This is a genomic window from Myxococcus sp. CA039A (assembly GCF_013336645.1).
Taxonomy (GTDB): Bacteria; Myxococcota; Myxococcia; order Myxococcales; family Myxococcaceae; genus Myxococcus; species Myxococcus llanfairpwllgwyngyllgogerychwyrndrobwllllantysiliogogogochensis.
This window is the reverse complement of record NZ_JABUMQ010000021.1, coordinates 1-56,525: the sequence shown is the minus strand read 5'-3', so window position 1 is coordinate 56,525 and position 56,525 is coordinate 1. Positions and strand designations below refer to the sequence as shown.

49 protein-coding genes (1 of these 49 running past the window's edge) are annotated in these 56,525 nt (G+C 68.5%); 26 read left to right on the top strand and 23 right to left on the bottom strand.

Going from position 1 to position 56,525, the window contains the following annotated elements; genetic code table 11:
• Positions 1-1,937 carry the 5' portion of a hypothetical protein gene (locus HR086_RS05495; protein ID WP_174465055.1) on the bottom strand. 430 nt of this gene lie to the left of the window's left edge, so 1,937 of the gene's 2,367 nt are visible here — the first part of the coding sequence; the start codon lies at positions 1,935-1,937; its stop codon lies beyond the left edge, outside the window.
• Positions 1,938-2,288: 351 nt separating this feature from the next.
• Here HR086_RS05495 and HR086_RS05490 point away from each other — a divergent pair, with 351 nt between their 5' ends.
• The 3 genes from HR086_RS05490 to HR086_RS05480 all read left to right on the top strand — a co-directional run bounded on the left by HR086_RS05490 (position 2,289) and on the right by HR086_RS05480 (position 4,495).
• Complete coding sequence (locus HR086_RS05490) at positions 2,289-2,723, top strand: hypothetical protein (RefSeq protein ID WP_141640780.1); 435 nt, start codon at positions 2,289-2,291, stop codon at positions 2,721-2,723.
• A gap of 69 nt (positions 2,724-2,792) precedes the next feature.
• The gene (locus HR086_RS05485; protein ID WP_174465054.1) at positions 2,793-3,371 is read left to right on the top strand and encodes a hypothetical protein; all 579 of its coding nucleotides are present in this window, start codon (positions 2,793-2,795) and stop codon (positions 3,369-3,371) included.
• Between the two features lie 560 nt (positions 3,372-3,931).
• Positions 3,932-4,495 carry a peptidoglycan-binding protein gene (locus HR086_RS05480; RefSeq protein WP_174457843.1) on the top strand — a complete coding sequence of 188 codons (564 nt, stop codon included), beginning with the start codon at positions 3,932-3,934 and terminating at the stop codon, positions 4,493-4,495.
• A 235-nt stretch (positions 4,496-4,730) separates the two neighbouring features.
• Here the strand turns inward: HR086_RS05480 and HR086_RS05475 are convergent, their stop codons facing one another.
• Entirely contained in the window at positions 4,731-4,919 is a 189-nt protein-coding gene (locus tag HR086_RS05475) for a hypothetical protein (protein ID WP_174457842.1), read from the bottom strand.
• A gap of 168 nt (positions 4,920-5,087) precedes the next feature.
• Here HR086_RS05475 and HR086_RS05470 point away from each other — a divergent pair, with 168 nt between their 5' ends.
• The 3 genes from HR086_RS05470 (at position 5,088) to HR086_RS05460 (ending at position 11,650) form a co-directional block, all read left to right on the top strand.
• On the top strand, positions 5,088-8,369 hold the full coding sequence (locus HR086_RS05470) for a lantibiotic dehydratase (protein WP_254626193.1): 3,282 nt from the start codon (positions 5,088-5,090) through the stop codon (positions 8,367-8,369).
• Between the two features lie 106 nt (positions 8,370-8,475).
• Positions 8,476-9,426 carry an efflux RND transporter periplasmic adaptor subunit gene (locus HR086_RS05465; protein WP_174465053.1) on the top strand — a complete coding sequence of 317 codons (951 nt, stop codon included), beginning with the start codon at positions 8,476-8,478 and terminating at the stop codon, positions 9,424-9,426.
• Positions 9,419-11,650 carry a peptidase domain-containing ABC transporter gene (locus HR086_RS05460; RefSeq protein WP_174465052.1) on the top strand — a complete coding sequence of 744 codons (2,232 nt, stop codon included), beginning with the start codon at positions 9,419-9,421 and terminating at the stop codon, positions 11,648-11,650. The genes HR086_RS05465 and HR086_RS05460 overlap by 8 nt, the downstream gene beginning before the upstream one ends.
• Before the next feature lie 9 nt (positions 11,651-11,659).
• Here HR086_RS05460 and HR086_RS05455 read toward each other — a convergent pair whose 3' ends face one another.
• Positions 11,660-12,511, bottom strand: a complete 852-nt coding sequence (locus tag HR086_RS05455) for an efflux RND transporter periplasmic adaptor subunit (protein ID WP_174465051.1) — start codon at positions 12,509-12,511, stop codon at positions 11,660-11,662.
• 327 nt (positions 12,512-12,838) lie between these two features.
• Here HR086_RS05455 and HR086_RS05450 point away from each other — a divergent pair, with 327 nt between their 5' ends.
• Entirely contained in the window at positions 12,839-13,051 is a 213-nt protein-coding gene (locus HR086_RS05450) for a hypothetical protein (protein ID WP_174465050.1), read from the top strand.
• 259 nt (positions 13,052-13,310) lie between these two features.
• Positions 13,311-14,603, top strand: a complete 1,293-nt coding sequence (locus tag HR086_RS05445; protein WP_254626192.1) for an adenylate/guanylate cyclase domain-containing protein — start codon at positions 13,311-13,313, stop codon at positions 14,601-14,603.
• A 63-nt stretch (positions 14,604-14,666) separates the two neighbouring features.
• Here the strand turns inward: HR086_RS05445 and HR086_RS05440 are convergent, their stop codons facing one another.
• From HR086_RS05440 to HR086_RS05430, 3 genes are all read right to left on the bottom strand, one after another.
• Positions 14,667-16,709 (bottom strand): WD40 repeat domain-containing protein, encoded by a 2,043-nt coding sequence (locus tag HR086_RS05440; RefSeq protein ID WP_174465049.1) that lies wholly within the window; start codon positions 16,707-16,709, stop codon positions 14,667-14,669.
• A 103-nt stretch (positions 16,710-16,812) separates the two neighbouring features.
• On the bottom strand, positions 16,813-17,541 hold the full coding sequence (locus HR086_RS05435) for an SDR family NAD(P)-dependent oxidoreductase (RefSeq protein ID WP_141640795.1): 729 nt from the start codon (positions 17,539-17,541) through the stop codon (positions 16,813-16,815).
• Positions 17,542-17,584: 43 nt separating this feature from the next.
• Positions 17,585-18,097, bottom strand: coding sequence for a hypothetical protein (locus HR086_RS05430; protein ID WP_174457836.1), 513 nt, complete (start codon positions 18,095-18,097; stop codon positions 17,585-17,587).
• Between the two features lie 184 nt (positions 18,098-18,281).
• Between HR086_RS05430 and HR086_RS05425 the strand changes: the two genes are divergently transcribed.
• The 3 genes from HR086_RS05425 (at position 18,282) to HR086_RS05415 (ending at position 23,790) form a co-directional block, all read left to right on the top strand.
• A complete protein-coding gene (locus tag HR086_RS05425) occupies positions 18,282-20,531 on the top strand; it encodes a S41 family peptidase (RefSeq protein ID WP_174465048.1) in 2,250 nt (749 codons plus the stop codon).
• Between the two features lie 587 nt (positions 20,532-21,118).
• Positions 21,119-23,197 (top strand): sodium-translocating pyrophosphatase, encoded by a 2,079-nt coding sequence (locus HR086_RS05420; protein WP_174465047.1) that lies wholly within the window; start codon positions 21,119-21,121, stop codon positions 23,195-23,197.
• A gap of 395 nt (positions 23,198-23,592) precedes the next feature.
• A complete protein-coding gene (locus HR086_RS05415) occupies positions 23,593-23,790 on the top strand; it encodes a hypothetical protein (protein WP_141640799.1) in 198 nt (65 codons plus the stop codon).
• A gap of 43 nt (positions 23,791-23,833) precedes the next feature.
• On the opposite strand, the gene HR086_RS05410 is transcribed toward HR086_RS05415, so the two are convergent.
• The 5 genes from HR086_RS05410 to HR086_RS05390 all read right to left on the bottom strand — a co-directional run bounded on the left by HR086_RS05410 (position 23,834) and on the right by HR086_RS05390 (position 27,008).
• A complete protein-coding gene (locus HR086_RS05410) occupies positions 23,834-24,481 on the bottom strand; it encodes a hypothetical protein (RefSeq protein WP_174457833.1) in 648 nt (215 codons plus the stop codon).
• Positions 24,482-24,555: 74 nt separating this feature from the next.
• Positions 24,556-24,822, bottom strand: coding sequence for a hypothetical protein (locus HR086_RS05405; RefSeq protein ID WP_246136953.1), 267 nt, complete (start codon positions 24,820-24,822; stop codon positions 24,556-24,558).
• Between the two features lie 164 nt (positions 24,823-24,986).
• The gene (locus HR086_RS05400; RefSeq protein WP_254626191.1) at positions 24,987-26,027 is read right to left on the bottom strand and encodes a S9 family peptidase; all 1,041 of its coding nucleotides are present in this window, start codon (positions 26,025-26,027) and stop codon (positions 24,987-24,989) included.
• Positions 26,028-26,040: 13 nt separating this feature from the next.
• On the bottom strand, positions 26,041-26,724 hold the full coding sequence (locus HR086_RS05395) for an SdpI family protein (RefSeq protein ID WP_174465046.1): 684 nt from the start codon (positions 26,722-26,724) through the stop codon (positions 26,041-26,043).
• Positions 26,721-27,008, bottom strand: coding sequence for an autorepressor SdpR family transcription factor (locus HR086_RS05390; protein WP_141640803.1), 288 nt, complete (start codon positions 27,006-27,008; stop codon positions 26,721-26,723). Before HR086_RS05390 ends, HR086_RS05395 begins: the two co-directional genes overlap by 4 nt.
• A 273-nt stretch (positions 27,009-27,281) precedes the next feature.
• Here HR086_RS05390 and HR086_RS05385 point away from each other — a divergent pair, with 273 nt between their 5' ends.
• Positions 27,282-27,998, top strand: coding sequence for an alpha/beta hydrolase (locus HR086_RS05385; protein ID WP_174461124.1), 717 nt, complete (start codon positions 27,282-27,284; stop codon positions 27,996-27,998).
• A gap of 101 nt (positions 27,999-28,099) precedes the next feature.
• Here the strand turns inward: HR086_RS05385 and HR086_RS05380 are convergent, their stop codons facing one another.
• Positions 28,100-29,008 carry an AraC family transcriptional regulator gene (locus HR086_RS05380; RefSeq protein WP_174465045.1) on the bottom strand — a complete coding sequence of 303 codons (909 nt, stop codon included), beginning with the start codon at positions 29,006-29,008 and terminating at the stop codon, positions 28,100-28,102.
• Between the two features lie 380 nt (positions 29,009-29,388).
• Here HR086_RS05380 and HR086_RS05375 point away from each other — a divergent pair, with 380 nt between their 5' ends.
• Complete coding sequence (locus HR086_RS05375) at positions 29,389-30,129, top strand: 3-oxoacyl-ACP reductase family protein (RefSeq protein WP_141640805.1); 741 nt, start codon at positions 29,389-29,391, stop codon at positions 30,127-30,129.
• A gap of 20 nt (positions 30,130-30,149) precedes the next feature.
• A complete protein-coding gene (locus HR086_RS05370) occupies positions 30,150-30,785 on the top strand; it encodes a TetR/AcrR family transcriptional regulator (RefSeq protein ID WP_174465044.1) in 636 nt (211 codons plus the stop codon).
• Between the two features lie 94 nt (positions 30,786-30,879).
• On the opposite strand, the gene HR086_RS05365 is transcribed toward HR086_RS05370, so the two are convergent.
• Positions 30,880-32,982, bottom strand: a complete 2,103-nt coding sequence (locus HR086_RS05365; RefSeq protein WP_174465043.1) for a WD40 repeat domain-containing protein — start codon at positions 32,980-32,982, stop codon at positions 30,880-30,882.
• 120 nt (positions 32,983-33,102) lie between these two features.
• Here HR086_RS05365 and HR086_RS05360 point away from each other — a divergent pair, with 120 nt between their 5' ends.
• Positions 33,103-33,687 (top strand): hypothetical protein, encoded by a 585-nt coding sequence (locus HR086_RS05360; protein ID WP_174465042.1) that lies wholly within the window; start codon positions 33,103-33,105, stop codon positions 33,685-33,687.
• Between the two features lie 43 nt (positions 33,688-33,730).
• Here HR086_RS05360 and HR086_RS05355 read toward each other — a convergent pair whose 3' ends face one another.
• Positions 33,731-34,678: a LysR substrate-binding domain-containing protein gene (locus tag HR086_RS05355; protein WP_254626190.1), complete on the bottom strand. Its 948-nt coding sequence runs from the start codon at positions 34,676-34,678 to the stop codon at positions 33,731-33,733.
• A gap of 110 nt (positions 34,679-34,788) precedes the next feature.
• Between HR086_RS05355 and HR086_RS05350 the strand changes: the two genes are divergently transcribed.
• From HR086_RS05350 to HR086_RS05340, 3 genes are all read left to right on the top strand, one after another.
• Positions 34,789-35,154 (top strand): cupin domain-containing protein, encoded by a 366-nt coding sequence (locus HR086_RS05350; protein ID WP_254626189.1) that lies wholly within the window; start codon positions 34,789-34,791, stop codon positions 35,152-35,154.
• Positions 35,151-36,041: an MBL fold metallo-hydrolase gene (locus HR086_RS05345; RefSeq protein ID WP_174465039.1), complete on the top strand. Its 891-nt coding sequence runs from the start codon at positions 35,151-35,153 to the stop codon at positions 36,039-36,041. The genes HR086_RS05350 and HR086_RS05345 overlap by 4 nt, the downstream gene beginning before the upstream one ends.
• A 162-nt stretch (positions 36,042-36,203) precedes the next feature.
• Entirely contained in the window at positions 36,204-36,908 is a 705-nt protein-coding gene (locus tag HR086_RS05340) for a class I SAM-dependent methyltransferase (protein ID WP_174465038.1), read from the top strand.
• 273 nt (positions 36,909-37,181) lie between these two features.
• Here the strand turns inward: HR086_RS05340 and HR086_RS05335 are convergent, their stop codons facing one another.
• Complete coding sequence (locus HR086_RS05335) at positions 37,182-38,087, bottom strand: RluA family pseudouridine synthase (RefSeq protein ID WP_141640813.1); 906 nt, start codon at positions 38,085-38,087, stop codon at positions 37,182-37,184.
• Between the two features lie 376 nt (positions 38,088-38,463).
• Here HR086_RS05335 and HR086_RS05330 point away from each other — a divergent pair, with 376 nt between their 5' ends.
• The 4 genes from HR086_RS05330 (at position 38,464) to HR086_RS05315 (ending at position 41,525) form a co-directional block, all read left to right on the top strand.
• Positions 38,464-39,477, top strand: a complete 1,014-nt coding sequence (locus HR086_RS05330) for a hypothetical protein (RefSeq protein ID WP_254626188.1) — start codon at positions 38,464-38,466, stop codon at positions 39,475-39,477.
• Between the two features lie 115 nt (positions 39,478-39,592).
• On the top strand, positions 39,593-40,156 hold the full coding sequence (locus HR086_RS05325; RefSeq protein WP_174461132.1) for a redoxin domain-containing protein: 564 nt from the start codon (positions 39,593-39,595) through the stop codon (positions 40,154-40,156).
• Positions 40,153-40,695, top strand: a complete 543-nt coding sequence (locus tag HR086_RS05320; RefSeq protein WP_174465036.1) for a DsbA family protein — start codon at positions 40,153-40,155, stop codon at positions 40,693-40,695. The genes HR086_RS05325 and HR086_RS05320 overlap by 4 nt, the downstream gene beginning before the upstream one ends.
• A 149-nt stretch (positions 40,696-40,844) precedes the next feature.
• Complete coding sequence (locus HR086_RS05315) at positions 40,845-41,525, top strand: MotA/TolQ/ExbB proton channel family protein (RefSeq protein ID WP_174457818.1); 681 nt, start codon at positions 40,845-40,847, stop codon at positions 41,523-41,525.
• Positions 41,526-41,534: 9 nt separating this feature from the next.
• Here HR086_RS05315 and HR086_RS05310 read toward each other — a convergent pair whose 3' ends face one another.
• Positions 41,535-42,575, bottom strand: coding sequence for a DNA adenine methylase (locus tag HR086_RS05310; RefSeq protein WP_174465035.1), 1,041 nt, complete (start codon positions 42,573-42,575; stop codon positions 41,535-41,537).
• Positions 42,576-42,633: 58 nt separating this feature from the next.
• Complete coding sequence (locus HR086_RS05305; protein WP_174465034.1) at positions 42,634-44,259, bottom strand: hypothetical protein; 1,626 nt, start codon at positions 44,257-44,259, stop codon at positions 42,634-42,636.
• A gap of 246 nt (positions 44,260-44,505) precedes the next feature.
• On the opposite strand from HR086_RS05305, the gene HR086_RS05300 reads away from it, so the two are divergent.
• Together HR086_RS05300 and HR086_RS05295 are read left to right on the top strand one after the other, a co-directional pair.
• A complete protein-coding gene (locus HR086_RS05300; protein ID WP_174465033.1) occupies positions 44,506-44,844 on the top strand; it encodes a hypothetical protein in 339 nt (112 codons plus the stop codon).
• A gap of 110 nt (positions 44,845-44,954) precedes the next feature.
• On the top strand, positions 44,955-45,833 hold the full coding sequence (locus tag HR086_RS05295) for an aldo/keto reductase (protein ID WP_174465032.1): 879 nt from the start codon (positions 44,955-44,957) through the stop codon (positions 45,831-45,833).
• Positions 45,834-45,920: 87 nt separating this feature from the next.
• Here the strand turns inward: HR086_RS05295 and HR086_RS05290 are convergent, their stop codons facing one another.
• The 3 genes from HR086_RS05290 to HR086_RS05280 all read right to left on the bottom strand — a co-directional run bounded on the left by HR086_RS05290 (position 45,921) and on the right by HR086_RS05280 (position 48,983).
• Positions 45,921-47,342: a hypothetical protein gene (locus HR086_RS05290; RefSeq protein WP_141640823.1), complete on the bottom strand. Its 1,422-nt coding sequence runs from the start codon at positions 47,340-47,342 to the stop codon at positions 45,921-45,923.
• Between the two features lie 282 nt (positions 47,343-47,624).
• Entirely contained in the window at positions 47,625-48,242 is a 618-nt protein-coding gene (locus HR086_RS05285; RefSeq protein ID WP_141640824.1) for a CAP domain-containing protein, read from the bottom strand.
• Between the two features lie 270 nt (positions 48,243-48,512).
• A complete protein-coding gene (locus tag HR086_RS05280) occupies positions 48,513-48,983 on the bottom strand; it encodes a hypothetical protein (protein ID WP_174461136.1) in 471 nt (156 codons plus the stop codon).
• Between the two features lie 186 nt (positions 48,984-49,169).
• Here HR086_RS05280 and HR086_RS05275 point away from each other — a divergent pair, with 186 nt between their 5' ends.
• Positions 49,170-49,784, top strand: coding sequence for a hypothetical protein (locus HR086_RS05275; RefSeq protein ID WP_174461137.1), 615 nt, complete (start codon positions 49,170-49,172; stop codon positions 49,782-49,784).
• Here the strand turns inward: HR086_RS05275 and HR086_RS05270 are convergent.
• On the bottom strand, positions 49,723-51,534 hold the full coding sequence (locus HR086_RS05270) for a serine hydrolase (RefSeq protein ID WP_174465031.1): 1,812 nt from the start codon (positions 51,532-51,534) through the stop codon (positions 49,723-49,725). The two genes, HR086_RS05275 and HR086_RS05270, sit on opposite strands and share 62 nt — an antisense overlap.
• 191 nt (positions 51,535-51,725) lie before the next feature.
• Here HR086_RS05270 and HR086_RS05265 point away from each other — a divergent pair, with 191 nt between their 5' ends.
• Positions 51,726-53,963, top strand: a complete 2,238-nt coding sequence (locus HR086_RS05265) for a HEAT repeat domain-containing protein (RefSeq protein ID WP_174465030.1) — start codon at positions 51,726-51,728, stop codon at positions 53,961-53,963.
• 82 nt (positions 53,964-54,045) lie between these two features.
• On the opposite strand, the gene HR086_RS05260 is transcribed toward HR086_RS05265, so the two are convergent.
• Positions 54,046-55,464 carry an MATE family efflux transporter gene (locus tag HR086_RS05260; RefSeq protein ID WP_141640829.1) on the bottom strand — a complete coding sequence of 473 codons (1,419 nt, stop codon included), beginning with the start codon at positions 55,462-55,464 and terminating at the stop codon, positions 54,046-54,048.
• Positions 55,465-55,539: 75 nt separating this feature from the next.
• Complete coding sequence (locus HR086_RS05255; RefSeq protein WP_174465029.1) at positions 55,540-56,439, bottom strand: bestrophin family protein; 900 nt, start codon at positions 56,437-56,439, stop codon at positions 55,540-55,542.
• Positions 56,440-56,525: the final 86 nt, after the last annotated feature.

Genomic DNA, 56,525 nt, shown 5'->3' with positions numbered 1-56,525 from the left:
GCGCCACAGCCGCTGGACGTGCCGAGCGTACAGTCACAGGCGTGCCAGATGCCGATGTTGCCGCTGCCCTGGTAGAACAGCTTGTTGCCCATGGTGTTGGCCGTGTTCGCATCGTAGCTGAAGGGGGCCGCGCGCAAGTCGCGGGCGACGAGGTCCCACGCCGCCTGACGGACGGGAGAGGCCGCGCAGTGGACCTGCCTGCCGCAGGGGCCACCGCCGCCGCCGCACCGACCACAGACGAAGTTCTGCGGCGTGGCGGGCGTGTTGGGCACCTGGGCCGCCCAGTCCGCGTCACGCACGCCCGAGCAGCGGCTGGCGCACCAGGGCGCTCCCGTCTGCGCCTCGTTCACGTTGTAGCCCGTGCCGTCCGGCGTCATGCCGCAGCCCTGGTCGACGGTCTGGAAGAAGCCGTGGCCCACGCACGAGGTCGGCAGGCGGTAGATGGCCGCGATGTCCGCGTAGGCCTCGCTGGAGTTGCTCAGCGTGCCGGCGACGTCGTTGTCGTCCATGCCATGGCCCCACTCGTGGTCGAACACGGCGGCGATTTCGCCCGTGTTCCGGCACCCGCCGCCGCTGCGGAAGAAGTTGACCGTGGACCCCGTCCAGAACGCGTTGCAGGTGCTGACGATGTTCATGTTGGAGGTGAGCTGGCCGTTGAGCCACACGTTGGTGGGCAGCCAGCCTCGGGCAATCTGGGCAATCCGGTTCAGCTCGTAGAAGGAGCTGCGCGACGCGGAGGTGTTGCCAGCGGAGAAGCCCGGCGTGGTGCAGTCGTGCTGCCCGGTGACGCCGCCCAGGTCGATGGTGCCCGGGGCGGAGGCGGTGACGGGGCCGCAGTTGTCCTGGATGCGGATGTACTTGCCGTTGAGGGTCGTGGTGGTGGTGCCCGTCGTGTAGTTGAAGACGCCCGCGCTGTCCGTGTAGTCGTCCGGCCCCGGGAAGCCGGTGTCGGCCCACGGCATGGGCGTGTTGGCGAAGCTCACCCCGCACGTCGCCGTCGCGGTGCAGGTGTCCGTGTTGGTCAACAGATAGGCGCCGCCCTTGATGGTCTGGTCGAAGTAGTGGTTGTCGTCCTCGAGCGACAGCACCTCGCCGCGGGTGGCATCCACCGTGACCTTCCAGCGCTCGTGCTCACCGGGCTGCTGGAAGCCGTAGCTCCACACGAGCTGGTGTCCGTAGGCCGCGCCGAAGCCCGCGCCCTGGCGGGCCACGGGGACGATTTCCAGCGTGGGGGCCTTCCAGAGCGTGGAGGGGCTCTCATAGAGGCCGAAGCGCTCGTAGCCCGCGACCATGGCCTGGTCCGCGGCCAGCAGGGGCAGGGGAGAGATGTCCACGTTGGCCCAGGACTCGGTGCCCAGCAGCACCAGGTTGCCGTGGCTGATGGTGGCCGCCATGCGTCCGTAGCGGACCGGGATGCCCTTGAGCTGCTGGGGGATGGAGACCTGCCACAGGTGCTCGGCGATCTGCTCGACGCGGGGCTCTCCCAACTGGAGCACGTCCACGCCGATGGCGGCCTGGTTGGCCTCGATGAACTGGAGGACCAGGTCCCCGACGACGGCCGCGTCCACCCGCGCGACGGCTCGACCCAGCTGGTTGCGGACGGAGTCCAGCGTGAGCTTGTTGCCCGCACCGGTGCCCGGGATGAGGGGGACCGAGCCCATGAGGTTCGCGGCCGTGCCCGTCTGGGCATCGACGTAGACCTGGAAGCCGCGGCCGTTGCGCGCGAAGAAGTCATCCCACGCGCTGGCGCCCGAGCGGCTCAGCTTCGGCAGCGCCTCCTCGAGCGGCACCTGTCCGCTGGGGATGGTGAGCTCGGGCTTGAAGAAGGCCTGGCTCGCCAGCGAACCCGGCGCGGAAGGCGCTTCTGGCTTGAACGCCCACGCGGGCGCCGCCAGCAGGGCGGTAAGGCAGACAGCGGACTTCAAGACATGGTGCATGGAATGGCTCCCTCGGCAGTGAATGACTGTCTGGAACGGGGGATGACGGAGGCCCGGGAGGGCGCCAGAAATCCCCGAGTTCCTTATATTTTACACTTCACTGAGGGTGTGCCCCGGAGGGCGTGAGGAGTGTTGGCCTGCGGACACTCCTGGCGCGGCGGCGGATGGCAGACGCCATTCTTTGTCGTCTCGGAGACAGGGCAGACGCCGGGGCTTCTTTTCATGAGACGCATTGCGCCGGGGGCCGGGGCCAGGGTGCGTAAGCCCTGGAATTGTCGAGAGATTGGAGCCTGCTTCCAGGTCCGGTTAACCTCCAGGGCCGCACTTCACCGCTCAGGGAGCCGGTCCGACATGTCCGAGCAGAAGCCCCGCCTCACGCGTCCCGTGGAGAATGTCCGCGCCGAGCTGCTCGCGGACCCAGACACCCAGCGCATCGCCAAGTCGGTGGGCATGGAGCTGGCCGCCTACGTGGAGCTGGTGCTCGACTATGCCCAGCACCCGGAGAAGGAGCCGGTGCTGCAGGTCGTCCCGGACGAGGCGCTGCGGGCCGCCGGGTATGATCCACCCTCCATCCAGGAGGTGGGGGAGTTCTTCAAGAGCGCGGCGCGAGGGGAGCTGGGCCTGGGCCCACCGGCCTCCTACTCCACGGGCTTCGAGGCGACCCAGGCCGCCTCCCAGAACAAGCCCTCCCTGCGGGGCGACGAGAACCAGACGCGGGTCGAGGTCGACGAGGCCACCAGCCAGGCCCTCCTCAAGAACCTGCCCCGGGGGCCTGATCGCCTTTGAGGGGCCGGACGCAACTCCGCCGGGTAGTCCCCGATAATCAGGCAAACCTACATTTCACGAGGAAATCCCATGTCCGTCGGCGGCTCCAGTGGCGCGGGTGGTAGCAGCGGTGCGAACAGCGCGAGCAACTCCGCGAGCAACGCGGCGAGCAAGGCCGCCGACGCGGCGAGCAAGGCCGCGAACAGCATCAGCAACGCACTGGGTGGGCTCGGCAAGGCATTGGGGGGGCTGGGTGGACTGGCCAGTAGCCTGGGCGGGTTGGCCAAGGGGCTCAGCGACGCCGTCGGCAAGGTCTCCGAGGCGCTCGGCAAGATTTCCGGTCTGCTCGAGAAGGGCCTCAGCGCCATCACCGGTCCTCTCAAGGACATCGTCGGCAAGGCGCTGGACTCCCTGCCGTTCGGCATTGGCCAGCTGGCGAAGCCGTTCGCCGACAAGTTCATCGACAACGGGCTGTCCATGGTGGCCGGTGGCCCGCTGGCGGGCGTGAGCAGCATGATCGGCCAGGCGCAGAACGTGGGCAAGCTGGCGGACACCGTGGAGACGGTCCGCAATGCGGCCACCGCCGTGGGCGACATCGCGCAGGGCAAGTTCAACGCCCAGCAGCTCGCCGCCTTCGCGCAGTCGCAGCTGCTGCGCGGCGGTCAGTAGTCCTCGCTGGGAGCCTTTGAGGCTCCCGTGTCACCGCCCCGGTGTTCCATGCTCACGGCATGGGACCCGGGGCTTTTTCGTGGGCTCGCGTTCACGAGAAGTCAGATGTTTTGGGATGGCTTTGGTCGCCGAGGCAGTGGACAGACGCCACTTCCAGGCGCAACGAGGCAAGTCCGATTCGGCGGCAACTTCGTCATCGGGAGTCGGAGAATAGAGAGACAGCAGGTGGCATGCCTCCCCGCTGACCTCCTCCCGCATTGGGGTACTTCATGTCCGTGAGTGGAACGGGTTCATCTCGGAGCAGCTCGGGAAGCATGGCCGCCGGGCGCGCGGCGGACCGGGCGAGCGTGAGTGGGTATTCCGGCGACAGCCGCGCCTCGAACTCGAAGTCAGGTTCGATGGCTTCGGCTCGCGCGGCGGACCGGGCGAGCGTGAGCGGATATTCCGCCGAGAGTCGTTCCCCGAACTCGAAGTCGGGTTCGATGGCTTCGGCTCGAGCGGCGGACCGGGCGAGCGTGAAGGGATACTCCGCCGAGAGCAGCTTCTCACGGTCAGGCTCGATGGCTTCGGCCCGAGCGGCGGACCGGTCGAGCGTGCTCGGCTATACGAGTGGGTCGCTCCGCAAGGGCGCGTCGAACGAAACCGTGGGGGCCTTGCAGGACCGGTTGCGCTCCGCGGGATTCAATCCCGGAAAGACAGACGGGAAGCTCGGCCGCGCCACGGAGAAGGCCGTTCGCGACTTCCAGCGCTCGATGGGGCTCAAGGTGGACGGCGTGGTGGGGCGGCGAACCTTCGAGGCCCTCAACGGCCTTTCAAGCTTCTCGCCGAAGACGACCCGCGCCACGACCACCCAGCCGACGACTGGACGGGCGTTCGAGGGGATGGCTCGGCTCGCGGAACGGCACGGCCTCACCGTCACCTCGACCACGGGAGGAAGGCACAACCCCGGTTCGATGCACTACCAGGGGCGGGCCATCGACGTGCGCACCCGCGGCGTCCCGGCGGCGCGCCTCGAAGCCTTCATGGCCGATGCCCGGGCGCAGGGCTACACCGTGCGCGACGAACGGACACGCCCGAGGGGACAGGCGGTCTGGGGCGGTCCCCACCTCCACATTCAGAGGTAGTTCCACTCAAGCTGCCGCGCTCAAGGATGTTGAGATGGCCCTGGATGCCAATCTCCCCGGGGCGCGGTTGTGCGGGATGACAGGTCAGTCCTTGCACTGTCATCACAGCGGGCAGCCCGAGAGCTGCCCGCCGGAATACCTTCGCGGCTCGCCGTCCAATGGCTTGCGCGAATGTATCCGCTGTCTCCAACGACAACACCGGTAACGAAGCGGCGTTGGCGTCGGATTCAATGACTCACAGCGTGCGGGTGCGCGTCCCCACGGTGGGCTGCACCGTCTTCGAGGGGCTGTTGTCGATGTCGATGATTTCGAGGGCGGGCGTCGCGCCGCCCACCGCGCCATCCAGCCGCGGGAGCTCCGCCGATTCGAGCGTGCGCAGCGTCTCCTTCTTGAGGGTGGGCTTCTTCGAGGGTCGGGTGCTCATGGCTGGGCGCTCCTGGTCCGGGATGAGTGGTCGCACACCGCACGCCCCACGGGTCGCACGGGACATCCAAGCCTAAGTCACGCAAAACAACAGCCTCAAGAAATAACTGCATCGTTGCTGTATAAGGGAATCCGAGGGTTCTTCTCCGACACGACAGCCGCCGTTCACATGCCTCCCCCATCTTCCCCCTCGCCTGACGCGCGTGAGAACCCAGCGGGGCGTACGCGCTCTGGTCGCGCGCCCCCCTTCGTCGCCGCGGACTTCTTCGTCCTGCGCACCCCGTTGCTGCCCTTTGACGCGCTCACGTCGTGGAGCGAGGGACTGGAGGGGCCGGAGGCCGCGCCAGACGCGCTCGAAGCGGCGCTCCAGCGAGACACATCGCGACTGCGTGCACGGCTGCGCCAGTGGGTGGATGACCCGCTCATCCAGGAGTCGCTCTTCATCGCCTCTCCCGCGCTGGTGGAGAGCCTGCACTACTGGCGGGAGAACGCCGACTCCGAGCAGGGCAAGAAGGTCGAGCGGACTCTCGTGCGGTACTTCGCGCGAATGGCCGGGCGCAGCACGCCCTTTGGTTTGTTCGCGGGGCTCTCCATGGGGCGGCCGGGAACAGCGACACGGCTGCGCCTCTCGCCGCGCGAGGACCTGCGTCGCCACACCCGCCTGGACATGGACTACGTCTGCGCGCTCGTGGAGAAGGTGCGGCAGGAGCCTGGAGTCCGAGACCAGCTCTCGTACGTCCCCAACTCCAGCCTGTACCTGGCCGCGGGGCGGCTGCGTTACATGGAGATGCGGCACACCGGACGCGAGCGCACCTACCATCTGGTGGCGGTGGAGCCCTCGTCGTACCTGGACTCCACGCTGGCGCGAGCCCGTGGCGGCGCGTCCCTGGAAGTGCTCGCGGAAGCGCTCACCCGGGATGACGCCGACGTCGGACTGGAAGACGCCCGTGCCTTCATCGTGGAGCTCATCGAGTCCCAGGTACTCGTCCCCACCTGGGCTCCGCCGCTCACCGGGCCGGAGCCCATCCCCGCGCTGCTGGAGGCATCCGAGGGCTTGTCCGCGCTGACGCCCACGCGCACGAAGCTGGCCGCCGCGCACGAGGCACTGAGCCGCATCGATGCCGCGCGTCCCGGTGTTCCCGTCGAGGCCTACCGCGACGTGGCCCGCATGCTCGAAGGACTGCCCGTGCCCGCGGAGCTGCCGCGCCTCTTCCAGGTGGACATGCTCCGTCCCGCCGAGGAGGCCACGCTCTCTCCTCGCGTGGTGGAGGCGTGCCAGGGTGCCATCGAGGCGCTCCACCGCATCTCCGTGAACAGCGGCGTGGCCACGCCCCTAACGAGCTTCCAGCAACGCTTCGTGGCGCGGTACGAGACGCGCGCCGTGCCGCTGCTGGAGGCACTCGACGAGGAGACCGGCATCGGCTTCGCGGCGGACGGCGGCACGAGCAGTGGCACCGGCCCGCTGCTCCAGGGCTTCGCCTTCCCGCTCCAGGATGGCGACGGGCGCTTTCCTGGCGGTGCGCGCTGGCGCCACCTGTTGACCCGGCTGGAGTCCTGTTGGCGTGAGCAATCCCAGGAGCTGGTCCTCACCGAGGACGACCTCCGCGCCCTGGAGTCCAGGGACGTGCCGCCGCTGCCGGAGGCCTTCTCCATCGTCGCGACGGTGGTGGGTGCCAGCACCGAGCAGGTGGACAACGGGGACTACCAGCTCGTCCTGGAGAGTCTCTCCGGTCCCTCGGGCGCGGTGATGGTCGGGCGGTTCTGCCACGCGGACCCGGCGCTGGAGACGGCGACGCGTGAGTACCTGCGCGCCGAGGAGGCACTGAGGCCCGAGGCCGTCTTCGCGGAAGTGGTGCATCTGCCGCAGGGCCGCATGGGCAATGTCATCTGCCGCCCCGCGCTGCGCGAGCATGACCTCGTCTTCCTGGGACAGTCCGGTGTGCCCCCGGAGCATCGGCTCGAGCTGTCGGACCTGTGGCTCTCCGTCGAGCAGGGCCGACTGGTGCTCCGCTCCCGCAAGCTGGGGCGGGAAGTCATTCCCCGGATGACCCATGCCCACAACTACTTCTCCCTGGGGCTCGGGGCGTATCGCTTCCTGGGGCAGCTCCAGCAGCAGGGTGTCCAGAGCCTCGCGTTCTCCTGGGGGCCGCTGGCGCAGGCTCCGTTCCTCCCCCGCGTCACGTATGGCCGCGTGGTGCTGGCGCTCGCGCGCTGGCGGGTGAATGCCGACGTACTCAAGGCCTGGGGCACGGCGCAGGGCACCGCGCGCTACCAGGCACTCCAGCGCTTCCGGAAGCAGGCCCGACTGCCGCGCTGGGTCTGTCTCCAGGATGGCGACAACCAGCTCCCCATCGACCTGGACAACGTGCTGAGCGTGGACACGTTCGTCCAGCTCGCGCGCAATCGTCCCTCGGGCGTGACGCTGGAGGAGTTGTTCCCCACGCCCGACGGGCTCTGTGTCACCGGACCGGACGGACGCTACATGCACGAGGTGGTGCTCCCGTTCCGTCGACGCGAGCCCCTGGTTCGAACGCCCCACGCGCCCGCCGTCGCCACCGCGTCCGTGCCACGCACCTTTCCGCCCGGCTCCGAATGGCTCTACGCGAAGCTCTACACCGGCACGGCCACCGCGGACCGGTTGCTCACGCTGACGCTCGCGCCGGTTCTCCGGAAGCTCACCGAGACGGGCGCTGTCTCCCACTGGTTCTTCCTGCGCTACGGCGACCCGGACTGGCACCTGCGCCTGCGGCTGCATGGCGCTCCGCAGCGGCTCTACGCGGAGGCGCTGCCCGTGTTGCAGTCGGCGTGTGCGAACGTGCTGGCCTCGGGCGAAGGCTGGAAGCTCCAGCTCGACACATACGAGCGCGAGGTGGAGCGCTACGGTGGCCCCACGGGAATCTCGCTGTCCGAGCAACTCTTCGCGGCGGACAGCGAGGCCGTGTTGTCCCTGCTGGAAACCCACCCTGGAGACGAGGGGGCCAGCCTGCGCTGGCGACTGGCGCTGCTGGGCATGGACAGGCTGCTGGAAGGGCTTGGCCTGTCGCTGGAGCAGAAGCTGGCCGTGGCGAGTCGCTGCCGCAAGGGGTTCGGCGCGGAGTTCCGCGTCAACGCGCGCTTCGAGGACCAGCTCAGCCAGCGCTTCCGACAGGAGCGTCGGGAGCTGGAGCGGATGCTCGACGCGTCTCCGGAGGACGAGGGCCCGTGGAAGGCGGGGCTCGACATCCTGGCGCGGCGCGGAGCCCTGCTGAGGCCCCTCGCGGAGCAACTCCACGCGGCCGAGCGCGAAGGCCAGCTCACGCTTCCCGTGGCGGGACTGGCCGAGAGCTTCCTGCACATGCACGTCAACAGACTGCTGGCGAGCGACCAGCGAGCCCAGGAACTCATCCTCTACGACTTCCTGGCCCGGCTCTATCGCTCGCGGCTGGCGAGGCCGCTCAAGGGGATCGCATGAGGCTGCTCGCGCACGGCCGGGATGGTGAGCCAACAAGCAGTCGTCCCTGTTGGTCGGCTCCGGCGCATTCGCTATCGTCCCGAGCCGTCGGCCCGAGGCTGCATCCATGAGTGAGCAACCGCATCAGTCGTCCCTCTTCCGACAGGAAGCGCTCGACCACTACGCACGCCCCGAGGTTCGGGGAACCCTGCTCCGGGTCGACCCGTTCTGGGCGCGCGTCACGTACTGGCTCATCCTGGTGCTGGCGCTCATCCTCGGCGTGGGCCTCTCCGTCGTGGAGATCAACGACTACGCGACGGGGCCCGTGCTCATCCAGGTCCGGGGCCTGGAGGATTTGACTGTCACGTCCGCGGGGCGGGTCAGCAAGGTGCTGGTGAAGCGCGGGCAGTACGTCCAGGTGGGCCAGCCGCTGGTGGAGCTGCACTCGCCCCTGGAAGAGGCCGAGCGAAGCCGCATGACGCAGGAGTTCCGCTCGCAGCTGGCCGCGGGCCTGATGAACCCGCTCGACGCCAGCTCGCGCCAGGCCCTCTCCGCACTGCGCAGCCAGGTGGACTCGAGCGAGGCGCGGCTGTCGGAGCGCGTGCTCCGGGCCTCCGTCAGCGGTCGCATCTACGACGTCCGCGTGCGGGAGAACCAGTACCTGAGCGCGGGGCAGGCGGTGGCCTCCATCCTCCAGGACGGCTCGGAGGCCTTCGCGCTCGCGCTCGTGCCGGGGCAGTACCGGCCGATGCTGGAGCCCGGTCAGCAGATTCGCATGGAGGTGTCTGGCTTTCCGTACGTGTACCAGTACTTCCAGGTGACGTCCGTCAGCGACGAGCTGGTGGGGCCCGCCGAGGTGCGGCGCTACCTGGGGCCTGGCCTGGGAGACGCGCTGTCGCTGCAAGGCCCGCATGTGGCGGTGGAGGGCCGGCTGCCGGGTGCGACGTTCGACGTCGATGGACGCAGCTACTCGTATTACACCGGCATGCCCGGCGTGGCCTGGGTGCGCGTGCGTGCGCGCAACGGCTGGCTGACGCTGCTGCCCGTGCTCGAGCTCCTCGGAAGACCGCGTGGCTGAAGAAGACGACAAGGCAGGCTCTCTCTTCGACCGCTTCCCCGCGCTGGGCCGCATTGGCGAGCACCTGCGGCGCAAGCGTGTCCCCTTCGTGGCGCAGCTGACGGCCACGGATTGCGGCGCCGCGAGTCTGGCCATGGTGCTGGGCTACTGGGGTCGACGCATCGACCTGGACGAGGTCCACACCGCCACGGGCCTGTCGCTGCGAGGCGTCAGCGCGCTGGCCCTGCTCGAAGCCGGCCAGCGCTTCGGGCTGGTGGGCCGGGCCGCGCGGGTGGACATCGACGAGCTGCATCTGCTGGAGCCCGCCACCATCCTCCACTGGGAGTTCCGCCACTTTGTCGTCTTCGAGCGGCTGACCTCCAAGGGCGTGGAGTTGGTGGACCCCGGCTTCGGCCGCCGCGTCGTTCCGATGGAGCAGTTCCGCAAGTCTTTCACGGGCATCGCGCTGCTCTTCGAGCCGTCGGAGACCTTCGAGACGGGGGGCACGGCGCCCGGCCCTCGCCGCTACCTGCGGCTGCTCACCGAGCGCGGCACCACGCTCCGGCGGGTGGTGGTGATGTCGGTGCTCTTGCAGTTGTTCGCGCTCGCGCTGCCCTCGCTCACCGGCGCGGTGGTGGACCGGGTGGTCCCCAGCGGAGACACCACGCTCCTGGCCATCCTCGCCGGGGGCATGGGGCTGCTGGTTGTCTTCCAGTTCGTCTCCTCGCTCGTGCGCGCGCACCTCTTGTTGCACCTGCGCACGTATCTGGATGCACGGATGACGGTGGGCTTCCTGGACCACCTGGTGCGGCTGCCGTTCTCCTTCCTGCAACTGCGCTCGACTGGCGACCTGATGAGCCGGCTGAACAGCAACGCCACGGTGCGTGAGCTGCTCACGTCGGGGGCGCTGTCCGCGGTGCTGGATGGCTCGCTCGTCGTCGTCTACCTGGTGCTGCTGTTCTTCGGCAGCTGGCAGCTCGCCTTGCTCGTGCTGGGACTGGCGCTATTGCAGGTGCTCGTCTTCCTCTTCGCGCGAAAGCGCCAGCGCGAGCTGATGTCGCGCAGCCTCGAGGTGAACGCCAGCTCGCAGAACTACGAGGTGGAGCTGTTCAACGGGATGCAGACGCTCAAGGCCATGGGCCTGGAGGACCGGGCCGTGCAGCACTGGTCCAACCTCTACGTCGACGTGCTCAACGTCTCGTTGGACCGGGGGCGGCTGTCCGCGCTGACCGATTCGCTCACGTCCACGCTGCGCATGGCCTCACCGCTGGCGACGCTGGCCGTGGGCACGTGGCTGGTGCTGGACCAGCGGCAGCTCTCGCTGGGAGAGATGCTGGCCATCAATGCCCTGGCGGGGAACTTCCTGACGCCCATCTCCAGCCTGGTGGCCACCGCGTTCCAGTTGCAGTTGGTGGGCAGCTATCTGGACCGGGTGGACGACATCCTCCAGGCCCGCCCCGAGCAGACCGACGACACGCCTCGCCGCTCGCACACGCTGCGGGGTGGCATCCAGGTGTCTCACGTGTCCTTCCAGTACGGCAGTCGCTCCACGCCGGTGCTCCAGGACGTCAGCGTGGACATCCGGCCCGGCCAATTCGTGGCAATCGTGGGCCGCTCGGGCGCGGGCAAGTCCACGCTGGCCAACCTGTTGCTCGGGCTGTACCTGCCGACGCAAGGTGACATCCGTTACGACGGCATCTCCCTGCGGGAGTTGGACCTGAGGGCCGTGCGGCGGCAGATGGGCGCGGTGCTCCAGAACCCCGCGCTCTTCCAGGGCGACATCCGGAAGAACATCGCCTACTCCGACCCCACGTTGCCCCTGGAGAAGGTGCTCGAGGCGGCCCGTCGTGCGCAGATTCACGACGAGGTCATGGCCATGCCCATGAAGTACGAGACGGTCCTCAGTGACATGGGGCAATCGCTCTCCGGTGGGCAGCGACAGCGGCTCGCGCTGGCACGTTCCCTGGTGCATGGCCCGGCCATCCTCCTCCTGGACGAGGCCACCAACGCGCTGGACACGAAGACGGAGCGGGCGGTCCAGGACGCCATCGCGGAGCTGAACTGCACGCGCGTCGTCATTGCCCACCGGCTGAGCACCATCCGGGAAGCGGACCTCATCCTCGTCATGGAGCAGGGCCGGCTGGTGGAGCAGGGGACACATGACGAGCTGATGGCCCAGCGCGGGCACTACCATGAGCTGGTCGCGCAGCAGGACCGCGCCGCGCAGCAGAAGCTCGTGGGCTGACGGACGCCCTCAGGGCGCGCGCTTGGAGACCGGTGGAGGGGCCAGCTCCACCTCGGCCAGCAGGCCCGTGGCGAGCTGCTCGCGCATCGCGCCGTCGATGAGCAGCCGGGCCTCGGCCTTCTGGTGCCGCGAGGACGGGTCCACCTCGGGCGCGAGGCTTTCTACCTGCGCTTTCAGCGTCACCCTCAGGGCGGGCAGGCGCACCTGGATGAGCGTGCCCGCGCGCACCGTGGGCGCGATGTGTTCCGGGACAGCGAAGCGCAACTTCAGCTCCTCGCTGACGAGCCGGAGGATGGGCGTCGCGCGGCCCACGAGGCCCCCGGGCACTTGATACAGCTCGGTGATGCGACCCGCGAAGGGCGCGCGAATCCGGGCTGTCTCCAGATTGCGGCTCGCGGAGTCGAGCAGGGCCTTGGCTTCCGCGCCGCGCGCCTGCGCCAGCTCCACGTTCACCTTCGCCAGGGCCACTTCGGTCTCCGCGGTCTCCACGGCTTCGGCGGCGGTGAACTGGCGGATGCTCTGCTCTCGCTTCAGCCGCTGCTGTGCCTGCAGCAACAGCAGCTCGGTGCGGCTCACCTCGGCCTGGGTGGCCTGGAGCTGGGCCTGCCGCGCGGCGGTCTCCAGTTGGAGGGGCTCCAGCTCCAGTTGCGCGACGACCTGCCCGGAGGTGACGCGTTCACCCAGTCGCGCCTTGAGCAACTGCAGCCGGCCCTCTTGTTGCGAGGTCAGGTCCAGCGTGTAGCTGGCCACCACCACGCCCACGAGGGAGTCCGAGGAGAACGCGGGACGCGATGCGGGGGCGCCCTCGGCGGGTGGCTCCGCATGGGCCAGCGGGCCACCGAGCAGGACGGCCCCTACCACGAGCCAGCGACTCGAACGCCGCGAGGTGCTTGCGGAAGCCTCGCGAGTCACGCGGCAGGCTCTTCGGTGAAGGTGACTCGGACGTCCATGCTGACCACGACGTTACACCGGGACCGTCTGCCTCCGAAATGGCTCCCATCCTCATCAGGGTGGCCTCGCCCCACTCAAGGGTGAAGGAACGGGGTGGCCTCTCGCCCGTGCGCAGCAGGCTGCACAGGCGCGTGCCCGCGTCTGCGCAACGGTGGCCATGCCCCCCGCGAGAGACGTGCGGCGCGTTCCTTGCTGATGCTCCCGCCCATGGGCAACGGCACCCATGCGTCTCCACTCATGCGCACCTTCTACGTCGCGGGGATGACGCTCCTCATGGGGTTTTTCGGCTTCGCGATTCCATTGGTGTTCGGCATGTACCTCGACAGCCTGTCGACCGGCGACCATGGCGGGCTCAACTCCCTCTGTACCGCCCTGGGTGGCATCGCGGGCATCGGCGTGGGATTGGTGGCGATGCTGATCACCCTGGCGGTGATGTCGAGACGTCGTTGAAAGGCGCATCGCACCATCGCCCGACTCGATGATGCGCGACGGTGTCGACGGTGATGTTTGTCGGAAGCGCGCCAGACACCGGACCCGCAATGAATTGTCATGCAGCGTGATACATGTCGGCGACACATCCCATGCCGCTGTCCCGCGCCTCGCGTTGAAATCGAGCACGGGGAGCGATGTGTCGTTGTGTGTCGTGAGCCGTACCGGGAGTGTCACCCGTCGCCCCGTGAGCCAGGGCCTCTGGTAGCGTGCGCGATACATGGTTCCGACGCTCGTGACTCCTCTTCCCGAACCGGCTGAGCCGGACCTGTCTATCGCCTTCGAGCGCAACCTCGTCAACGAGCAGATTCGGGTGGCGCGGCGCCTGGGGGCGCTGCGCTTCGTCGGTGTGCTCGCCTGGCTCTGCCTGAGCGTGGGCCTTGCGTGGCCCGCGTCCCCGGTGGCGCTGGGCGGATATCTGGTGCTCGCGGGTGCGCTCTGGGCGGTGGCGGGAGGGGTCGCCCGCTGGTGCCGGTTCGCGGGCATGGCCGTGGCGCTGGTGGACGCGCCCATGGTCTTCTTCCAGCAGTACGTCACCCTCCAGGCCGGAGTGCCCGCCGACCTCGTGGGACCCATGTCCTGCGGGGTGTATTGCGTGCTCCTCGCGTTGTCGGTGCTGTCGCTGGACGTGGGCACCGTCGCGCTCTGCGCGGTGATGAGCATGGGCTTCACGGTCACCCTGATGAAGCTGGGCGAGCCTGGCGCGTGGAATCTCGCCCCCGTGCTCGTCGTCATCCTCGGCGTCACGGCCCTGACGCTCGGCTACGCCACGCACCGCATTCAACGCCTGCTGCACGGCATCTCCCGCGAGCAGGCCCGGCTCGAGCGGCTGGGGCGCTACTTCTCCCCCGAGGTGGCTCGCCACATCGCGGAGCGGGGCACGGGACTGGCGAATGGCCAGCATCGCGAGGTGACGCTGCTGTTCTCCGACATCCGAGACTTCACCTCCATGTCCGAGCAGATGGACAGCCCCCGGGTGGTGGCGCTGCTCAACGAGTACCTGTCGCGCATGGTGGAGGTGGTGTTCCGCCATGGCGGGACGCTCGACAAGTTCATCGGCGACGGCATCCTCGCGTACTTCGGCGCGCCTCTGGACCACCCGGAGCATGCGCGCGCGGCGGTGGCGTGCGGGCTGGAGATGCTCGACGCGCTGACAGCGCTCAATGAGGAGCGCGTGGCGCGGGGCGAGGAGCCGCTGCGCATCGGCATTGGCATCCACACTGGCCGCGTCGTCGTGGGGGACGTGGGAAGCACCCAGCGGCGTGAGTACACGGTGATTGGCGACGCGGTGAACCTGGCCAGCCGCATCGAAGGGCTCACCAAGCAGGTGGGAACGCCGCTGCTCGTGTCCGCGACCACGCGCGCCAACGCGGGAGAGACCTTCACCTGGTCCCCCGCGACCCCGGTGGCGGTGAAGGGAAAGAGCGAGCCGGTGGCCACCTTCGTGCCCGGCGTGGGCATCGCGCTCCTCGCGGGGCCTGTCGGGGCACGGGTCGTCACTCCACACGGTTGAGTGAAACCTCGGCTCCGCCGTCGCCTCTTTCCACGTCGGTCCGTGGCGCACCCGGGGCTCGCGCTAGCGGGAGTCTTCCGGCGCGCCCGCGAGGGACTCGGGCGCTTCGAGCTGGACGGCGGGCCCCATCCAACCAATCGAGGAGTAGGGAAGGACTTCCTCGGGGCCCGGCCCGATGCGGCCCTGGGTGCGGAGGCGGACCCCTTTCCCGGTGACCTCCAACAGGGTCGCGAGGTCCGTGACGAGGCCGTGGTAGCCGAACCGCACCAGCATCACCTGACCGATATAGGGGGTGAGGTTGTCGCGGCAAAGGTCGGGGCCCCGCGTGAAGACGGGCTGGGCCTGGTAGTGATTGGTGGGGAGTTCGCCGGGCGGAGGAGTCGGGTGCTTCACCGCATGTGCCCTGGCGCCGTCCTCCAGTCGCGTGTGCCGCGTCCCCAGGGCCCAACTCCAGGGCCAGGCATATTGCCCGGCGACGGCGAACATCAGCCGGCGTTCAAGCTTCTCGAGCAGTCCAGGAGGGCAGGAGACGGTGCCGTCCGACCGCACGTGGGTGAAGGCCCAGCCTCGCTCCGTCGGGAGGAACTGCCCTGGCTTCTCTGGCCAGGGACACCAGGACGCGGGTGGGGGCAGACGGCCCGCTTCGAGGTCGAACGAGGCCTGCGTCCTCAGCTCTCCGTTGGATGCGCTCCAGAACGCGAGCGCGGAGGGACCGATGCCCACGAGCGTGTCGTCGCCTCCCCAGAGCAGTCCCTGGAGGCCCTTGACGGCGGTGAGCCGGCGCAGGCGGCGGGGCTTCCGCCCGATGGCCCATAGCTCGACGCCACCGTCAGTGGTCAGGCACGCGGCCACGGTGCCATCGGGGGACCAGGCCCAACGGTGGGTGTCGGTCTGGTCACTGGGGTGAGCGAGCGCGGAGAGCTTCAGCCGACACAGGAAGGCTTCGTCCTCGAAGATGCAGACGGTGGGATGGACATAGTCATCCATGAGCACCGCCAGGCGTCGTCCATCGGAGGACCAGACGACCTCGCTGATACCGACATGAGGCTGCTTGCCGGGGATGCGTTCGACGAGCGTGGCGAGGTGCTCGCCGGTGTGCCCATCGATGAGCTCGAGCCGTTGGTCGTCATGGACCAGGCGCGCACCGTCGGGTGAAAACGCGATGGGTGGTTTCACGCCTCCGAGCTGGAACTGGCTCGTGCCGCTCGCGACGTCGGTGGACGACGCGCCGCCCGTGCCGACGTAATCGAAGGCCTCCTCGTCCCAATCGCCTCCCGGCGTAAAACGGTAGCCATGAACGCGGGAGCCATCGCGGCTCCAGCGAACCCACGTGTCCGGGTTCGGGCGGTCGCGAGGCGGGACTGGCGGTGGCGGGCACCACCGCACGTCCGCGCAGTCGTCGTTGAGCGAAGCACCTTCCCGGAATGGGACGATACAGCCGAGTCCGTTCTCCGGGCCGGGGGTGGAGATGAACAGGCGCGTCTCATCGGGCGACCAGCACCAGGCGGGAAGGTGTCCGAGGTTCTTCACGTCCTCGGGGCGCTTGACGTAGCGGGGATCCGGCGAGCCCCAGCGCCGGGTGACGTCGACCTTGAAGGACGGAGGGCCCTCGGAGAAGGGGCGCAGCGCGCCGATGACGACGTCATTGAAGACGACGCCGAGCCACTGGCCCGACGGAGACCACTGGATGCAGGAGGACACCCTGCGACTCGCCACGCCCTTGTCGAAGCCGTGGCTGGCGACGACTCGGCCCGTCGCCAACTCCCAGATGCGCACGTCGCCCCCGAAGAAGCCGAACCAGGCGTCGACGCGGAGGCTGGCGACGGCCAGATGCCTTCCGGAAGGGCTCAACGCGAAGGAACTCTGGGCGCCCGAGGAGTGCGGCGTCTCCACGAGCCGCGCGCCCATATCCAGGACGCGCTCGGAGACCCACCGGTGGAGGTCCGTGACGCCCCTTCGGCCCTGGAGTCGCCGCAGCCGCGCCCGCAGGGAAGGCAGGTCCCTGTGGGCCTCGAAGTGGCTGAAGTCAGCCTGCTTCAGCAGCGACTCGAGGGCCTCGTCGGAGGAGTGGTTCAGGGCGTGGAGGTCGATGAAGGGGCCTGGCATGGAGTGGATTGTCAGGGCGCGGCGGCCGCGCTCCGGTCCTCGACAGGAAGAACGGGGCTGCTCACGCGGGGTCGCGCGACATCGCCCCAAGTCGACGAGGCGCTCACACCGCCGTCCAGCCTCCGTCCACGTCGAGCACCATGCCGGTGGCGTAGGCGCACGTCGCCAGGAACCAGGCCGCGTCGGCCATGTCCCGAGGGACACCGGGCCGCTTCATCGGGACGTTGCTCGCGAGCGTGTCCAGGAACGCGCCCACCTGCGAGGCGGGCACGCCCCAGTCGATGGCGGTGTCGCGCGTGAGGCCCGGAGACAGGACGTTTACCCGGATGCCCTTGGGCGCGAGCTCGATGGCGAGCGAGCGGCCCATGGCGTTGATGGCGCCGCACAGGCCCGCGCCGCCCGCGTAGTTGGCGAGCGCCGCGTGGCCCGCGATGCCCGAGCACAACACGATGGCGCTGCCTTCGGCCATCTTCGGGACGGCGTAGCGACATGCGGAGAGCTGGCCGAAGAAGCGGTCATTGAAGAGGGCCCGCCAGGCGCTCATCGGCACCGTCTCCACGGGACCGAACACCGCGCCGCCCGCGCACGTCACCAGCAGGTCCACGCGTGGCACGGAGTCGATGAGCCGCTGCACCTGCGCTTCGTCACCGACGTCCGTCACCACGCCCCGGGCGCCATGCCCGATTCGCGCGAGGGCTTCGTCCATGCGCCCCTTGTTCCGTCCCGCGATGACGACCTCGGCCCCTTCAATGGCATATCGCTCGGCGATGGCCAGTCCAATGCCTGTGCTGCCACCCGTGATGATTGCGAGCTTCCCATCCAATGCGCCCATGGCTGCCTCCAGTCGAAAGGGGCTCCACGTCCACTGCCGCCATTCAGAACCCCGGGTTGAAGCCTCCCTCGGGAAACGCCTGCTTCGCGAGTTCCTGCATCACAGGGAAGCCGTCCAGGAAGCCTGCCTGGGCAGCGGGGATGGGTTTGCCGCTCGCGTCATGGAAGGCGATCTCCCGACACGTGAAGCAGACCACCGCGTCCGCCCACGTCTTGCCAATCCAGAAGCGGAAGGCGATGTCCGGGTTGAACCCACACTTCCTCGGAGGATAGGACGCGGGGTCCTTGGCGGAGACCCAGAGATCCGCCAGTGCCCGGCGTTGCTTCGAACTCAGCTCGGGACCCTCCTTGGGGAGGAGGAAGAAGCCGCTGCGAGGAGTGGTGTCGTCGCGTGCGGGCCCCATGTCCCACGTCTGGTCATTGTCCGCGAGGAAGATTTGCACCCGGTCCGGGCGGCGGAAGAAGTCCTCCGGAGTGGGAGGGGTGGAGCGCCCCGCGGCGGAACACGCGGTGGCGGCCATGGAAGACAGGAGGAGGGCGAGGAGAGCGGTGCGCATTCGCCCAGCCTAACCCTGACCGTGTCAGCGTCGCACGACCTCAATGGCGATGATGTTTGTGATGTGTTGGGCCAGGGCTCCCCGCCAACTCCATTGCGGAGTCGAAGTGCCGCCGCCATCCCTTCGAAGGCTTCTTGAAACTGGGCTACTCTCGCAGGCTCCATGCGACATGGGGGTTGGCACGATGAAGCGCGCTTGGCTGCGATGGATGTCGGTGTTGAGCCTGGGAGCCCTGTTCGTCACGGGGAATGCCCTGGCGCAGGCTCCCGTCACGGTGTCGCCGGAGACGCTCCGGGCCGAACGTCGGGTGAGATTGGTGAAGCTGTGGGGCGACGTCCGGTTCCGCCACCCCAGGGCCTTCTCCATGCCCGCCGAGTGGGATGCCGCCTTCCTCTCCGCGCTGCCCAAGGTGGAGGCGGCGGGGGACTCGGCGGCCTATGCCGCCGCGGTCCAGGGCATGCTCGCGACCCTGGGAGACGGGGCCACGCGGGTGGAGTCCGAGAAGCGTCCTGACGCGGGCCAGCCCCCCACGCTTCGCGCGCTCAAGAGCTGGGAGAAGGATGTCCTCGTGCTCGACCTGCGCAACCTCCTGGGAGAGCAGGGCCCCGCGTCGTTGCAGGAGTTGAGGACGACGCTGGACGCGGACGCGGCGAAGGCTCGCGCGGTGGTGCTGGACTTGCGCATGCGCGGTCTCAAACGCTACGGCCTCGCCTGGATGGTGGCGTCGTTGTTGCCCCACCTCGTCGACGGCGAGCTGCGGGTTCCCGGTCTGCGCGACCTTCGCCACAGTGGCCTGCGGCCACAGGGTGGCATGGAGGGCTTCTACCGCAGTGAGTTCAGGGTGCCCATGGACGATGTCGTCACGGGCACTCCGGGCAAGAAGCCAGCGCTGCTCGTCTTCCTGGTCGACACGGACTCCGCCATCGACCAGCCCGTCCTGGCCCTGCGCGCTCGCGGCAAGGCGCTCCTGGTCGCCGAAGGCCCACTCGATGACGGCGCCATGAACAACCAGGACACCTTGCCGCTGGGAGAGGGCTACAACGCCCTGCTGAGCGTGGACGAGCCGGTGCTGCCCCTGGAGGCGGATGTGAGTCGCCCCGCGCGTGTTCGTCTGGAGGGCCCGGATGAAGGGATGCGCCAGGCGCTCCTGCTGGCCTCCCGCCCTCCTCCCAAGCCGAAGGCCTCGGCCGCGCTCCCTCGGCCCGCGCTCCCCTGGCGCCCGGAGCCGACCTACAAGGACGCGCTCTATCCCTCTCGTGAGATGCGGCTGCTGGCCGGGGCCAAGCTTTGGACGGTGGTGCGCTTCTTCTTCGCCTACCCGGAGCTGATGGACCGGCCCTGGGAGAGCCGCCTGCCAGGGCTGCTCGAGAAGCTGGAGGCGGCGAAGGACGCGAAGGCGTACGTGCTCGCGTTGGCCGAGGCGACCACCTGGCTCCAGGACGCCCATGCGATGGTGCGAGGCCACCCGGAGCTCCAGCGGTTCTACGGCACCATCCCGCCGGTCTGGGTGACGGACCTCGACGGCAAGGCGGTGGTGGTGGAGGTGCGCGATGCGGCCTCCGCGTCGGGGCTCGCGATAGGCGACATCATCGAGACGGTCGACGGGGAGCCCATCGACGTACGGGCACGCCGGGTCGCCCCCTACGTGGCGGCCTCCGTGGCCAGCTACCACCGGGACCTGACCCTGCTGATCGCGCTCGGGGGCGAGGCGGGCTCCACCGCCGCCCTGGGCGTGCGAGGCGCCCAGGGGCCCAAGCAGGCGAAGCTCATCCGCACGCCTCGGGCGAAGCTGCCTCCCTCGAAGGCGGAGTCCTACCGGCTGCTGGAAGGAAACATCGGCTTCGTGGACCTGGGGAAGCTGGAGGTCCAGGACGTGCCCGCGATGTTCGAGAAGCTCAAGGACACGCGCGGCATCGTGTTCGACCTGCGCGCCTATCCCCGCGGCACGATGTGGGCGCTCGGGCCCTACTTCGACGTGAAGGGCTCACGTCCCTTCGCCTGGTACATGCGCCCCTACTCGGGAGGCCAGAACGTCGGTTGGGTGAAGTACGTCGACTGGCTGCGGGAGACGGACCTCCCCAAGTATCGGGGCCGCACGGTGACGTTGATCGACTCGCGCACCATCAGCCAGGCCGAGCACACCGGGCTGATGCTGGAGGCCGCGGCGGATACCGTCTTCGTGGGCAGCGCCACCGCGGGCACCAATGGCGACGTCACCGAGGCGATACTGCCCGGAGACATCTCCTTCTATTTCACCGGCCAGCAAGTGCTCCACGGGGACGGCCGGCAACTGCAGCGCAAGGGCCTGGAGCCCGACGTGAAGCTGCGGCCGACGGTGGCGGGACTCCAGGCGGGTCGTGACGAGCTGCTGGAGCGCGCGCTCCAGATTCTGCGCGCGGAGCCCCCCAACAAGCCCGCGTCCTCGAGTCGCTGAGCGGCGCCTCCCGTCTTCGTCGGTGCCGCCACGCATGCGCCAGGGCCGGGGCGCATGCGTGGCGTTCACGTCTTCTCTGGAATAAGAGATTTCGAGATAAACATGTCTACATCCACCAAGAAGATGGACAGCCGATCCGCCCTTCCCAGGGCGGGCAGGCGTCGTCTCCGCGAGCCCTGATACAGGCGCTGAGCACCGCTTCCGCCCGGTGAAACGGGCGCGGACGAAGAAGTCGGGATTCACCCCACGGGTGAAACACAGACCATGATTTCGCTCTGGGTGCGTGCGGCCTGGCTCCCTCCCGGGATGTGACACTGGGAGCGGATGCTCCCCGCTCCCCGGCCAGGCGCTCGCCGAGAATGACTCGGAGTGAATCCCCTTCCCCGTGGAGGCGTGAGAGCGGGCGTCATGAGCCCTTCTTCGCCTCCCTGCACCAGCGCCCTCCCTCGACAGGCCGCCTCCCTGATCGCTCCCAGAAGGCTCCCAGGTTCGGTGGAAATCCCGTATAGGGCCTGCTCGCAACGTGCGCGGCACGCGAGCGCCCCAGAGGGGGGATATCAGCCCCGGGGACTGCTCTGGAGGATTGGATGGAGTTGTCGAGTCTCGAGTCGAATTTCTGGGCAATCGCACCGGGTGTCATCGGCGCCGTGGGGCTGCTCTTCTCTGCGTTCTTCTACTTCCGGGTCAAGGCACTCCCCGACGGCGACGCGACGATGAATCGCATCGCGGGCTACATCCGCGAAGGCGCGATGGCGTTCCTCGTCCGTGAGTACAAGGTGCTCGCGGTGTACTGCGCGGTCATCGCGGTGTTCATCGGCTGGGCCCTCGGCGGTCTCGCGAGCGTGAGCTTCGTGGTGGGCGCGTTCCTGTCGCTGCTCGCGGGCTACATCGGCATGAAGGCCGCGACGTTCGCGAACGTGCGCACCGCGCAGGCCGCTCGCACCGGCTCGAAGCCGAACGCGCTCCTGGTCGCCCTGGATGGCGGCGCGGTGATGGGGCTCGCCGTCGCCGGCCTGGGCCTGATTGGCATGGGCGGCGTCTACTACTTCTTCAAGGGCCACGCGCAGCTGTCGCCCATCCTCCACTCGTTCGCCGTGGGGGCCAGCTCCATCGCGCTCTTCGCGCGCGTGGGCGGCGGCATCTACACCAAGGCCGCGGACGTCGGCTCCGACATCGCCGGCAAGGTCATCGAGAACATCCCCGAGGACGACCCGCGCAACCCCGGCGTCATCGCCGACAACGTGGGCGACAACGTGGGCGACGTGGCCGGCATGGGCGCCGACATCTACGAGTCCATGGTGGCCGCCATCGTCGCGGCCATGGCGATTGCCCTGACGGCCAACGCCACGGAGCTCTCCCGCCTCGTCGTCGACTCCTCGGCCACGGGAGGCGCGAAGGTGGCCGGCGTGGTGCTCCCGCTGGTGCTGTCCGCGGTGGGCCTCATCGTCAGCCTGCTGAGCATCTTCATCGCGCGCGCCCTCAAGAAGATGAACCCCGCGCAGGTGCTGCGCAGCGCCCTCATCCTGCCCCCTGTCATCCTGGTGGGCCTGTCGTTCGTGATGATGAACGTGTTCGGACTCTCCCAGAACATCACGGTGGCCCTGGCCGCGGGCGCCTTCGGCGGCGCCATCATCGGCCTCGTCACGGACTACTACACGTCCTCCACGCCCGTGCAGCGCATCGCGGAGGCGTCCATCACCGGCGCCGGCACCAACCTCATCCGCGGCCTCGCCGTCGGCATGGAGAGCGTGGGCATCTCCATGGCCACCATCGCGCTGGTGGCCTACATCGCCGACCAGGCGCTCGGCCTGTACGGCATCGCGCTGTCCGCGGTGGGCATGCTGGGTGGCACCGCCGTCGTGATGACGGTGGACGCCTACGGCCCCATCTCCGACAACGCGGGTGGCATCTCCGAGATGTCCGGCCTGGGCCCCGAGGTCCGCGCCATCACCGACGAGCTGGACGCGGTGGGCAACACCACGGCGGCCATCGGCAAGGGCTTCGCCATCGGCTCGGCGACGCTCACCGTCATCGCGCTCTTCTCGGCGTTCAACATGGAGGTCAACCACACGCGCGTCGCGGCGGGTCTGCCGGAGATGAGCCTGTTGCTGACCAACCCGAAGGTCATCGTGGGCATGCTGCTCGGCTCCATCCTGCCGTTCATGGTGGGCGCCTCCACGATGCTCGCCGTCGGTCGCGCGGCGGGTGCCATCGTCGAGGAGATTGGCCGTCAGTTCCGCGAGATTCCGGGCCTGATGGAGCTCAAGGCGGACCCCGACCCCAAGAAGATCGTCGACATCGCGACCAAGAGCGCGCTGCGCGAGATGATCTTCCCGGGCCTCGTCGCCGTCGTCGCCCCGCCGCTGGTGGGCTACGTGCTGGGGCCCAGCGCCCTGGCGGGCCTCCTGGCCGGTGCGCTCGTCGTCGGCGCCACCATGGCCCTCTACATGGCCAACGCGGGTGGCGCGTGGGACAACGCCAAGAAGTACATCGAGAAGGGCAAGCTGCCGGGCCACGCGAAGGGCTCGCACGTCCACAAGGCCGCCGTCGTCGGCGACATGGTGGGCGACCCGTTCAAGGACACCTCGGGTCCTGGCGTCGCCATCCTCATCAAGGTCATGAGCGTCGTCTCGCTGCTCGTGGCCTCCCTCATCGCGCTCCGGTAGTCCGCGTGATGTGGCGCGGCGCCTCGGTTCCGAGGCGCCGCCGCACGGCGGTCAGTGGCACGGACCTCGCGGCCTCCTCCAGGGGCCGCGGGAGTCCTCGGAAGCTCCGACGGGAGGAAGACGCGGCCTTTGCCCCCGCGCACCTCCTGGACGCGTGAGCCCGCAAGCGGCTCGCTCCTCCAATGTCAGACAGCGAACACCTCGCGGACTCCCCCATGCGGGGCACCGGGGTGGTGCGTGCGCGCGTGCTACCTTTCGGGGTGTTTCGCGACCGCCTGCGCACCAGGCATGGGGGGGCAGCAGCAGCGACCCTCGCGAGCCTGACGCGCTCGCACCCGCTCCCTCGGGTGTGAGGGATGAGTGCCACCGCTGTTCCGCTGTCAGAGAGGTGTCCCATGGTCCTGGAGCTCTCCCAGCAGCAGATTCATCTCCTCTACGCCTGTCTGGCTGAAAGCATCGAGGACCTGCATGACGAGGTCATCCACACCGACATGCGCGAGCTGCGCGACTCGCTGAGGGACAAGCTCCATCAACTGCAAGCCATCCAGCGCCAGGTCGCGCCCCTGATGCAGCGGGAGCAAGTGGTCCGTTGACGCCGACCGCGCGCCAGGCGCGTCGGCGTCTGGGATTCGGGCGTCAGGGCTGGAGAGACACGCCCGCTTCGCCACGGCGCTTCAGCTCGCCCGCGGCCTGCGCCGCCTTGACGAGCGTGATGACGATATAGGCGCGGATGATGAGGCCGAAGACCTGGGGTTTGCCGCCCTGGTTGATGGTGTCCATCACCGTCAGGACCGTGTCGCTGAGATACAGGAGGATGGCGAGGATGGGGCCCGCGCGGGTGCCGCGATAGGTGAAGAAGCCGAACACCGCGGTCACCGCGCCGAAGAGGAGGGAGCCCACGCCCATCCCCAGGGCTGTCAGCTCCTCATTCTCCGTCACCATGGCGACCACGCCGAGCAGGGTGTTCAAGCCCGCCAGGAAGTAGAGCATGTACGCGGCGGACTTTATCCGCTGCTCGGGGTCCGTGGAGGACCCGGGCAGGGGCAGCCCGTTGCGCAGCACCGCCAGCTCCACGTTGAACACCCCGGATTGGATTTGAACGCTCAGGGTGCTTCCGTCCGGGAGCGTGAAGTTCACGCCCTTCTTGAGCGCGGACGACCCGCCGTCCGTGGTCCCCACGACCTTGCCATCGAGGATGACCGTGAACTTCTTCCAGGCCAGTCCCCACGACAGCTCCAGTCGCTGCGGCCCGCCCTCCTCCAGCGCCAGCTTCTTCGCACCCATGTGAAGCCCTCATCTCTGACCCGGACCGGGTCGAGAGGCCGACGCTAGCCGTCGGGAGCGGGGCGATGCAAAGCTCAGCTCCGCGCCATCCATCCCAGGCCGATGATGAGCAGCACCGTCAGGTGGAACCAGCCCACGTTGCGAGCGAGCAGGGCCCAGCCCTCGCCCGAGCCCGGTGAGGTGCCGCGCCGGATGGCCGCCAGCTCCTGGTAGCCCAGCACGAGCCCCACGAGTCCCGGCACGAAGCCGATGAAGCCCACGGTGGCGAAGATGAGCGCCAGCGTCGCGCGCTGAGAGGGTTTCTCCCCCAACGCCACCGTGTGACAGCGCGAGCAGAGCATCCGTCCCACCTGCCACTTGCGGCACCTTTCACACAGGAAGGTGCCACAGCGGCTGCAGGTCCCCTCCGCGGGGCGCTCGGGATGTAGGGGGCACGGAGCGTGCGTCGCATCCATGCCCCTCTGTCTACCATGCCCCCGAGGGCGCACGTCGAACGGAGCCGGCGCTACGGCTTGGAGAGGAGAAAGGACGCGAGCTTCTCGACGACCTGCTCGTCCACATGACCTGGGACCGCGTATTCGGCGGGCCCGGGTTTGCCGGTGCCTTTGATGAACAGGTGATTGTTCTCCGGAACAGTCACCACCTCGACCTGGGCAACGCTTTCGAGACCACTTCTCCAGGACGTCAGGTCCTCGTCGGTGACCTGGTAGTCCCGTGCGCCTCGCATGATGAGGATGGGGCGCTGGAGCTTCCGGGCCATGGCGACGCCGTCGCGTGACGCCCAGTCCTGCCAATACGCGGCGGGCGCTCCCAGCAGTGTCCCGGTGCCGAGCTTTCCTGCCTTCAGCAGGCCCACGGTCTGCTCGAACTCGGCGAGCTTCTCGGCCGGTACTTCGAGATACCTCAGTTGTGCGAGCACCAGGTCCCAGGGCGGACGTCCGGGAGGTGCCAACAGGACCGCGCCCGCGACGGGCGCCGCGAGGACCGCGATCTCCGGAGCGAGGAGGGCGCCCAGGCTGTGCCCCACCACGAAGACCCGCTCGGGATGAATCTCCGGACGTGCCTTGAGGACGCCCACGGCCGTGACTGCATCCACGACGACCTCATCGTCGATGGAGAAGTTCGTGAGCTGCGGGCCGTACTGAAAGGTTCGCTTGTCGTAGCGCAGGACGGCGATGCCGCGAGACGAAAGCCCCTCGGCGATATCCTTGAAGGGCTTGTTGGGGCCAATGCTCTCATCCCTGTCATGGGGACCGGAGCCGTGGACCAGGACGACGCCAGGGAATGGGCCGCTCCCGGTCGGCACCGTCAACGTGCCCTTCAGCAGGAACGGCGCTCGTCCCACGGAGACTTCCTCGGTCCGGAACGCGGCGCCGTTGACGGCGGGCGTGGCGGACGTGGGCTGCACGACGACCTTCGCGGGGGCGGGCTCCGACACACGAGGCTCCGGCGAACTCGCACAGGCCGCGGCGACCAGGGTGATGACTCCAAGCATCTTCGCCCGATGAGGGGCGGCGTCTGATGGGCGACAGGCAGCGCGAAGCATGTGGCTCTCCTCGTCACACGAAACGTCGTGGGCCTTCGTTGTTCGTCGACCTGCCTTTGCCCCCCTCGATGCGGCGATAGAGGACGTACGAGTAGATGACAGGGATGATGCAGGCGATGGAAACGGCCACGAGCACGGGGTTCGGCCCGGCGCCCAGCAGCCCCGAGACGAAGATGACGATGCCCGCGAGGACAAAGAGTCTTCCGCCCAGGCGGTGCGTGCGAAGCCAGACTTCGTCGCTCGCCAGCGTCCAGGGGGTTCGGATGCCAACGAAGAAGTTCTTGGTGAGCTTCCCCATGACGTTGCCCAGGAGCACGAAGAGCAGACCCGTCGCCGCGGGAACCACGCGCTCCATGGGCACGGCGGTCCCGATGCCCGCGAGCAGGAGCAAGGCATTCATCAGGAAAAGGAACGCGAGCGTCGTCGCCAGGACGAATTCGAAGACACCCTGAAACCGCTCAATGCGGTAGCCCTTGGGCGAAATCCGGGGGAGCACCACCAGCAATAGATAGATGCCGGCCATCATCAACGGCAGGACGAAGGGCCCCCACGGTTTCGGCGTGTGGCCATCCACGGCTCCTCGCGCATTCCAGTGGGTGGGTATCGCTTCCGGGAGTCGGCTGTAGAGCACGGCCGCCATCACGAACGACGCGATGACGAGTCCCAGGCTCAGCACGTTCGCGCGGCTGATTCTCATCGCTCTTCTCCATTCGGCTTGTCGACCTTGAAGAGGTCGAGAAGCAGGGCCGCTACGTCCTCGAACACAGTCGTGTTGAGGGAGTAGACGATTTGTTGTCCGCGTCGCTCGCAGCGCACCAGGTCGGCGGCCTTGAGGACGTTGAAGTGATGCGACAACGACCCCTTCGTGATGTCGAACGCCTCCGCGAGCTCCCCCGCGCTCTTCGAGCCGCCCTGCAGGAGCTTGAGCACCTTGCGCCGGGTCGGGTCCGAAATCGCCTTGAAGACTTCCTGCGTCCGCATCGCTACCTTTTTGATTGTTTGATGGGTTTCAAAATAACGACTTCGAAAATCCTGTCAAGGGGGCAGGGGAGGGGAGACGTGTGCCCTGGGTGATTCCGCCTCTCCCTTTCACGTTCTTGCCGCGCCTTGGCCAATCCGGTCACGAAGCGCGTGGGGGGAAGGCTCGGGTGCTTGTGCAATGGGATGCCCGCTCCTATTGGGGTCGCACGGTGCGCAACGCAAGTCGTGCCCCGCAGCGCAAACCCCATCAGCACAAGCGGACAAGGAGAACCCATGGCTTCCCCTACGGCTGCAATGGCAGTCAGCATCATCTTGATTCATGGCGGATTCGTCGACGGCGCGGGCTGGGCGTCCGTCCACAAGCTCCTGAAGAAGGAGGGCTACAACGTCACCGTCGTGCAGAACCCCACGCTGTCCCTGGCCGACGACGTCGCGGTCACGAAGCGCGCCATCGCCGCGCAGACGGGCCCCGTGCTGCTCGTCGGTCACTCCTATGGCGGCGTCGTGGTCACCGAGGCAGGGAACGACCCGAAGGTGGTCGGGCTCGTGTACATCTCCGCGTTCGCACCCGATGCGGGTGAGTCGGTCTCGTCGCTCATCGCCAACCCCCCGCCCGACGCGCCGGTCCCGCCCATCCTGCCGCCGCAGGACGGCTTCCTGTTCCTCGACCGCGCCAAGTTCCGCGCGTCCTTCGCGGCTGACGTCGATGCGGACACGGCTGCGTTCATGGCCGATTCCCAGGTGCCCTGGGGGGTGGAGGCGCTGGGAGGGAAGATCTCGCAGCCCGCGTGGAAGACGAAGCCGAGTTGGTACCTGGTTGCGTCGGATGACCGGATGATCCCGCCGGCGGCCCAGCGCAACATGTCCAAGCGCGCCGGCGCGACGGTCAGAGAAGTCGCCGCCAGTCATGCGGTCTATGTCTCGCGACCGAAGCAGGTTGCCGCGATCATCTCCGATGCGGCCAGGTCACTCGCGGCCAAGGCCCAGTAGCCAGGTTGCCGGCGGCCACGCCGTCTACGTCTCGCGGCCGAAGGCGATCTCGGAAGTGAGCGCCGTGGTTGCGCGCCGCCCGAGCCCAGGGAGATGGTGTCTCAGCGCAGGTGCTGGCGTCGCCAGGCGCCCGGGCTCGTTCCGACCACTCGCGTGAACGTGCGCGTGAAGTGGCTCTGATTGGCAAATCCACAGGCCACGGCGATTTCGCTCAGTGACTGGGTGGCCGCCTCGAGCAATTGTCGAGCCTTCTCCAGCCGCCGCCCGACGAGCCAGCGGTGCGGCGGCTGGCCGGTGGTCTCGCGAAAGGCGCGCGCGAAATGCCGCTCGGAAAGCCCGCACGTACGCGCGAGGTCAGCGAGAGAAACCGAACCGTCCAGGCGCGAATCAATGAGTTCTTTGACGCGTCGTGCGTGCACCGGACTCAGTCCACCTCGCAGGTTCGTTCGCGCTGCGTGGAAGGCACCGTAACCGCTCGCCAGATGCGTGACGAGTGCGAGCGCCACGTGGTCGGCGTAGAGCGTGCTGACCTCCTCCGGAGCGGCTAACGCGGGACGTAGTGCGAGCAGTAGGTGTTTCACGACGGGGTCCGAGAAGCCGACGCCAGGCTGGTGGCGCAGCTCGTCGAGCGTGCGAGCACCCGCGTCCGCGGCATAGGCCCCGAGTGCCTGTCGCTTCAGGTAGATGCTCACGTAGTGAAACGGCCCGGCGTACTCCGAGGTCAGTTTCGAGCGCAGGTCGACGATGCCGGCATGCCCCGCGTGGAAGTTCTGCGGCTGTATCCAGCGGTTCTCCGCGCGCATGGCGCCTCGCGGTCGTTCTCGCAGATGCAGTGTGAGCACATATGCATCGTCGCGCGGCACCTCGCCCGTGATGAGCTCGTTGGGGGCGTCGGACCGGAACTCGCCGGCGACCAGGTTTGAGCGCTGGAGCACACGGGACTGGAGCTGTGCCCCAAAGGCCGAGGTGAAAGAACGTTCATCCCGTCGAGTCGAGCGCGAATCCGTCATGGGAGCCCCCGCGGAACCAAGAACCATCGGTCATCCTACATATGGCCGATTTCTCCGTAAACGATGATTGGCTCCGATGCGGGAATGATGGAGTACGGCGTCGTCCGTGGGGGAGAACTTCTGACGGCGGCAGGCCGTTGAAGTCAGATGTCGCGTCTCGATCAACGGGATACCTCCCAGGCCAAGGCCACATGTCCATCCGGCCGCCAAAGCAGTCTGTCCACGCCATGGAGGGGGCGGTGTCAGTGAGGGTGACGCCACCCTCGCGCGCGGGCGGGGCGGCCCACACGCACATATGAACTGGTCGGTTAAAAAGTGTTGACGAGGGAGACCTCGGGCTCTAGATATTTTAAACGACCGGTACATAAGTTGAGGCCGACATGGCGGAGTTCAGTGGCAAGGCGGCATTGGTGACGGGTGGTACGCGGGGAATCGGCGCCGCCATCGTCCGGCATCTGGCGAGGGGCGGCGCGGACGTCGCCTTCACCTATGCGAGCTCCGGGGAGAAGGCGGCCGCGCTGGTGGATGAGCTCACGGCGCAGGGCCGCCGCTGCGTGGCCATCCAGGCGGACAGTGGTGACGCCCACGCGGTCCGGCAAGCCGTGGAGCGCGCGGCGTCGGAGCTGGGGCGCCTCGACATCCTCGTCAACAACGCCGGCATCTTCCCGTCCGGACCGTTTGAAGGCGTCTCCCTCGAGGAAATCGACCGGACCCTGGCGGTCCACGTCCGAGGCGTGTTCGTCGCCGCTCAAGCCGCGCTCGCCCACATGACCCACGGTGGCCGCATCATCTCCATCGGCTCGTGCTTCGCTCAGCGCGTTCCCTATGGCGGCGTCACGCTCTACGCGATGAGCAAGTCCGCGCTGGTGGGCCTCACGAAGGGCCTGGCGCGGGAAGTCGGTGAGCGAGGCATCACCGTGAACGTGGTCGACCCCGGGTCGACCGATACGGACATGAATCCGGCGGATGGCCCCCAGGTCTCGGCCGAGCTGGCGCTCATGGCGGTCAAGCACTTCGCTCGACCCGAGGACATCGCCGCCACCGTCGGACATCTGGCGGGCCCGAGCGGGCGCTTCATCACGGGGGCTTCGATCGCGGTCGATGGCGGCTTCACCGCGTGACCCGCGGCAGCAGGCGACAGATGACGACGAAGAAGGCGAAGAAGCAGAAGCCCGTCTCCGTGATGGGGCGGCCCCGAGGGTTCGACCGCGACGAGGCGCTCGTCGAGGCCATGCGTGTCTTCTGGGCACGTGGCTACGAAGGCACGTCCATCCAGGACCTGGTCAAGGCGATGGGTGTCAACAAGCCCAGCCTCTATTCCATCTTCGGCTGCAAGGAGGAGCTCTTCCGCGAAGCCGTCGAACTCTATGACCGGACCGAAGGCATCCATGTCTCACGCAGCCTGGAGGAAGCGACCTCCGCGCGCGCGGCGGTGGAGGACATGCTGCGCGCCAATGCACGGGCCTATACCGCCGCCGACAAGCCACGGGGGTGCATGATTGTCCTGGCGTCGCTGTTGGGTGCGCCGGAGAACGAGGCGGTGCGGACCTTCCTCGCGGAGAACCGCCTGAGCGGTGAGCGCGCGTTGAAGCGCCGGCTCCAGCGGGGAGTCGCCAACGGAGAGCTTCCCAAGTCCGCTCCCGTGGAGAAGCTCGCCGCGTTCTACACCACGGTGCTCGAGGGACTGTCCATCCAGGCCCGCGATGGTGCTTCCGTCGAGAAGCTGACCGCCATCATCGATGCCGCGATGCTCGCGTGGCCACCTGTCGCCGGTTGAGCTGTCATCAACGAGCCAGGAGCCGTCGACTCTCGCCCCCTTGGGCAATTCATCCGCGCGGGCTCGTGGGTGCCGAGGCTGAAGTCGAGGGCCTTTAGCGGTTCTGGATGACGAGCCGCGCTTCGTCCCAGACGAGCCCATGACGCAGCAAGGTCTCCGAGAGGGGTGCTCCCGCGGGCGGAGGATGCTCCAGGGTGTCGAAGTGGAGGAGTCGGAGGGTGCGGTCGGAGGATGCCGAAGCCAGCACGGACATCCCAGGTGAGAAGGCCACCGCCGAGACAAAGCCCTGTTGGCCCCGGACGCTGCCCAGCAACTCCCCGCTGGGAAGGCTCCAGACCTTCACCCGCATGTCCATGCCGCCGGAGGCCAGGAACCTGCCATCGGGCGACACGCTCAGCGACAGCACGCCCACGGCGCCCTCATCCATGCTCTTCAGCAGGAGGCCATCGCTGGCGTTCCAGAGCCGGATGGGCTGCTTCATCCCCGCCGTCACCAGGTGGTTGTCGCCCGGCGTGAAGGCGAGTGCGCGGACGCGGTCTCCGACGTCCCACTGGCGCAGGGGCTGGCGTCGCGCCAGGTCCCAGAGACGCACGACCTTGTCCGCGCCTCCGGAGGCAAGCCGCGTCCCCGTCGAGTCGATGGCCAGGGCCCAGAGCTTCCCCGTGTGCCCGACGAGTCGCCCGAGCAGCACGCCGTCCGGCACCGACCACAAGGAGACGTCCCGCTCATTACCCACGGCCAGGACCTTCCCGTCCGGACTGAAGGCGAGCGCCCGCACCGAGCCTTTCACCGTGGACAGCTCACGGAGCTGCCGGCCCGTGGCGGCTTCGAGCAAGCGCACCTGTCCCGTCAGTGTGCCCGCGGCGAGAAGCCGACGGTCCGGGCTCGACGTGAGCGAGACCACCGCCTCCGTGCGCTCTGCTCGTGATGCGGGGGCGCTCCTGTCCGCGAGGTTCCAGCGGCGCACGCCGTCCTCCGCCCCGGTGAGGAGCTCCTGTTCCTGGGTGAAGGCCAGCGCTTCCACCCAGGCCTCGTGACCTCGAAGCAGGACCTCGGCGGGTGAGGCGGGCCGGGCCCAGACATGCAGCGCTCCATCCATTCCCCCGGACGCGAAGGTGCGTCCATCCGGCGACAAGGCGATGCACGCCACGGCGGCGCGGTGGGCATCCAGGCGCTCCAACAGTTCGCCGCTGCGCGCATCGAAGAGCTGCACGCGCCCATCCCAGCCCGCCTGGACGACGAGCCGGAACAGAGGGTCGATGGCTGTCGTCGAGATGTCGGCCTGAATTCTCAACACGTCGACGAGCTGCCCGGACCGGGGATTCCAGAAGCGGATGGAATGGTCCGAGGCCGCCGACATGGCGAGGCTTCCATCGGCGGAGAAGGCGGCCGACACCACCATCTCCTCATGGCCGGTGAGGCGATGGAGCGCCTCGCGGGTCTCCAGGTCCCAGACGCGAGCGGTCTTGTCCATGCTCGTCGACAGCAGCCATCGGCCGTCCCCCGAAAAGGCCACGGCGACGGCATACGCGTCGTGCTCGAAACGCAGTTGCTCCGTGCCTGTCGCCACGTCCCAGACGCGCACGGTCTTGTCCAATCCGCATGACGCGAGCTGGTTCCCGCTGGGGGCGAAAGCCAGTCCCCGCACGACATCGGTGTGTCCCTGGAAGACGGCCACCTGCTGGCCCTTGCGAACATCCCAGAGGCGAATCTCTCCCGGTCGTCCGGCGGAGGCCAGCAGGCGGCCGTCCGGAGAGAACGCGACGGCGTGCACCTCCGCCGCATGGCCCTTCAGCTCCGCCACCGGCTCACCGCTGGCCGTGTTCCAGAGACGGATGACGGCGTCGAAGCCCGCCGAGGCCAGCAGCTTCCCGTCCGGCGAGAAGGCCGCCGCGAGCACGGAGCCCTCTGTCTTCGTCGTCCAGAGCTGGCGGGAGGCCCGGTCCGTTGCCCAGCCCAGGCCCCATTGGGCCTCGGCGGAGTCCTGCGTCGCGCGAGCCACGGAGAAGTAGCCCACGGCGAGCCCCCACTGCCGGGATTCGAGGGCTGCGTCCCCCTTCGCCAGATACACGCGTGCGCGGAGGTCCTGCTCGGTCGGGGAGGGTTGAAGGACCTCGGCCTGGCGGAGGGCGGGGCGAGCCGCACAGGAGGTGAGCACCCACGCCAGAATCACCAGTCGCCAGCTCGGTCCGCGCATGTCTGGGCTCCTTTGTAGCGAAGCCGGCGTGCGAAGACGATTTCAAGCGCGCGTTTCCAGAGCGACGCCACTCAGACGTCGGTGGTCTTGGGTATGGCGCTTCGTTAGCGTGCGGGCCTGATGCACACTCCGCCCATGCCGCCTCCGGACAACCGCCGCACGAAGTCCCCCCTCCTCATCGCCGCAGGAGTGGGGCTGCTCGTCGTCCTGGGCCTCGCGATGATGCTTCTCCGTGGCGGCCGGAACTTCGCGCGGACCTCGGAGGATGTCGGGGGCCTCGCGGAGCTGGCGTCCATCCAGTCACAGTTGCAACCCCTGGACGCGTGCAGGATTGAGTACGGCGCGCGTCGTGGCGGTCGCCAGGTCTTCGGCTCCTCGGATTCGGTGAAGGTCTTCTCGTGTGCCGAGTCCAGTGAGGTCGTCGGTGTCGACGTGCCCGTCGAGCGGAGGACGGAGGGCGTCACCTTCGACATGGCCCGTCAGTCCAGGGCGGAGCCGTGGGAGGTCCTGGTCGACAAGGACCGGGTGGCGCTCCCCGCGCTCAAGGGCTCCCTGGAGCAGCTCGCGCCCCTCATCCTCGAGCAGTACCCGCCCGTGCTTCTCCGGCAACGAGAGCAGAGAGAGGCGTACGACCGCGAGCTGAAGGCGCGGAAGGACGCGCAGCAGGCGCGCGAACAGGGCGCTCGAGACTCCTATCCGCGGTGAAGTGGTCGGGAGCAGGTCCCGCACCCCTCCACCCTTGGGTATTTCATCGAGCGCGGCCTTCCACGTTCGGCTGAATCCCCTTTCGTGACACCGCCCGTGGCCGTGCCTTGCCCTGGAGGGAGAAGCGCTCGCTCAGGAGCTGGATGAAATACGTCAGCGGCGCGGAGCGCTGGCGGGAGGCGCGGGTGACGGCGCTCCAGCGGCGGCGGATTCCCCGGGGAGTGAGCCGGACCGTGTGCAGCCCGTTGCGCTGGGCCGGCAGCATCCATTCGGGCAGCGCCGTCACGCCGACGCCACCACGCACCAGCTCAATCAGCGCCTCGGTGAGGGGCACGGGGGAGACCCGCTGCGGCTCGAGGCCCTCGGGCCAGAACACGCGCGTGAAGATGTCGAGCTGCTCCCGAGGCGCGGCATAGGTGAGCAGGTTCTCCGACACCAGTTCCCGCGCCGTGACGTGCGCTCGTCGCGCCAGCGCGTGGCCCGCGGGGACCACCAGCATGAGCTCGTCCTCGAAGAGCGCCGTCTGCGCCAGGCGGGCCTGCCGAGGGACGTCCGTCGTCAAGGCGAGGTCCAGCTCGCCATTCAGCAGCGCCCCCAGCGGCTGGCGCGTGGCCTCCAGGACGATGCGCAGCTCGACGCGCGGGTGCTCGGCCTGCCATCGCCCGAGGATGGGCGGCAGCCAGCCATACACCGTGTAGCAACCCGTGCTGAGCCGCAGCAGGTCGTCCTGCGGGTGCGCGCGGCAGATGGCTTCGGCCTGGGCCACCTCGCTCAAGACGCGCCGCGCGGAGACGAGCAGCTTCTCGCCCGAGCCGGTCAGGAGCAGGCGGCGCTGGCGGCGCTGGAAGAGCTGCACGCCCAGGCGCTCCTCGGCATCACGGAGCTGATGGCTCAGCGCCGAGGACGTGAGGTGGAGCTGCCGGCTCGCGGCGGCCAGACTCCCGGTGTCGGCGACCGCGGCAATCAGCTTGAAGTGACGGAGCTCGAGCATGCCGGGCAGTTTCACATGAACCCCATTCAGCATCATGGAGAAATCGTTTCGCTGCGCTCATGGCCTTGGCCTCCTTAACGTTGGCGTCCCCATGCAAGGAGGGCGGACAGATGCCCCACACCGACAGCTTGCCGAGCCCGCAGAGCCCTGTCGTATCCCCCTGGTCGTCCGTGCGAATCGACGACATCGAGCCCGTCATCGTCGGCCCTGGCTGCCTGCGCAGGGACCTGCCAAGCACGCGTGACGTGAGGGTCTGGGTCGTGGACATGGCTCCCGGAGCTCAGTGGCCCTCCGTGGACGTCCACGACACCGGCGAGGAGGTCTTCGTGGTGAGCGGTGAGCTCATCGAGGGAGAGCAGCGCCTGGGCCCAGGCACCTACCTGTTCTTCCCGCCCGCGAGCCATCACCAGCCGCGCACCGAGACCGGCGTGCGCCTCTTCGGCATCAATCTCGTGGCCTCCTCGGTGGCGCGATGAGCATCGACAACGGGGACATGCTGGTTCGGCCCGCGCGGACGGGCCGCCGGGACTTCCTGCGTGCGGCGGCCGTGCTCTCCGCGGGCGCGGTCCTGTCATCCCCTGGCGTGGGACGCGCGACGAAACCTGTCGACACCGCGACGCTGCGCGCCCAGCGGCTGGCCTGGGCCGGAGTGCGATTGCGGCTCGGTCAGGACACGCTCTTCCTGGACCCCTTGGTCGACTCCACCGTGTGGGGGGCCGCGCTGAAGGATCCGCTCGTCCCGATGGACGCGGGTGATGGCGGGCGCTACGTGCTGGTGACGCATCGCCATCCCGACCACTTCGACCGGATGGCCGTCCGTCAGGCGCTGGGCGACACCGGCACGCTGGTGTGCCCCCCGGACATGGCCGCGACCGCCGCCGCGTCGGGCTTCCGCGTGCGGCCCGCTCCGCTCTACGAGCCGGTCCTGCTCAATGACTTCACCGCCACCGCCGTTCCCGCCGAGGACGGCTACGGAGACACCCAGGTGTCGTGGATCGTCTCCGGCGGAGGCCGCCGCATCATCCACTGCGGTGACACGCTGTGGCACGGGTCCTGGTGGCACATCGGACGTCAGTTCGGCCCCTTCGACGCGGCGTTCCTGCCCATCAACGGGGCGCGCTTCGGTTGGCGCAAGCCCGTCAGCGACGTGCATGGCGTCCTGACCCCGGAGCAGGCGGTCGCCGCGGCTGTGGTGCTGGGAGCAAAGCTCCTCGTGCCCATCCACTACGGCGTCACGTCCTCCGAGGACTATCAGGAGGTTCCGGGCGCGGAAGCGCTGCTCCTGGCCACGGCGCGCAAGAGGAAGGTGAACGTGGAGCTGGCGCGTCCGGGGGAGTGGCTGACCTGGCAGGCTCGGGGCTGAGTCCCCGCGCGCGGAGGCCGGGAGGGGAATGGCGGGGTGTGGCACGGAGAGTGAAGCTTCGCATACAATGTTTCACTCTCTCCGCGTCAGCGAAAGGCCCCTCGCACCATGGATTCCTCTTCCTCGCCCAAGAGCCCTCGGCGTGCCGTGGTGTGGTCGACGATGAAGTCGTACCTGAACGAGGCCGTGTCGTCGGCGCGGACGCGGCTCAACGAGCACGTTCCCCAGTTCGGGGCGCTGGAGCAGAAGTACCGGCAGCTCTGGTTCTCGCGCATCTACCAGCACAACTTCTGGCTGGATTCGGAGTCGCGCTCGGGGCCGGGCTCCACGCTGAAGGCGACGGAGTCCATCCGCCGCGAGTTGCCGGAGGTGCTCCGCAAGGCCCAGGCAAGGACGATGCTGGACGTGCCCTGCGGCGACTTCAACTGGATGCAGCACGTGGAGCTGGACCTGGAGCAGTACATCGGCGCGGACATCGTCCCGGACCTCATCGCGCTCAACCATCAGCGACATGGAAGCGAGCGCCGCCAGTTCATCGTCCGAGACCTCATCCAGGATGACCTGCCGAAGGTGGGACTGGTCATGGTGAGGGACCTGTTCATCCACCTGTCGTATCGGAACATCTTCCGAGCGCTGGCCAACCTCCGGCGCAGCGGCACCGAGCATCTGCTCGCGACGACCCATGTGGGCTTGAGCCGCAACGAGGACATCGTCACTGGCCTGTGGCGGCCGGTGAACCTGCGGCTGGCGCCGTTCCATTTTCCGGAGCCCATCCACCTGGTGGAGGACGCTCACAAGGGCCGCCACATGGGGCTGTGGCGGTTCGCGGACCTGGACCTGAGCCAGGGCCAGAAGACCGGTACCTGACGCAGGCCGCCCGCCCGCGGCATCCCGGCCGATGACCTCTTGTCCGTGCCTCATGGTCGAACAGACCCTTGCGTGCGGACGCGGCCCGCCTGGGTGATGGGCCAGAGGCCTGTCCGTGCCTTACGGTCGAACAGGCCCTCGCGTGCGGACGCGGCCCGCCTGGGCGATGGGCCAGAGGCCTGTCCGTGCCTCACCGTCGAACAGCCCATTGCGTGGCAACCGGTGGCCGACGCGCACGAGCGGTTCGACCGCTGGATGGGGAGTTGCTCGGCGTTACCGCGAGGATCCTTGGGCGTGGAGTTCGAGCGGGAGCGGCGCCTGAAGCTGAACCTGCTCGCCCGAGCGTGGATGCTGGAAGGTGAGCGACTCCGCGTGCAGCAGGTAGCCGCCGTCTCCGGGCAGGCCCGGGTGCTCCGCCAACGGCAGGCCCCCCACGGCGAAGAGCGGGTCCCCCACGAGCGGGTGGCCGATGAAGGCGAGGTGGATGCGGATCTGCTCGGAGCGTCCCGTGTGGATGTCCACCTCGAAGAGGGTGTGCTCGGTGCGCCGCTCCAGCACGCGGGCCGTGCTGTGTGAGGGCTTTCCCCGTGCAGTGGCGCCATGCACCTCGCCCAGCAGCGGGTGGGGCACCAGTCCGATGGGCGCTCGGATGTCGTACGTCTCCTGGGTCGCGATTCCCTGGGCGAGTGCGCGGTAGCGCTTGTGTACGCGGCCTTCGCGCCAATCGCTCGCCAGGCGCGCGGCGGCGTCGCGGGTGCGGGTGAAGAGCACGAGGCCCGACGTCGCGCGTCCCAGCCGGTGCATGGGAACCGCCTCGGGCCATCGCGCCTGGACGAAGGAGAGCAGGGTGTTCTTGAGGAAGCCCCCCGAGGGCAGGGTCGGCAGTCCGCTCGGCTTCACCACGACGACCAGCTCCGCGTCCTCGTACACGAGTTCGAAGGACCGCGGAGTGTCCGCCTCTTCCCAGGGTGGGCGGTGCCAGCAGAGTAGCTGCCCCGGCCTCAGTGACTCCGAGCCGTCGGCGATGACGTCGTCGAGTCGCACCTCGCCCCGCGCGAAGCGCGCCCGCCACTCCTCCTCCGAGGAGTGACGATACTTGTCCGTCAGGTGGGCGAGCGCGCTGCTGCCCGGTCGGCTCCCGAGCTTCTCGCGGTACACATAGCCATCGTTGAGCAGCACTCGCGCACCCTACACCGCGTGCCCTCGTGGTGGGAGACACTCCGCTTCCCGCCGCCGTACTCCGCGTCTTGCTCACCGCCCACAAGGGGGTGACACATGGCTCCCCTGGGACGTGGAGCTGGCGCTCCCTGAAGGCTGTCCTTGCGAGACTGTTGCATCCAGGGTTCAGTAGACAGCCATGGCCTTCGCCCCCTGGCTGCCCTTGGTCGTCGCCCTGCATTCCGTACCTGCCGCCCCAGCGAAACCGGCGCCTGCACCTGTCTCCTTCGCGAGCTGGTTCGACGCGCGCGTGAAGGAGGAGGCGCCGAATATCACTGAGCGGTACCAGGTGGACCTCGACGGTGATGGTCGCGAGGACGAGGTGGTCTGCTTTCCCATGGCGTCAGTCGACCGTCCGAAAGCCTGGGACGGACCTCCCGTCACGCTGGTGGGACTGGCCAGTGGTGAGCGCTTCGCGATGAGCGGAGGCGCGGGAGTGGACGAGCCTCTGGGCTGTCCGTCGCCCACCTCGACCGCCTCCGGCTCGGGCTTGCCGACCCTGCTCCTGCAGCGTGCCGGCGCGGGGACCTCGTCATCGGTGACGCTGCGCTTCGATCGGAAGGGCCCGATGCTCGTGGCGAGCAACGTGAATCCACGCTTCAGCTTGAGGCGCATGGATTTGCTGGCCCAGAGCGCCGCCACGTTCCACTACACACCACCGGACCCTGAGGACCCGGACTCCGAAGGGAATGAGTCCAAGTGGGAGGGTTCGGCTCGGGTGGTGTCGGACCTGGAGTCCACGGTGCTTCCTTCTCCAGGACAGGTCACCTGGGGGCAGAAGAACTGGAAGGGGCCCGAGGATGCGGACCTGACGGTGAGCCTGCGTCGCCGGGGCGACCTGATGGTGGTCAGTGTCCGGCTGAGGGATGACAAGACAGTGGTCGCCGCGGATGCGAGTCCCAAGGCCATCCTCGCCGCGGACCACCTTGAGCTGCGATGGATGGAGTGGGGCACCACCAGGTTCATGAGGGACCAGCAGGTGGAACTCGGGGTCGCGCGCAACAAACAGGGGGCGCCCGTGGCCACCTGGTTCAAGCCTCCCAGGAAGAAGGACACGCCACCGCCGACGATTCGGTGGACCGCCCCGGAGGCCGTGGAGGTGGAGGTGCCCCTGGCCTGGTTCATGCCGACGCCCGCGAAGCTCGATTATTACGACCCGACAAGGGCCACGGCCCAGTTCACGGTGTTCTTCTCCGATGGCGACGGGCGCGGACAGGAGACGCTGGTAGGCGCCTCCCCGGGCATGCTCTTCGTCGCCGACCCGGGACGGCCCTTTCCCTCGCTGGCGCAGGTGGTCCAGCCGTGGGTGCGGGTGGAGGACGGCGCCACGCTGCGCAGCCTCCTCTGGTAGTCGTTGGAACGGTCAGCGTGGCAGTGGCGCGAGAGCAGCCACGCTGACGGTGGAGTGCCGAGCCCCTCGGTGCAGCCAGCGGCCCCACGGCCCAGCTTTGCGCGAGGAGGATTTCATGGCCTTTTCCGCCAGACAGTCGAACGCGCCCTTGCCTCTCGGCACGCTCGCGCCGCCCATCCGTGCTCCGGTGACTCCGGACCAGAAGGTCTCGCTCGAGGAGTTCCGAGGGGCCCCGCTGGTGCTGGTGTTCTACCCAGCCGACTGGAGCCCGGTGTGCAGCGATGAGCTGGCACTCTTCAACGAGCTGATGCCCGAGTTCGAGCGCCTCGGCGCGAAGGTGGTCGCCATCTCGTGCGACGGCGTGTGGTGCCACCTGGCCTTCGCCCGCGCGCGCAACCTCCACATGGTGCTGGCCTCCGACTTCCATCCGAAGGGAGAGATTTCGCGCGCCTACCATGCCTACCGGGAAGAGGACGGTATCTCCGAACGTGCCCTCTTCGTCATCGACGCCGAGGGCAAGATTTTCTGGAGCTACGTCTCGCCCGTGGCGGTCAACCCTGGTGCCGACGGCGTGCTGGACGCACTGGAGCGCCTCGCAGGGCAGGGCGCCGCCGAAGATGAAGGAGGCCCGTCCCTGAATCAGCGCGAGGAGAAGACCGAGCAGGAGGCACGGCCATGAGCAGACTGCGCACTCCCGTGGGTTCCCATGACCACATCCTCGGACCTGTCGACGCTCCCGTCATCCTGGTGGAGTACGGCGACTTCCAGTGTCCCTTCTGCGGACAGGCCTACGACGAAGTGAACAAGGTGCTGGCCTCGATGGGCGACCAGCTGCGCTACGTCTTCCGCCACTTCCCCCTCACCCAGGCGCACCCCTACGCGCTCCAGGCCGCCGAAGCCGCGGAGGCCGCCGATGCCCAGGGCAAATTCTGGGAGATGCACGGCATGCTCTACGAGAACCAGCAGGCGCTCGACCCCGAGTCGCTGCTGGCCTACGCCCAGAAGCTGGGATTGGACATGGAGCGCTTCACCCGCGAAGTCTCCGAGCACCGCTACCTGGAGCGCATCCGTCGCGACTTCATGGGCGGCGTGCGCAGCGGAGTCAGCGGCACCCCGGGCTTCTTCATCAACGGCGCGCGCTACCAAGGCGACTTCAGCGCCTCCTCGCTCATCACCGTCCTTCAAGGCGGAGGTATCGAGTCGCCCAGCTACTTCTGAGCCCACGCGTCGCCCATGACTGAATGATGACCGTCTGATGGAGGCGAACACACCCTCGTGGGCGAGTGGCTGCGTACCGTGGCGGTTGGGTGCTCCCACCCAGGGGCCTTCGTGGCCCCACGCGCGAGGAGGCGCGTTCCGGATCCGCCATGCAATTCACCCTCTCGGGGCTGTGGGCCCACATGGGCCTCTTCGCGCAGGGCATCGTCATCGCGATGGGCATCATGTCCGTGCTGTCATTGGTCATCCTCGCCGAGCGCTCGCTGGTTTTCCGTGCGTCCCGTCGACACTCCCGCAGGTTCGCCTCGGAGATGGCCACGTTGCTCTCTCAAGGGGACTTCGAGACCGCGTCCCACGCGAAGCTGGGCGCGGACGTGGGCTACCTCGGCCGGACCATCCGCGCGGGGCTGACGGCGTACCGCATCTCCTCCGATGACAGTCGTGACGAGGTGATGGAGTCGGTGGCGCGCAGCCTGGAGCGTCAGGCTCAGCGCGAGGTGCAGAGTCTCAAGCGCGGCCTGGGCCATCTGGCCACCGTGGCCTCCACCGCCCCCTTCGTGGGCCTGCTCGGCACCACCATGGGCATCGTCACCGCGTTCCAGCAGATGGGCGAGGCAGGGGCGGGCGGCATTGGCACCATCTCGACAGGCATCTCCGAGGCGTTGGTCACCACCGCCTTCGGGCTGCTCGTCGCCATCCCCGCGGTAATGGGCTACAACTCCTTGCAGGGCTGGGTGGATGCCCGCGCCGTGGACCTCGCCGAGGCCAGCAACGAGTTCCTCGACGCCGCGGCGCGGGCCCTCAAGCGCGCGCGCTCCGCCGTGGTGTGATTCCCTCACCTACTCGGCGATGAGCAGCACCTCGCGGCTCGTCTGGTTCGTGGAGAGCGCGTACTGGTAGTCCCGCGCTCTCACCGTGACCTTGCGCTTGTGCCGCTGGAGCATCCGCTTCAACTCCTCCACCGAGGGGACTCCATCCGAGCGATAGGACACGACGAGGATGCTGTCCCGCCACCGCTCGAACACCGCCTCGAAGGCGGAGGCGATTCGCGCCGGGCTGGCCCACGGCGTCTCCACCCGCCGGTAGGGTTTGTGTTTGTAGCGGGCATCGAACCGCTCCGGCCAATCCCTGTACTCCGTCAATCCCTCCATGAAGTGATAGAAGCCCAGGTAGTCGACGCCAACACCCTTGGCCGAGATGTACGGCGGGTCGAGGTACGCCAGGTCTGCTTGGGCTTCGAGCCGCACCGCGTCCCCACACGTCGCGACGTTCACCCGGCCGTTGTCGAAGATGGCGTCACTCGCGGCGGAGGCGGCCTTGGCGATGTGGTCCGCGAAGGGCCTGTCCCACGTCGCCTTGTTCCCGAAGGAGCGCTCGACGCTCGCCTCTCGCATGTAGAGGTTGGCGCGGTGGAAGAGGTTGTAGGGGCGCTTGGCGATGCAGGCCTGGAACACCGCGTGGTACGCGAGGGCCTGTTTGTAATCACCCGGCAGCTCGGCCAGGTTCTGCGCCAGGACATCGAGGAGCTGGTTCTCGTCGTCCGGGTAGTAGATTCCACCGAAGGTCCGCGCGATGAAGTCTCCATAGGTCCGCTGCCGCCGGGCGAGCAGTGCTGACACGTCGTCGCGCTCGAAGCGCGTCGAGGGGTTTTCGATGAGCGCCTTGCCGATGAGGTGGTTGGAGCGAAGGCAGTCGTTGTAGTGGACCTGCTTGCCTTGCACCTTGAAGAGATAGGACACCGAGCCCGTGCCGCCGAAGAGGTCGACGACGGAGTCGAACTCCAGGGACTGGAGCTGCTCCCAGAGCCACCCGAGGACCTTGAGCTTGCTGCCCTGATACCGGGTCGCGGGGAAGCGCTCGATGGAGGGCGGGGGGCTCACGGGCTGCTCACGTAGACGAGGCCCTCGGCGCCGGTCAACCTCCGCGACGCCCAGGGGCCTACGGCGTCGGAGGCCGCGCGGGGGGCACGGTGTCTTGTGGAGGGGGCACGGTGTTCACGGGCGCGGAGGTCCCCGTCGGAGTCACGAGGTTCGCGGGGCCTGGGGCCTCTCCTGGCACCGAGGGCTCGGGTGGCTCGTGTCCGCGCAGGGCGATGGCGGGCAGTGAGGCGGTCAGCACACCCACGTCGAGGAAGCCGTGGAACCCCTCGTCGTCCAGCTCCGGGAGCATGCGGATTGCCGCGGGCGCCTCCGGGCGAATCGCGACCTGGGGACCCGGGGTGATGCCCATGATGTTGCAGTCCATCTCCCCGTTCAGCTCCAGGTCACATCCCCACCGTCGGCCCTGCGCGTAGCCCACCTCCAGCACCTTCAAATCCCGGGTGCTCTGAAGCAGGTGCTTCGACATGGGGACGAAGTCGTCGCTCCAGTCCGCGTCCCCCAGCCGTGTGTGGGCATTGCCCGCGAGCACCAGGAACACGTCCTGGGGGCGCGCGCTGCGCGGGTTCAACACCTTCCGGGCCATGTAGGCGTCGCGTGCCTTCCCATGGTTCATGTCCGTGTCCATGGCCACGACGAAGACGGAGCGCCCGGCGGCACGCAGCGCCCGGACCCGGTCGATGAGGTCCATCACCGCGCGGCTTCCCCGGCCGTCCTGCTGCAGCTTGCGCCAGAAGTTCCCGCGCAGCAGCGCATCCTGGTCCGCGGGGCGCCCCGGGCTCGCCAGATAGGTATTGATGCGCTCCTGCTCCTTCTCCGGGATGGCGAGGGCCACGGTGACGCCGAGCCCCGCCTGGGTGGCCTCGCACGCCAGGTCTCCCACGGTGGCGGGAATCTCGCGGGTGCCGAGCTGCTCGCCGATGAGCACCGTCAGCCCGGGCCGCAGCATCGACTGGAAGCCGGTGACCTCCCGTGCGCAGGGCTCCTGCACCTCATCCTTCCAGCGCTTGAGATAGAAAGACGGGTCCCTGGCGAAGGAGTCATCGCGCGCGAGGCTGAGCGAGCCGGTGAGCGTCTCCAGCGAGGGGCGCGACTCCAATCGCAGGGTGAGGGTCTGCTCCAGCTCCAAATCCCGGGTGCCCTGCACGGCTCCGTTCAGTTCGACCCAGGGCGCCACGTCTCGCTCCCGCTGGGCGAGCTCCACGGGTGCGCCTCTCCTCACGAAGCTCTGCTCGAACCGCTCCATCAGCATGAACCGCGAGTTCAGCTGCCCTGACGCCTCGGGCTTGATTTCAACGTCGTTGCTGAAGGCCACGCGCTTCATGCGGAAGATGCGGATGACGGACTCGCGCTCGGAGATCAGCTCGCCGGCCACCAGATAACGCGTGGAGTCACCGTCGCTCTGCCATCCCCAGGACTGGGCGCTGAGCTGCGCGGTCCGCCACTCGGTCAGCAGATATCTCGGGTCCTCGAGGGGCTTGAGGACCCAGCCCTGCTCCGTCATGAGCTTCGTGGCCTCGGCCAGGGCCTTGTCCACGGGTATCATGAAGATGTGCTCGTAACGGGGCTGCTCGGGTTCGGGCGCGACGGGGGGCGTGGCCTCCGCCACGGCTGGCGCCTGCGTGGGACGCGCGGTCGTCGCACATCCCGCGAGGAGCAACACGAGACCGGCCAGGGCTCGACGCATCGGAGGGCTCTCTTCCTTCGAAATTCCGCAGGCGGGGCTGGAACGTCCGGCCGCCCGAAGAATATCGGAAGCGCCCACCCGGGGGGCCCGCGTGCGGGGTGGAAGGTGACATCGAGCCGACACACCGTGCCGACCTTGTACTTCGGAGGGCAGTGGCGCCGCGCTCCCGCGCCGAGGGCGTGCGAACGTGTCGCCTTGGGGGCTCGCGTTGACAGGGCCCTTGGGTGAATCCGAGAGTCTCCGTGCATGAAGAAGAAGCACCGCCGAATCGTGGTCGATGACGTCACCTTCGCCTGGGCGGGCGACTGGTCCCACATCGGTGGGAGGCGCGTGGTGTCTCTGCGCGCGTGGCACCAGACCGACGACGCGCGGCCGGTGGGCCCGGTGCTGTCGGTGAAGCTGGTGAACAGGCACGGCGGCATGGTCGATTGCGCGGCCGCCGTGCCTCAGGACGCTCGCGCCGCCATCCTGCTCGGCAGGGCGCTGGGATGGTCTCCAGAAGGTCGCGGCGTGTTCTGGATACTCCCCACGCATGGCCTTGCGCTCCAGGACCTCGACGTCGTCGACCCGGCGACGCTGGGATGAGGTGGCTGGCGACTGGCCGCTCCCGCCTCCACGCCCGCTGACGGGCCGTGCGGACGAGCTGGTGGCTCGTCATCCAGACACCCTACTTTCAGTCCAGGAGGAAGCGTCCCATGAGCGGAGCCTCGTCACGACCCGTCGAGAAAAGCGGAACCTTCAAGCTGGGCGGAGACCTGCCCATCCACCGCCTGGGCTACGGCGCCATGCAGCTCACCGGCCCCGGCATCTGGGGACCTCCGAAAGACAGGGCGGAGGCCGTGCGCGTCCTGCGCCGCGCTGTCGAGCTGGGTGTGGACTTCATCGACACCGCCGACTCCTATGGCCCCTATGTCAGCGAGGAAATCATCGCCGAGGCCCTGCACCCCTACGCCAAGGGCGTCGTCGTGGCGACCAAGGCGGGGCTCGTGCGCACCGGCCCCCATGAGTGGCACCCCGTGGCCGCGCCGAAGTACCTGCGCCAGGAACTCGAGATGTCCTTGCGCCGGCTGAAGTTGGAGCGCATCGACCTGTACCAGCTTCACCGCATCGACCCGAAGGTCCCCGTGGAGGAGTCGCTCGGCGAGCTGAAGGACCTCCAGAAGGAAGGGAAGATTCGCCACATCGGCCTGTCGGAGGTCTCCGTGGAGGACATCCAGCGGGCGCACAAGGTGGTGGACGTGGTGTCGGTGCAGAACCGCTACAACCTCACGGACCGCGTCCACGAAAAGGTGCTCGACTACTGCGAGCGGGAGAAGCTGGGCTTCATTCCCTGGTTCCCCCTGGCCACGGGCGGACTGGCGAAGCCCGGCGGCGCGCTCGACGCGGTGGCACGCAAGCACCAGGCCACGCCCGCGCAGATTGCCCTCGCCTGGCTGCTGGCCCGCTCGCCGGTGATGCTGCCCATTCCGGGCACCTCGTCCGTGAAGCACCTGGAGGAGAACCTCGCGGGCGCGGAGGTGAAGCTCGGCAAGGAGGAACTGGCCGCCGTGGATGCGCAGGCGTCGGGGCGCTGACGCCGCGAGGCTGAAACGACGAACCCCGGACGCCGGGCACCCGCGACAGGGGCCGGCCTCCGGGGCGCCATCAGCCTCGGCTCCTGCCTACGGCAAGGTCAGGATGCCCCACTGCAGGAAGAAGTTCTGGATGGACGAGCGCAGGCTGTTGGTCTGCGGGATGCCCTGCGACGTGCCGTAGGTCCAGACCGCGGCATGCCCATTGGGGCCGTACGGGCACCGGGCGTACCCGTGGATGGCGATGGAGTGGCCGTTGGCCACGGATGCCGACGCGAAGTAGGGGAAGGTCGCCGCCGCCTGCACGTAGCCATACGAGTCGACCCGGCCCGTGCTGCCGATGTTGGAGAAGACCGTGGCGCCGTTGATTTGATTGAACGAGCCGCCCTGGCTGGCGGACGGGGTCAGCAACGGGGTGCCATCCACGCGGTAGACGGCCTGCTCCTTCGCGGTGGCGGAGCTGCCGGGGCTCGTGTAGGTGACGAACGTGGAGCCACTGACGCGTCCCTGGTGGTCGAAGCGGGCCGTGCAACTGGAAATGCAGGGGACGAGGCGAGGGAAGGGGAAGGGAATGACAATCACCTTGCCCCAGGGCCAGTTGAGGATGATGTCCTTGTAGTAATAGAAGACCCACTTCGTGCAGTTGAGCTTGAGCCTGACCTGGCTGATGCCTGTCACGCTGGTGGCGATGCCTGACGCGTTGCCTCCAATGGCGACCAGGGAGTGCTTGGCGCCCGGCCCGTTCCAGCCCGCGAGGGTGCCCGAGGCGTTCGTGAAGTTGATGCCATAGCCCAGGAAGGCCGGGCTGTGGGTGTAGACGGCCTGCCATACGCAGGTGCAGGGGCCGCTGAGCATGTACTTCGACATCGCGTGGGTGTAGGCGAGCGCCTCGCCGAGCAGCCGGGGGTTGTTGGCCTTCACCGCCTCGATGAGGTCAATCTCCTTGTCGGGGTTGCTCTCCTCGAGCTTGGTGATGACCTCATCCAGCTCCGCGCTCAAATGCACCACGTCCGAGTTGGACGCCGCGCCGGGCGCCACCGTCAGCGTGCACTTGTCGTCCCCATCCGTGCAGTCCAGGTTGACGGTGATGGGAAGGGTGGCGAGGGGCTCGGCCTTCGGGTCCTTGGTGTCCACCAGGACCAGCCGCTGGTTCCAGCCGGTCTCCCAGGGCCGCAGGAGTGCCTTCTCCAGCTTGACCTCCGACTCCTTGCCGGGCTGCGGGCTCACCTCCACGCTGTCATTGGCGCTGTCCTTGCCGTCATAGGAGACGAGCTTCGCGCCCTCGGGAAGGGCCTGCTTGTCCGACCAGAGGATGCCCACCCGCAGGGCTCCTTCCTCCAGCTTCAGGCTGGTGATGGTCGCGACCGGGCCTTCCTCTCCTTCACCAGGCTCGGCGGCGGCCCGCGCCGACGGAGCCAGCAACAGGCCCCCGAGCGCGAGCACGGACAGCGGAAGGGAACGCAGGGGGAGCGAGACGAGGTCCAGGAGACCTCGTACGGAACGATATGACATGGGGAAACTCCTTATGAAGCAGGAGACACGGTCGACAGGGGTTGTCGTCCGTGAATGTCTGTCCAAGCAGGTCCCATGCCGGTTGATGTGAAATGTCTGTTTTAGCAGGGCTGGCGCGGAGGTCTTGATGGGGGTGTGTCTGACTTTGGACAGGGGCTCGTGGCCTTTTGCGCCACGAAACCGCCCGGGGTGTAGCGCGTGACGCTACTCGCGTGGCCCGCACCGGAGGCGCAAGACAGACGCCGTGGGCGCGTCCATGCCCACGGCGAAGCTCCCTCGGCGTCACGGCGTGCCGAAGTCCTGGGTCCAGTAGTGCCGGTAGGTGCTGCTCGGGGCATTGAAGTAGCCGATGCCAATGTGCACGAGCAGCGGGTTCATGATGTTCGTGCAGTGCCCGCTGCTGGCCATCCACCCGTTGACCACCGCCGCCGGCGTGGAATACCCGGCCGCGACATTCTCCGCGGCGCGCCGGTAGGTGTAGCCCGTCGCGGTGATGCGCTGCCACGGCGTGGAGCCATTGGAGCCGGTGTGGCTCATGAAGTTGTTGGTGCCCATGTCCTTGGAGTGCCTGCGCGCCGCACACCGCAGGCTCGCGTGGTGCGTCAGCGCGGGCGCGGGCGCTTGCGTCACCCCGCCACAGACCGCGCCCGCGGCCCGGCGCTGGTTGACGAGCGCGAGGACCTGGTCCTCGAAGCCCGCCCAGGCCGGGTCCCACGTCGCCACATCGTCGCAGACCGCGCTGGCCGTGACGTCGCCGGCCGCGGTGCCACCTGTCTCCGTGCGGACCGCTGGCACCAGGGCGCCTTCCTCCTCCGCGATGGAGGACGGCGTCTCCGGACCACCACAGCCACCGAGCAGCGCGGCACCCAGCAGGAACAAGGGAATGGAGCGGGAGGTCATGTCGAATCCTTTCTCAAGCAGATGTGTGGCCACCTCATCGGAGGCGGTCTCCTCATCCTGGCGAGGCTCGACGGGATGTCGAGAGGGAACCCGGCGCCCGCCTGCTCGCGCGGTGCGCCGTGCGCCCACTCCAATGCAAATGTTACCGGGACACAGTGTCGTTGCCGGCTCAATTCCTCACATGCCACCCGTTGTTCCCGGGACGAACGCAATGTTCCGCTGTCGCTGGTTCAGCATTCGCCCGGAATGAATCGCGGGGAGCCCCAAACCCTAGAAGACGCGAACGGGCCGGAGCCGAATCGAGGACATGCCATTGCCGAGCGCGCCCTGGGAGTTGTCTCCCCACCCCCAGACGACGCCGTCCGACTTCACGGCGAGGGAGTGCTGGGCGCCCGCGGAGATGGACACCATCCCGAAGAGCCCCTGCACCTGCACGGGTGATGTCCGCCGGACCCCCAGGCTTCCATCGCCGAGCTGTCCCGTGTCGTTGGCGCCGAAGCTCCACACCGTGCCTCCTGTCTTCAAGGCGAGTGTGTGCCCGTCGCCACCGTCGATGGCGGTGATGCCGAAGAGGCCCGGCACCTGGGGCGGTGTCCGTGAGAAGGCCGGCGCGCTGACTCCGAGCTGCCCCTGGGTGTTGTCGCCCCAGGCCCACACCGTCCCATCCGAGCGCAGGGCCAGGGAGTGGTTGCGACCCCCGAGCACCGTGCCCTGTCGAGCGAAGCCCTCGGCTGCTCGCACGGACCCCAGCTCGCAGCGCCGGAGCTTCCTCGGATGCCACGGTTCATGATTCCCCCCATCGCGCGGGCGACAGGGGACGCAACGAATCACCCAACCGACCTCGCTGACAACAGGGACTCGGTCCCCTCGTGAGGGGGTGGTCTGGGGTACGCTGTGGGGGAATCTCTTCAGCGAAGGCACGCCACCATGACCGCGCAGCTCCGCGACACCGTCGAATACCGCAAGCACGCCTTCGAGCTCGCGGGGGTCCGTGGCTCCAGCCTGTTCGAGCCATCGACGCAGGGGCTGACTCCCGCGGCCATGTCGACGGCCTGCCAGCGAGGCTTCCTCTGTCTGTACCGCGTCGCGGAAAAGCGGCTCCAACTGGAGGAGCTGCGCATCGGCCTGTCGGCGCAGGAGGAGCAGGCCGTCCAGGAGGGCCGGGGCACGCCGCTGTTCGGCCAGCTTCCCGCCTACGTCAGCGAGACGCACGAGCGGGTCATCTACACGCGCTTGCGCGCGCCCGTGGCCTTCACCGGGGGCCTGCTGGTGGTGGACGGCTTCACCCGAGGGGTGCCCGTCCAGGACGGACTGCATCCCGCCTGGAGTCGCAAGCGCATCCAGGAGCTGCTCTTCGAAGGCGGGCGTCTGGTGGAGGAGCGGGACTGCGGGGAGGTGATGACGCGGGTGCGCGAGCGGGTGCGCGAGAAGTCGCTTCAGCTGGACCTCGCGGCCCACCGGGCCCAGCTCGCGGAGTGGCTCACGGACGCGTTCCGTCTGGACTACGGCTCGGCGACGTGGGCCGCGCCGCGCGGAGGATGAACTGGGGGAGCAGCTCCTCGCGGAACTTCCTCCAGAGGGCCACGTGGTTGTAGTTGCCCGCGGTGAACATCACCACGAGGTCCAGCTCGGGGACGACCATCACCAGCTGTCCGCCGTTGCCGCTGGCTTCGTACTGCGAATACACCCGGTCGCCCACGCGCAGCTCGTGGCGCCACCACGCATAGCCGTACGTCCTGCCGGGCTCCATCGTCGCGTGGAGCGCCGTGGAGCGCTCCACCCAGCGCTGGCTCACGACGCGCCGTCCGTTCCACACGCCGCCCGACAGGTAGAGCTGCCCGAGCTTCAGCGCGTCGCGGGGCCGCATGAAGATGCCGCCCCCCAGGTACTGCTCCCCTGAAGGCATCAGGTCCAGGTGGTAGCCGCGCAGCTGGAGCGGCTCGGCGACGTACCGGGTGAAGAACTCCGGTATCCACGTCCGCGTGGCCTTGCGCAGCACGCCGCCCAGCAGGTTGATGTTCGCCGAGCAGTACACGCCCTTCTCGCCCGGCGCCCGCGTCATCGGCAGGTCCAGCGTGTACTTGTACCAGTCGGGCACCGTGTCATCGAGGCGCTCCTCGTTGCCCGGGGAGGCCTCGTCGTCGTCGTCACACGCGAGGCCCGTCGACATGGTCATCAAATGCTCGACGGTGAGCTTGCGCTTGCGCGCATCCAGGTGGGCGAGCTTCCCCCGGTACTCGGGAAACAGGGAGACCACCGGCGTGTCGACAGTGAAGGGCGCGCCCTGGTCCAGGGCGATGCCCATCAAGAGGGGCGCATGTGTCTTGGACGCGGAGCGCAGGTCATGGGGCCGCTCCTTGTCGAAGCCCTGGAAGTACTCCTCGAGCACCAGCTTCCCATGGCGCGCCACGAGCAGCCCCTGGATGGCGGGCGCCGCGTCGGGGCCGGGCTGCTGGTCCAGGATGCGCTGCACGAGCTCGCGCAGGGGCTGGACGTCCATGCCGACGTCGTCGAGAGAAGCCGTCGTCCAGCCATCCTCCTCCGCGATGGGTTTTTCATACACGTACGCGCCCGTCGCGGGGATGCGCGGATGGAGGCCCACGGCCTGGTCCCGCTCCCGGGGCGTGAAGTCGAACGTGGCGTCCAGCGGTGGGTAGAACAGGGACAGCCGCCGGGCCTGGGCGTCGAAGCGCCCTTCGAGGCGCGTGGTGCCCCGGGTCGCGACGAGTTGGACGAGGCCGTCCTGGACGCTGACGCGAAACAGCAGCCTGTTGCCGAAGTTGCGCTCCGGATTGCGGATGAAGGCGCTCAGCGTGCCGTCGGCCTGCTGCTGGATGACCAGATACAGGGAGAAGCGGTCCTCGAGCGGGGCGACGTCGCCCCGCCAGATGTTGGCCCGGAGGGCACGCAGCTCCACCGGGGTGGCGAACTTCATGCCGCTGGTGCGCACGCGCGGCTGAATCCAGTGGCCGCTGATGCGCTGGCCGTCGTCCGAGAGCGTCCCGCGCAGCTCGCCCTGGCCGCCGGGGAGGATGAAGGAGACCGCCTTTCCCTCCAGGCGCGCGGGCACGTCGAAGCCCGCGATGCGTGCGCGCCAGGCGTGCGTGTCGCGCGTCAGCGTCAGCTCGCCCCGGACCTCCGGACCCAGGACGCGCTCACTTCCCCACGTGCCCACCAGGGCCTGTGCCGGGTCGGCTGGCGCGGGCGCCGCACCCGTGAGCCATGGGAGCCAGGCGAGGAGGAGCCAGAGCGTCGATGGAGCCAGGGAGGTCGAGTCGCGATGGGAGGCCATGCCGCGACGCAAGCTACCAGAGGGCCTCCGCCGGACGAGTCTGGTTGTCACCTCCGTGAGACACGTCACGGCCGTGTTCCGGGCGTGTCATCCCGTGAGCCGTGAGAGGACAGGAGCCCTGGAAAATGGGAGGCGCGCCCCTCCTGAAACAGCCCGCCAGGGGTATCGGGCAAGCTGGTAGCGTGCCGCGCATGGCGAGCAAGAAGAAGTCCACGTCGAGTGAGACCCCCGTGGCGGCCTCCTGGAGCCAGGTCGGCAAGTTCCTGGGAACGCAGTGGCCGTCGTTCGTTGAAAAGCATTCGGCCGGAAAGAAGCCGTGGTCGCGAGGGGGGCCCATCAGCGATGCGTTCGCGTCCTGGGGGCAGCCCCTGCCCAAGGATTTGACCCAGCTGCTGCAGCCGCTGGCGGAGTGTGAGCCCCCGCCGCTCGAGGAACTCACGCTCGGCTCGGATGCTCCGCGGACGACGCCCGGCAACCTCATGGAGCAGCGCATCGTCGCGGCCCAGAGCTACCGGCCGCTCTGGAAGGAACTCACGGGCGGCTTCGTCGAGATTGGCGCCACGTCCTCGGGTGACCTCTGGCTGTATGCCCGTGAGCCCCAGCGTGGAAAGGCTCGCGCGCAAATCTATCTCTTCAACCATGAGACGGATGGCATCGAGGCGCCGCAGGCCGAGAACCTCGACGCCCTGGTCTTCCGCGCCGCGCTCGTGCGGGCTCATGCGCTGGGTGAGGTCGACGCGGAGACGTTCAAGCAGGCCCGTCAGAAGCTGGACACGTGTGTCGGAGAGCTGGGCTTCGAGGAGACCCTGGCGGGAGTGAAGCCCTACGTGGCCAAGGAGGAGCCGGCCTACAAAAACGACCTCAGGGCTGGCTGGCTGGTGACGTTGCTGACGGAAGTGGGCGCGTCCGACGCGGAGCTGCGCGGAGCCTTCGACGTCGAGATGAACCCGCCGCTCACCGAGGAGCGACTCGCCACGAGCGCGGAGCGGTTCAAGACGTATCCGCCCGCGGCCTTCTACTTCTGCATGGCGAGCTTCTTCGCTGGCGACGAGGCGCGGCTCACTCAGGCTCTGGAGCTGTGCCGGCTGAGCGATGCCCCCCTGGTGAAGGACCTGGTCGCGCTGATGGAGGAGCTTCGCGCGGGCCGCAAGCAACTGGGCGCCATCTCCGACGTCCAGGCCCTGCGACAGCGGGTGATGGGACTGGCGCTGTGGGACGAGGAGGGGCGTGCGCGGGCGAAGGAGAAGGAGGCCGCGGCGGCGGCGGTGAAGGTCGCGAGCGCCGCGCGAGAGGGTTCGCTCGACGCGCTCGCCTGGGAGGCCGTGAAGGACCCCGCGCTCGGCGCCGCCATCCAGGAGGCCTATGCGGCGGATCCGTCCATGCAGGCCACCGTCGCCCTGATGTCTGCGTGGAAGGACGAGGAGAACTACCGCGACGAGGGGGTCATCGCGGAGCTCATCGCGGAAGGAGACCGTCGCGCCACGCCGCTGCTCATCTCCATCGCCCGGTACGGGGAGGGTGGCGAGGACCTCATCGCGCTGGAGGTGCTCGCGGCGTGGGCCGAGCCTCGCGCCGTCGAACTCGTCCGTGACGCGGCGTTCGCCGAGGACCGCTTCCACCTCAAGCGCCACCTGTTCATCCAGCTCATCCAGGCCCTGGGAGACAAGGCGAACACGAAGCACCTGCTGGCGGTGCTGCGCATGTATCCGCTGAAGGACGGGGATTCGGAGCGCAACCGGATGCTCGGCGCGCTCGTCTTCGCGCTCGGCGAGCTGGGGGACCCGGCTGTCGGTGACACGCTCCTGCGCTATCTGGAGCGCACGGTGGACGCCGTGGGCAAGGAGGCGCCCATCTCCTTCTCGGAGGCCGTCTGTTACGCGCTGGGCGCGGTGGGGGAGACCCGGGCGCTGGCGCCCCTGCTGGCGCGCTTCGAGGAGAAGCCGTGGAAGCTCTCCAGCTCGCCCGCGACGTGCTTCGCGCTCGGTCGGCTCGCTGGAACCGCCGACCCCGCGTCGCGCGAGAAGGCCCTCGCGTTGCTCGAGAGCAACCGCTTCTCGAAGGGGTTCTTCATCGACGTGAACAAGCAGAAGCACCCGAATACCATCGCCGGGCTCTTCCGCGACGTGGGCGGCCTGACGGTGGCGGCGTCGGGTCAGTTGATGCTGGAGGTCGCGATGGCCGGGCTCACCGAAGGCGCTCGGCGCGAGGAGGCGCTGGCGAACCTGCGCGAGCTGGTGACGGGCGTGCTGACGCAGTGGGAGGCGCGCTCCTCCAAGTACTGGACGGGCTATGACGGATACGCGCTCCTGGCCTGGGCGCTGCTGGCGCTGCGGGCACACCCGGACCTGGGCCGCGAACTCGCGCGTCCGTTCGTCACCTCCGACGTGCCGCTCGTGCGCCTGCTGGCGAAGCAGGTCGTGGGCGCATAGGCCGCACGCGCGGGGCCTGGGGCCGGGCATGGGTGTAAAGCCCGGCCCCGCGGCCTTCGCGGCGTTGCTTCCGGATGGGGGACTACTTCGGCCCTTCGCGGAAGATGGCTCCCGCGAGGGTGGCCGCCACCGTCACGCCGGCGAACGCCACGAGCGCCGCGGAGACGAGCGAGAACAACATGGGCAGCCCCGCGTCGAAGTACACGACGGCGACCCAGCCCACGCCCGCCGCGATGACCATGCGCGCGGTGCCCGCGAGCACGGGCCAGAAGACGCGCGCCACGCCCTGGGCCGCGAACCCCAGCACGAAGCCCAACCCCAGCAGGCCGTAGAACGGCGCGACGATGCGCAGGTACGTCACGCCCGGCGCCAGTACCGCCGCGTCCTTGCTGAAGAAGTGCAGCCACGCATTCGGCGCCACGGCGGCGAGCAGCCCGATGGACCCCGCCACCCCGAAGCCCAGCCACGCGCCCACCCAGGCCGTGCGCCGGGCGCGCTCCCAATTGCCCGCGCCCGCGTTGGTGCCGACCATCGTCAACACCGCCGTGCCCAGGCCGAAGAGCAGCGGCACGAGCAGGTAGTCGAGCCGGGCGGCGATTCCATAGCCCGCCAGCGCCTCCACGCCGAACAGCCCCACCGCGCCCGTGACGATGATGACCGTCAGGTTGGGCTGCACCGCGCTCAGCGCCGTCGGCAGGCCCACGCGCAGGATGTCTCGAATCAGCCGCGCCTCCAGTCGCACGGGCGCCAGGCGCAGCGAGGTGCGGCCCGAAGCCAGGTGCCGCAAGAGCCAGAGCGAGGCCCCCAGATAGAACAGGACCATGGCCAGCCCCGCGCCCGCGATGCCCAGCGCGGGCAGCGGCCCGGCTCCGAAGATGAGCACGGGGGAGATGACCACCAGGATGCCCGCGCCCGCCAGCGTCACCGTCGCCGGCAGCTTGACGTTGCCCGCGCCGCGCAGCGCCGCCGCGAGCAGGTTGACGACCCAGAAAGGGATGGCGCCCGCGAAGAGATAGTTCGAGTACCGGACCGCCGCCTCCAGCGCCCCCTCCGCGCCCCCCAGCGCCCGGTAGAGCGCCGGTCCGAAGAGCCACGCGAGCACGGTGGAGGCCAGCCCCAGCCCCAGCCCCATCACCACCGCGTGCCACACCAGCGCGTCCGCGTCCTCCTTGCGATTCGCCCCCGTCGCGCGGGCGACCGCGGAGGCCACTCCGCTGCCGATGCCACCGTTGGACATCATCGTCATCAACATGAAGATGGGGAACACCAGCGACACCCCGGCCAGCGCGTCGGTGCCGAGGAAGCTCACGTACCAGGTCTCCACCACCCCGACGAACGCCTGCGCCACCAGCACCACCGTGGTGGGCACCGCCAGCTTCAGCAGCGTCGGGAGGATGGGGGCGTTGAGCAGGGCCTCGCGGATGCCGCTCGCTCCCCCGGGGCTCGTCCCACGCTCGCTGCTGGCCTCGGTGCTCAAGGGGACCGCGCTCTTCAGCTGCATGGGGTAGCTCCCGGGTGACGTATGATGAGCGTAATATGGTCTTGCGGGGGCTCGCAGTGAAAAACGCGCCAGGGCTCAGTTCAGCACGAAATCCTTGTCAGGGAGCAGGGGCGGAGGGAGCGGCTCTCCCGCGAGGTCCATCACCGAGCGCTCGATGGCGCGGGTCATGGCGTCCAGCGGCAAGTCATTGGGTTCGGTGCCGAAGGGGTCTTCCAGCTCCGCCGTCACCGTGTCGAGCGCGATGAAGGTGTAGGCGACGAAGACGGAGACGAGCGGCGTGGACCAGCCCAGGCTGCCGGTCAGCGCGAAGGGCAGCAGCAGGATGTAGAGGTACACCGTGCGATGCAGCATCACGCTGTAGACATAGGGAATGGGCGTGCCGGCGATGCGCTCACATCCGCCGAGCACCTCCGAGAGCCGGTCCAGGTTGTCGTCGAACGAGGCCACGAGCACCTCGCCCAGGCGGCCCTGGTGGCGCAGGCGGGCGACCCACTCGGCCAGGCCGAGGACCACCCGCGCGGGGCGGTGCTCCGCGGCCACCACGCGCTCGCGCACGCCGGAGTCCAGGGTGTCGAGTGGAACCGAGGTGCCGCGGAGTTGGTGGTTCAGCGAGACGGCCAGGGCGCGGAGCAGGTCTGTCACCTCGCGACGCTCCTCCAGGGAGAGCGCGGGGGAGGGATGGGTGAGCGCCTGTCTCATGAAGGAGCGCGAGACAATCATCAGCGAGCCCCAGAGCTTGCGGGCCTCCCAGAAGCGGTCATACGCGGTGCTGTTCCGGAAGCCGAGGAAGATGGCCAGCGCGACGCCGAGCAGGCCCAGGGGGCCTTCCCGCAGGTTGAAGGGATGGGGGCCAGTGGCCACCGCCAGGCAGGCGAGCGCCAGGAAGAAGCCCAGCCGAGGCAGGATGCGGGGGACGACGGAACCGCGCCAGACGAACAGCATGCGAAGCCAGTGCATTCGCGGTCGAACAATCATGCGGCCCCACTAACCATGGCCGAGGGCGCTCGTCGACCACGGAACCCGGGGGCACGGGGTGGGGTTTCGGGCCATCGCGCTTGAAG

Coding starts and splice junctions, on each gene's coding strand:
- HR086_RS05285 (WP_141640824.1), bottom strand. CDS start 48,242: ATGACCTCCCGCTCCATTCCCTTGTTCCTGCTGGGTGCCGCGCTGCTC.
- HR086_RS05440 (WP_174465049.1), bottom strand. CDS start 16,709: ATGCCAGGCCCCTTCATCGACCTCCACGCCCTGAACCACTCCTCCGAC.
- HR086_RS05385 (WP_174461124.1), top strand. CDS start 27,282: ATGGCTTCCCCTACGGCTGCAATGGCAGTCAGCATCATCTTGATTCAT.
- HR086_RS05400 (WP_254626191.1), bottom strand. CDS start 26,027: ATGCTTCGCGCTGCCTGTCGCCCATCAGACGCCGCCCCTCATCGGGCG.
- HR086_RS05430 (WP_174457836.1), bottom strand. CDS start 18,097: ATGCGCACCGCTCTCCTCGCCCTCCTCCTGTCTTCCATGGCCGCCACC.
- HR086_RS05275 (WP_174461137.1), top strand. CDS start 49,170: ATGACCGCGCAGCTCCGCGACACCGTCGAATACCGCAAGCACGCCTTC.
- HR086_RS05395 (WP_174465046.1), bottom strand. CDS start 26,724: ATGAGAATCAGCCGCGCGAACGTGCTGAGCCTGGGACTCGTCATCGCG.
- HR086_RS05300 (WP_174465033.1), top strand. CDS start 44,506: ATGAAGAAGAAGCACCGCCGAATCGTGGTCGATGACGTCACCTTCGCC.
- HR086_RS05255 (WP_174465029.1), bottom strand. CDS start 56,439: ATGATTGTTCGACCGCGAATGCACTGGCTTCGCATGCTGTTCGTCTGG.
- HR086_RS05420 (WP_174465047.1), top strand. CDS start 21,119: ATGGAGTTGTCGAGTCTCGAGTCGAATTTCTGGGCAATCGCACCGGGT.
- HR086_RS05320 (WP_174465036.1), top strand. CDS start 40,153: ATGAGCAGACTGCGCACTCCCGTGGGTTCCCATGACCACATCCTCGGA.
- HR086_RS05370 (WP_174465044.1), top strand. CDS start 30,150: ATGACGACGAAGAAGGCGAAGAAGCAGAAGCCCGTCTCCGTGATGGGG.
- HR086_RS05405 (WP_246136953.1), bottom strand. CDS start 24,822: ATGCTCTGCTCGCGCTGTCACACGGTGGCGTTGGGGGAGAAACCCTCT.
- HR086_RS05350 (WP_254626189.1), top strand. CDS start 34,789: ATGCCCCACACCGACAGCTTGCCGAGCCCGCAGAGCCCTGTCGTATCC.
- HR086_RS05290 (WP_141640823.1), bottom strand. CDS start 47,342: ATGTCATATCGTTCCGTACGAGGTCTCCTGGACCTCGTCTCGCTCCCC.
- HR086_RS05410 (WP_174457833.1), bottom strand. CDS start 24,481: ATGGGTGCGAAGAAGCTGGCGCTGGAGGAGGGCGGGCCGCAGCGACTG.
- HR086_RS05480 (WP_174457843.1), top strand. CDS start 3,932: ATGGCTTCGGCCCGAGCGGCGGACCGGTCGAGCGTGCTCGGCTATACG.
- HR086_RS05415 (WP_141640799.1), top strand. CDS start 23,593: ATGGTCCTGGAGCTCTCCCAGCAGCAGATTCATCTCCTCTACGCCTGT.
- HR086_RS05375 (WP_141640805.1), top strand. CDS start 29,389: ATGGCGGAGTTCAGTGGCAAGGCGGCATTGGTGACGGGTGGTACGCGG.
- HR086_RS05315 (WP_174457818.1), top strand. CDS start 40,845: ATGCAATTCACCCTCTCGGGGCTGTGGGCCCACATGGGCCTCTTCGCG.
- HR086_RS05330 (WP_254626188.1), top strand. CDS start 38,464: ATGGCGTCAGTCGACCGTCCGAAAGCCTGGGACGGACCTCCCGTCACG.
- HR086_RS05450 (WP_174465050.1), top strand. CDS start 12,839: ATGCGCACCTTCTACGTCGCGGGGATGACGCTCCTCATGGGGTTTTTC.
- HR086_RS05295 (WP_174465032.1), top strand. CDS start 44,955: ATGAGCGGAGCCTCGTCACGACCCGTCGAGAAAAGCGGAACCTTCAAG.
- HR086_RS05265 (WP_174465030.1), top strand. CDS start 51,726: ATGGCGAGCAAGAAGAAGTCCACGTCGAGTGAGACCCCCGTGGCGGCC.
- HR086_RS05360 (WP_174465042.1), top strand. CDS start 33,103: ATGCACACTCCGCCCATGCCGCCTCCGGACAACCGCCGCACGAAGTCC.
- HR086_RS05435 (WP_141640795.1), bottom strand. CDS start 17,541: ATGGGCGCATTGGATGGGAAGCTCGCAATCATCACGGGTGGCAGCACA.
- HR086_RS05465 (WP_174465053.1), top strand. CDS start 8,476: ATGAGTGAGCAACCGCATCAGTCGTCCCTCTTCCGACAGGAAGCGCTC.
- HR086_RS05380 (WP_174465045.1), bottom strand. CDS start 29,008: ATGACGGATTCGCGCTCGACTCGACGGGATGAACGTTCTTTCACCTCG.
- HR086_RS05475 (WP_174457842.1), bottom strand. CDS start 4,919: ATGAGCACCCGACCCTCGAAGAAGCCCACCCTCAAGAAGGAGACGCTG.
- HR086_RS05470 (WP_254626193.1), top strand. CDS start 5,088: ATGCCTCCCCCATCTTCCCCCTCGCCTGACGCGCGTGAGAACCCAGCG.
- HR086_RS05355 (WP_254626190.1), bottom strand. CDS start 34,678: ATGCTCGAGCTCCGTCACTTCAAGCTGATTGCCGCGGTCGCCGACACC.
- HR086_RS05345 (WP_174465039.1), top strand. CDS start 35,151: ATGAGCATCGACAACGGGGACATGCTGGTTCGGCCCGCGCGGACGGGC.
- HR086_RS05305 (WP_174465034.1), bottom strand. CDS start 44,259: ATGCGTCGAGCCCTGGCCGGTCTCGTGTTGCTCCTCGCGGGATGTGCG.
- HR086_RS05425 (WP_174465048.1), top strand. CDS start 18,282: ATGAAGCGCGCTTGGCTGCGATGGATGTCGGTGTTGAGCCTGGGAGCC.
- HR086_RS05390 (WP_141640803.1), bottom strand. CDS start 27,008: ATGCGGACGCAGGAAGTCTTCAAGGCGATTTCGGACCCGACCCGGCGC.
- HR086_RS05260 (WP_141640829.1), bottom strand. CDS start 55,464: ATGCAGCTGAAGAGCGCGGTCCCCTTGAGCACCGAGGCCAGCAGCGAG.
- HR086_RS05325 (WP_174461132.1), top strand. CDS start 39,593: ATGGCCTTTTCCGCCAGACAGTCGAACGCGCCCTTGCCTCTCGGCACG.
- HR086_RS05485 (WP_174465054.1), top strand. CDS start 2,793: ATGTCCGTCGGCGGCTCCAGTGGCGCGGGTGGTAGCAGCGGTGCGAAC.
- HR086_RS05270 (WP_174465031.1), bottom strand. CDS start 51,534: ATGGCCTCCCATCGCGACTCGACCTCCCTGGCTCCATCGACGCTCTGG.
- HR086_RS05365 (WP_174465043.1), bottom strand. CDS start 32,982: ATGCGCGGACCGAGCTGGCGACTGGTGATTCTGGCGTGGGTGCTCACC.
- HR086_RS05340 (WP_174465038.1), top strand. CDS start 36,204: ATGAAGTCGTACCTGAACGAGGCCGTGTCGTCGGCGCGGACGCGGCTC.
- HR086_RS05445 (WP_254626192.1), top strand. CDS start 13,311: ATGGTTCCGACGCTCGTGACTCCTCTTCCCGAACCGGCTGAGCCGGAC.
- HR086_RS05490 (WP_141640780.1), top strand. CDS start 2,289: ATGTCCGAGCAGAAGCCCCGCCTCACGCGTCCCGTGGAGAATGTCCGC.